Source organism: Paenibacillus sp. EKM212P, assembly GCF_011066115.1.
GTDB lineage: Bacteria > Bacillota > Bacilli > Paenibacillales > Paenibacillaceae > Paenibacillus > Paenibacillus polymyxa_B.
The window spans coordinates 115,344-173,014 of record NZ_JAAMNR010000002.1 but is presented as its reverse complement, the minus strand read 5'-3'; the positions used below and the strand labels follow the sequence as shown (position 1 = coordinate 173,014).

Genomic DNA, 57,671 nt, shown 5'->3' with positions numbered 1-57,671 from the left:
GCCATTCATGATGATTTGAGCCTTGCCCGTACCTCTGTACGTGAAGCCATAGCTGCCTATGATATCGTGGTCACGAGTGGAGGAGTATCGGTGGGGGATTTTGATATTATGGGTGACCTGGTACGACAGGAAGATGTGAATATGCTGTTCAACAAGGTTACGATGCGTCCAGGAAGTGTGACCACAGCCGCAGTGATTGACGGCAAGCTGTTATTTGCGCTTTCAGGCAACCCCGGTGCGTGCTTTGTAGGCTGTGAGCTGTTTGTACGGCCGACGATCCAAATGATGTTATCTTCGGCACATCCATATTTACAAACCTGGACGGCGAAGTTAGGCGCAGATTATACGAAGGTAAACAACTATACACGCTTTGTACGCAGCTCTCTGGAGATACGTGGTGGGCAAGTATACGCGATTCCTGCGCGAGTAGATGAATCCAGTGTCATGGTGACCATTAAGGACAGCGACTGTCTGATCGTAATTCCTCCTACAACAGAAGGATTACGCGAAGGTGAAGAGGTGCGAGTACTGGTATTACAAGGTGGACAGGTAACGTGAATACGAAACATCCATTTGTATGTCAAATCGTCGGATTCAAAAATACGGGGAAAACGACCTTTCTCGGAGGGTTGATTCGTTATGTGCAGAAGTCAGGTCTACGCGTAGCAGTGATCAAGCATGATGGACATGAATTTGAAATGGATCATGAGGGTACAGATACGTACAAGCACCGACAGGCGGGTGCTGAAGGCGTAGCTATTGTTTCGGCTGGAAGAACAGCCATTTTAGAGGAGCATAGTCAGCCTGTCACCAGTCTGATCCGGCATTTTCAGGCCTATGATTGTGTCTTGCTGGAAGGCTTCAAGCAGGAGGATTATCCAAAGTTGGTCATGATGAAGGAACAATCGGATGCTCAGCTTACCGGTAAGCTGACAAATGTACAGGGAGTAGCGGTTTGGGAGCATCAAATGGATTGGGCTCAAGGTCACTACTCAGATGAAATGATACAGATATTTCCTGCCGAGGCCAACGGACCCGCAGGCCGCTGGCTACTCGAACAGATTCAAAAGCAGATAGAAGGAATGAGGAATAAGCAGGGGTGAGACATCAATCGGCTGAGTCGGTTAGAGTCTCTACCCGCCGTTCGATCGCCTGGGACATGGTTTTGTCAGTCAGGTGGGCATACACTTCTGTTGTTTCTGTCGAAGCGTGCCCCAGTTGTTCCTTTGTTTTGTAAATATCATTTTGTAAATAATAATCAGTAGCAAAGGAATGACGAAGCTTATGCACGGTAAGGTAAGGCTTGCCGAAACGCTTGGCGTACTTGATGATCATTGCCTGAATCGCTCTTTTGGTCATCCGTTTGCCTTCTGTACTGCCGTTAGGACGTGCGACAAAGAGAGCTTTTTCTTTTTTTGGGGCGCGGTAACGGGTATGTCTCAAGGACAAATAAAGTATGAGATCATCTTTGGATTGCTCGCGGAAATACACCGGCGTTTTAAAGGTTTCGTCGTTATTGCCTTTGCGGTACACATATATTAATTTATTGTTTATGTCTAAATCATCCAGATTCAGATTGACGATTTCAGATACGCGCAGGCCTGAGTTCAAAATAAGACTGGCGATGCAGGCATCCCGTTCCTTATTTAGTTCATAGGAGTATAACGCCTGCTTGTTATCGGCCAAATCCTGACCATAGCCTTCATAAATATAGCCGATGAATTCAAGCAGTTCTTCCTCTTCCAGTATTTTACCTTTAAGCTTGGCCGCCGTATCCTTGGGTTTATGTATACGCTTGATTTCGACCTTGGCCATAATGTTGCGTTTGAGCAATGGATAAAAATTTTCATCCTCAGCGATCTGACTCAAATAATGAAAAAGCGAACGCAGGGACGATAGCTTACGTGAAATGGTAATACGGGAGTTGGAGCCTTCGCGCTTAGTAGACAGGAATAATCGAAAGCCTGTAATACTGTCCATATGAAGTGTCTCCAATTCTTCCAGTGTAACTTGTGCATTTGTTTCTCCAGTAGACAAGCCTTCCGAGCGAAGCCATGAAAAGAAAGCTTCGTAATCCCGCACATATTCTAGTAATGTGGAAGGGGACAGGTCGGGCAGCTTATAATCATAAATTGCTGCACGTACCATGGTAATCCCGGCATTTTTTCATCTAGTTTGCGCCGGTCGATGATCTTTTGTATATTCATTGGGTTCCACCTCGTCCGGTCATAATATATATGTATTTTAGCATATTTTGAACAGCACTGGATGGGATGTAATTCGAAGTTAAAGAACAGATTGAACCGCCAAGAGAGGTGAAAGTATGGGGTATAATATCAAATCGGAACTGAAGCTGTCTATTAAGAGTGTACCGGAGTCGCAAAAGGACATTATTGTACAGCTCATGCAATTTTATTTATACGATTTTACAGCCTATCTTCGAATTGATGTCACTGAGAAGGGTACATTCCCGGCTTATCCAGACTTGTATCAATATTGGACGAGCGGTGAACAGAAGCTGCCTTTTCTGATTTGGAGACAAGATATTCCTGTAGGCTTTGCACTCGTTGACCGAATGTCCAGCAATCGAGAAGCTGACTACTACATGGCTGAGTTCTTTGTACTTCGTCCTTATCGGCATAATGGGGTTGGGACTTGGGCGGCTCATGAGCTGTTTGGACGTTTTAACGGACGTTGGAAGGTGACCCAAATGAGCACCAATAGGCCGGCACAATCCTTTTGGCGTAAGGTGATTGGAAGCTATACGAAAGGTGAGTACAGGGAACAAACACATCCGGTAAGAGGGAATATAAGTCAGTTTTTCAATACCTGAAAAATTCGAAATAGAAAGTCAGTAATGAAAAAGAGTCGGGGAGAGTATCCTGTCGGCTCTTTTTTGTTGTCAATTCAAGTCTTCTATCCATCTATAGATCATTCTAATTAGAACTTGCATTGACACTAGAAAAACGCAGGTATACAGTTATTAACATAATTCATATATATCAGATTGGAATTATCAACAATGGAACATCGGCTCCCAAAATGTAATGTTATCATAACATTACCCATCAGATCGGAGAGTGTTTTTCGTGAAACGAACAAGTCGATTTGCAAAAATGGCAGCTTTAACCCTGTCGATGGTGCTAGTCTTATCAGCATGCTCGGGTAATAGCGGAGCCAATTCTACGAATACCGATGCAAATGCAGCAGTAGACGGGCAAGCTGCAGAAGGCGGAGATCTTACCTATGCCCTGGCAACATCGCCGGATTCACTGGACCCACATAAGAGTGGATTGGCAGTAGCATCTCGGGTATATCGTGCGATATTCGATAATTTGGTGGTAAAGCTGCCGGATAATAGGATTAAGCCTTGGCTGGCAACCGAATGGAGCGTTTCCGAGGATGGCAAAAGCTATACATTCAAGCTGCGCAAGGACATTAAGTTCCATGACGGAACTCCGTTCAATGCGGAAGCTGTTAAATTTAGCTATGATCGGATTATTGATCCGCAAGCCGTAGTAGGTAATGCCGCTAACTTGCTGGCTCCCTATGAGTCCTCACAGGTGATTGACGAATACACGATTAAATTGAATCTGAAACGACCATCGCAAGCATTTTTGAGCAATTTAAGTGTTCCGGCTGTAGCCATTGTTTCTCCGGCAGGAGTTAAAAAATATGGAGATCAATTCGGTAAGCATCCTGTGGGTACAGGCCCTTTTAAGTTTGTAAAATGGGACGAAAATGCAGAAATCAAAATCGAACGTAACCCGGATTACAAATGGGCACCGGAAACTATTGAAAATCAGGGAGCGCCGTATTTGGACAGCGTGACCTTTAAAATTGTTCCCGAGGAGGCAACCCGGATCGGCAGTGTGCAGAGTGGTCAGGCTTTGGCCGCTGAAACCGTCCCACCGCAGAATATTTTAACGTTGAAGAGTGACCCTAATTTCCAATTGTTGCAGGTCAATACTCTAGGCTTGCCATACACGCTGTTCATTAACCAAAAGAAGACACCGTGGAATGAATTGAAGGCGAGGCAGGCATTGCAATATGGTATTGATGTGGAGATGATCGTCAAAACACTGTATCTAGGAACTTATGAACAGGCTTGGTCGCCACTCACTCCAGGTATTTTTGGATATGATAAATCACTGGAAAACGGTTTGCAGCCTGATCTTAACAAGGCCAATCAGTTACTGGATGAGTTGGGGTGGGTTAAGGGTACTGATGGTTTCCGGGTGAAGGATGGACAACGCCTGACGCTACATTATGTAGACGGCACTCCGAACCGTGAAAAACGGAACGACATTGCAGCCATTATTCAACAGCAGCTGAAGAAAATCGGTGTTGATGTGAAGATTGAAATTACCAAGGATATTGCAACAGTTGTATATTCGAACGGAAACTATGATTTCTACGGAAATAGCCAGGTCAATGTGGACCCGAACGCATTACATGCTTTTTACCACACAGCGGCACCAAATCAGCGGCCTACACTGCCTAACTTCTCCAATCCAGAAGTCGACAAGCTGTTGGAGCAGGGAGCTATTGAAAAGGATGATGCCAAGCGGGAGGAGATTTACAAAAAGGTACAACAGCTAATCCGCGATCAGGCCATCATCATTCCTATTTATGTTTTCCCTTATACGGTTGGAGCCGCCAAGTCTGTGCAGGGACTCAAATTCGATGTAGTGGGTTATCCGCTCTTTAACGATGTGCGTATTCAAAAATAGTATTGCTAAATAGTTTCTGGGGACCATTCAGACGGGAAGGAGTGTGGGCTATGATCAGAGCTGTTGCAGCAAGACTGGTTACTTCTTTGTTGGTCATTCTGGGTTCCTGTATTTTGGTATTCAGTATTTTGTATCTGCTTCCGGGGGACCCGGTGGATTCGATTCTTGACCCTTCAACGGCCACGCCAGAGATGATCGCCAATTTGCGTCATAAGCTGGGAGTGGATCAGCCTTTTCATGTTCAGTTTTTGAACTATTTCGGAAATCTGCTACAAGGTGATTTTGGAAAATCACTGCTCAATGCTGATCCGGTGCTGCCTAAAATATGGGTCAATCTCCCGCCTACACTGGCGCTGACGCTTGCCAGTTCTGCTATTTCGGTCATTATCGGTGTCCTGCTTGGAGTGCTGTCAGCCATTCATCGGGATAAGCCGATTGATATCATCGCACGAATCGTTGGATTGTTCGGCATTTCTATGCCCACATTCTGGTCAGGCATTCTGCTGTTGCTTATTTTCTCCATTCACTTGGGATGGCTGCCTGCTATGGGCTCGGATGGTTGGAAAACCCTTGTGCTTCCGTCTCTCACTTTGGGCATTGTCGGTGCAGGGTTCATTGTCAGAATGGTGCGCAACAGTATGCTGGAGGTCATTAATGAGCAGTTCATCGTAACGCTACGTTCCAAGGGTTTGTCTGAGAAGGTTATTATGTATCGCCATGCGCTACGCAATGCGTTGATTCCAGCGATAACGATGATCGGGATGCTGATGGGAGAAATGCTGGCCGGAGCAGTTGTGAGTGAGACGGTATTTTCGCGGCAAGGCATTGGGCGTTTAATTGCGGATGCAATTATGGCTAAAGACTTGCCAGTTGTGCAGGGAGTTGTATTGTTCTCTGCCATCATGTATGTGATCGTAAATCTGCTGGTGGATATATCGTATACGTTCATTGATCCAAGGGTTAGACGCTCGGCGTAAGCGGGAAGGATTCAGGGAGGAGGAAGACGGTTGAGAGAAACAATGGCTGCCAAAACAATTTGGAAAGAAGGAAAGCTGCGGGTAGCTCGGCAAACTGGAAAGTTGCGGTTCGGTGGAGTGTCGGATGGGTTCGTATATGCGGCGGGACTAATTATTGTGCTCGTAATCGCCTGTGCGGCGTTTCCACAATGGATTGCTTCTTATGCACCCACAGAAATGTTAAGCGACCATATTTTACAAGGCCCAAGTGCTACTCACTGGTTGGGAACGGACTATTTTGGGCGGGATGTATTCAGTCTGGTTGTTCACGGAAGTCGGGATTCTCTGTTTATTGGCTTTATGTCGGTACTCGTCGGCGGTCTGGTGGGTGGAATTATTGGTGCGCTCTCAGGTTACATTGGCGGTACAGTGGATTCGATACTGATGCGATTTATTGATATTTTGATGACTATTCCTGGCATTCTGCTGGCTTTGGCGATTGCGGCGGCTCTTGGCCCAAGTTTGTTCAATATTGTGCTGGCGGTAGCCATATCTGCTGTCCCCGGTTATGCAAGAGTTATGCGCGGTCAAATTATGAGTATAAAAGGACGTTCTTACGTCACGGCTTCACGTTCCATCGGAGTTACACCCTTCGGGATCTTTTGGCGTCATGTGCTTCCTAATTCCTTGTCCCCTTTGCTCGTGATGGCGACGCTTGGCATCGGTAGCGCTATTTTGGCCGGATCGGGATTAAGCTTTCTGGGACTTGGCACAGTAAAGGAAATTCCGGATTGGGGAACAGTATTGTCTCAAGGACGAGGATATTTGACAGTAGCTTGGTGGATATGTACCTTTCCTGGCCTAGCCATTACGTTATTTGTGTTGTCAGTCAATATTTTGGGCGACAAGCTGAGAGACCAGTTGGACCCGAAAAAGAATGCAAACTAGCATCAGGCAGCCTATTCTTAAGTGCTATAGAAGGAGGGAGTTCGTTTGTCATCATTGCTGGAGATTGAACATTTGTCGGTCGATTTTCACACTAAAAAAGGTTTGCTGCAAGCACTCGACAACGTATCACTAACGATCGGGGCGGGAGAAACGGTCTGCCTCGTCGGTGAATCCGGCAGCGGAAAAACGATTACCTCCAAGGCGATTATGCGGCTAATCGATTATGAAAACGGACGAATTGCCCAAGGACAAATACGGTTGCAGGGCATAGATTTGACCGTTTTGTCGCAGCAGGAATTACGCTCACTTCGCGGCAAAAAGATGGCGATGGTATTTCAGGAGCCGATGTCGGCGTTTGATCCGGTGTACACTATCGGGTATCAACTGATAGAAATCATCATGGAGCATAACCGGAAGACACGAAAGCAAGCATGGACTCATGCGGTTCATTTGCTGAACAGGGTAGGGATTCCTGAACCAGAAATTCGTATGAAGCAGTACCCCGGAGAACTGTCCGGTGGGATGCTACAACGGGCAATGATTGCAATGGCACTTTCATGTGGCCCTGAGCTGCTAATAGCGGATGAACCAACAACGGCGCTGGATGTAACGATTCAGTCACAAATTTTGCAATTGCTTCAGGAATTAAAGGCAGAATTCAACATGTCGATTCTGTTGATTACGCATGATTTGGGTATTGCCGCAGAGGTTGCGGATCGAATTGTTGTGATGTATGCCGGTCGAGTCGTGGAGCAGGCCGCAACGGAAGAACTGTTCGAGCTGCCATTGCACCCTTACACTAGAGGGTTGCTTCGTTCGGTGGCAACACTGGATACAGATCGCAGCAGCAAGTTGTTTTCGATCCCAGGGACAATTCCGAGCCTGAGTGCATTGCCTTCAGGCTGCTTGTTTCACCCGCGTTGTCCGCACGCGACGGATCATTGTAAAAACGAAGCGCCACCGCTGGCAGCCAAGGATGAACGTGAGGTAGCTTGCTGGCATTCCGAGCAATTGGCTACGTCCGGTGATTGGCGTATTACAGAGCTATCTGTGAAAGGGCAGATCACTGCAGATGCTGTTGCAAAGGCAACCGAAGTAAAGGAAGAAGTGACGAACGTATCTGCTGTTGACGGGGCTAAGGTGAGCAGTCATGGCATACAGGTAAAGAACTCCCCTGAATCCAATGAGACTATCACGGAAAGTGTTCAGAACAAGCAGGACTTGTTTCGGGTGGATGGACTTCGCAAGTATTATCCGGTGAAAAAAGGCTTTCCCGGTCGGATTGGTGCTTCGATCCGGGCGGTGGATGATGTATCTTTCTCAATCCGGCAGGGCGAAACCTTTGGTTTGGTCGGAGAATCCGGCAGTGGTAAGTCTACTTTAGGCCGGCTGCTGATGCAGCTGGAACGTCCGACCTCCGGGCAGGTATGGTTCCAGGATCGGGAGCTGACACGTTTAGGAAATTCTGAGTTGCGATCCGTTCGCCGTGATATGCAGATGATTTTTCAAGACCCCTACGGATCACTTGATCCACGGTGGAATGTGGGAGATATCATAGGGGAGCCGCTTGCGGTTCATGAAGGGTTGTATGGCAAGGCAAAGCAGGAACGGGTGGAAGAACTCCTGAGCGCTGTTGGATTATCACCTTCGCTGGTTACGCGGTTTCCGCATGAATTTTCGGGAGGACAGCGGCAGCGAATCGGGATAGCTCGTGCCATTGCTCTGCAACCGCAGTTTATTTTAGCGGATGAGGCAGTGTCGGCTTTGGATGTTTCCGTTCAGGCGCAAATTGTCAATCTGCTTCAGGCCTTACAGCGTAAGCTGGATACAACCTATTTGTTTATTGCACACGGATTGCATATTGTCCGCCATATTTCAGATCGGATAGGGGTTATGTACTTGGGGAAACTTGTAGAAATTGCGCCAAGTGACGAGTTGTTCAGGCATCCTGCCCATCCGTATACCCGGGGGCTTGTTGCCTCGATACCTAACCCAAATCCGAAAAACCGCCGGGAGTTAATTACGGTACAAGGTGAAATTCCTTCGCCTGCGAAGCCTCCATCCGGCTGTCGTTTTCATACCCGCTGTCCACTAGCGACCTCGCGCTGCCGTGAGGAATCGCCTGAGCTGACAGCGATTAGCACAGGACATTATGCCGCTTGTCATTACCCGGCCTAGGTTCAAGCCCCTCCTTTGATCTGCTATCGGCATGATAAGAGAGCTACATTCTACAGGCCGTTCATGGTAAGATAAGGATAGAAGAATATAAATTCAATAGGAAAAGAGGGTATTATGCTAGAAAAATGGGTTCAGGAATTAAAAGATGGTGAACAAGAGCTGATTGCATGGAGAAGACATCTACATCAGCATCCCGAGCTTTCTTTTGAAGAAACGAATACGTCTGCATTTATCGCCGATCAATTGCGCTCTTTTGGCATTGAGGTAAGAACGAATGTGGGTGGAAACGGTGTGCTCGGGTTTTTAGAAGGCGGTCAGCCAGGTAGAACGATTGCATTTCGTGCTGATTTTGATGCGCTTCCCATTCAGGATGAAAAGGATGTGCCTTATAAATCGACCGTTCCGGGTGTTATGCATGCCTGCGGACATGATGGTCACACGGCTGCGCTGCTAGGAGTGGCACGCGTGTTGAGTCATAACCGTAAGGTGCTGAAGGGAAAGCTTGTGTTTATTTTTCAACATGCGGAAGAAAAACCGCCTGGCGGAGCCAAGTTTATGATTGAGGATGGCTGTCTGGATGGGGTAGAGGCGGTATACGGTATTCACCTCGCATCTGAAATTCCGCTTGGTAAAATTGGATTAAAGAGTGGGCCTGCGATGGCGGCTGTCGACGCGTTTACGATCCAGATCAACGGTAAAGGCGGGCATGGCGCACGACCGCATCAGACGGTGGACTCTATTGTTATCGGCAGTCAAATTGTGAACGGGTTGCAGCAGGTGGTTAGTCGCAGGGTGGACCCTATTGAATCAGCAGTGTTAACGATTGGGGTATTTCAAGCTGGAACTGCCTTTAATGTGATTGCAGATAAGGCCAAAATTGAAGGGACCGTACGTACGTTTAATAAGGAAGTGCGTAAGGAAGTCGAGAATGAAATTCGCAGTATCGTCAAGGGGTTGACTGAGGCTTATCATGCCGGATACGAAATTGACTATTTGAATGGCTATCCTTCTTTGGTGAATGCCGAAGCCGAAACGGAACGTGTACGCGAGCTCATCGGCAGACTGTATGGAGCAGACGCTTTTTTGAATTTGAAGCCGGTCATGGGAGCAGAGGATTTTGCTTATTATTTGGAGCAGCGACCGGGAGCATTCATTCATGTGGGTGCACGCAATGAGGATGAACGAACGCATTTTGCTCATCACCATCCTCACTTTGATTTTGATGAGCGAGCATTGCTCATCTCAGGACATATTTTTTTAGCTCTGGCGCTTGAATACTTGCAATAATATGCATATGTTTATAACTGACGACAGTATTAACGGAAGCAATATAAGCTAGAACCGCGCATAGCGCGGTCAGAGTGTCGAGAAAGTCCAGAGGACTTTTCGACACTTCTATTTTTATATGGGGAGACGCATCTTTTAAAACAAAAATCGATTTAAAACGATCTGAGGACCCTAGTTTTTAGACCACTAAGACAGTTTTAAACCCCCTGCAAAAAAACAGGGGGTTTCTCGACAGCCTGACCGCGCATAGCGCGGTTTTTTGTTGTAAATCAAAGTATTTTGACATCCATAAAGAATGAAAATGAAGTAATTAATTCATTATATGAAAAATTCATAATAGAATTAAATAAAAGGTGTTAACTCTGAAGGAAGTCCAAAACTCATATTATAAGCTGAGGAGCAGGAGATAATATTGCATTATCTTGATTTTTTGCACAAGGAAATGAGAAAAAGATGACGAATCTATTGAGCAAGACACCGATGTAAGCGCTAACAAAACGAGTATTGCACCGTATATATTGGTTGAATGGGGGTGAGCCTGAGAAAACATTTGTCAGATTTGTGAGAAGCAACGATAACGATAGGAACGTATTCAGAATCGGCTGATTACTTTGATCTCAAAATGACTCGCATATTCAAATGATATTGAAGAAGGAGGTTGAATTCATTGACTAAGGCAAAAAACAGGTTGAGAATTGCTTGTTTGGCGCTTGTGGTAGCGGGTGCTTCCTGGACAGGAATGATAGCACCGGCTCATGCTGCTCCAAGTGACGATTACAGTTGGAAAAGTGTCGTTACGGGTGGAGGTGGTGGTTTTGTACCTGGCATTATTTTTAATGAAACGGAAAAAGACCTGATCTATGCCCGGACAGATATTGGAGGAGCTTACCGCTGGAATGCTGCCAATGAGGGCTGGATTCCGCTGACGGATTCTGTGGGTTGGGAGGATTGGAACAAAAATGGTGTCGATGCACTAGCGACTGATCCTGTTGATCCGAATCGTGTATATATAGCTACAGGTACGTATACTAATTCATGGGATAAACAAAACGGGCAAATTATGCGTTCCACCGACAGGGGCAATACGTGGCAGACAACCAAGCTTCCTTTTAAGGTGGGGGGCAATATGCCGGGGCGTTCAATGGGTGAACGTCTGACGATTGATCCAAATAAGAATAATATTTTGTTCTTTGGAGCTCGAAGTGGTAATGGACTATGGAAAAGCTCTGATTTTGGAGCAACTTGGAGCAAGGTAAGCAGTTTCCCGAATCCAGGGACGTATGTACAGGACCCTTCCAATGAATATACCAGCGACATTGTCGGTTTAGCGTGGATCACCTTTGACAAAAAAACAGGCTCTTCCAATAAAGCAACGCAGACGATCTATGTAGGTGTTGCAGATAAAAAGCAAAGTGTCTATCGCAGTACAGATGGCGGGACAACCTGGTCTGCTATAGCGGGACAGCCTACGGGCTATTTGCCACATCACGGTGTGTTATCACCGGACGGCAATCTATATATTTCTTATAGCGATGGAGCAGGTCCATATGATGGATCAAAGGGTGAACTGTGGAAATTGAATACAGCAAGCGGGCAGTGGACTAACATTAGCCCCATAGGTAGCAGTAGTGCGGACAATCACTTTGGATATGGTGGACTGACGGTGGATGCCCAGAAGCCAGGTACACTCATGGTTGCTACGTTGAATGCCTGGTGGCCGGATGAAACGATTTATCGCAGCACTGATAGTGGGGCAACTTGGAGTCCTATTTGGGAATTTGATGGTTATCCGTCTCGTAAGCTAAAATACAATCTGGATATAAGCAGTGCGCCTTGGCTGACTTTCAATGCCAACCCTGCTCCACCGGAAGTATCGCCCAAGCTGGGGTGGATGATTGGAGATCTGGAGATAGATCCATTTAATTCAGACCATATGTTGTACGGCACCGGAGCTACGATTTATGGCTCTAAAAATCTGACCAATTGGGATAAAGGAGGAAAGCTGGATATTTCAGTAGCCGCTAAAGGGGTAGAGGAAACGGCGATTTTGGATTTGGTGAGCCCTCCAACCGGCGCGCCTTTGGTGAGCGCAGTAGGTGATGTCTCTGGATTCAGACACGACGATTTATTCAAGGCTCCAGCTAAAATGCTGGATAATCCGACCTTTACAAGCAGCGAAAGCATTGATTATGCTGAGCTGAATCCTTCTTTTATGGCCCGGGTAGGTAAAGCGGATTATAAAAAAGACCCAAATGCCAAATCCATCGGTTTTTCCAATGATGGCGGAGCCAACTGGTATAAAGCAAATAGCGAGCCTTCCGGTACAGCAGGAGGAGGCAGCATCGCCGTAGCGGCAGATGGGAATGGCTTACTGTGGAGTACATCAGACAAAGGTGTGTTCTACTCCAAAACTGGCGGCAACTCATGGACAGCAAGCACAGGGATTCCAGCGAATGCAAAGATCGTCTCTGATCGAGTGAACCCTAATAAATATTACGCATTTGCCTCCGGGAAAATATATGTGAGCACCAATGGAGGGGTATCCTTTACGCCATCAGCGGTAACTGGCTTACCGACAGCAGGCAATGCTGATATTGATGCTGTACGAGGAGCAGAAGGAGATGTATGGTTCGCCGGAGGCTCCGAGGATGGAGGACCATACGGCTTATGGCATTCCAAGGATTCTGGCGCTACGTTCACCAAGCTCTCTAATGTGCAGGAAGCGGATTTTGTAGGCTTTGGTAAGGCAGCGCCGAACCGTACGAATGCAGCGGTATTTATAATTGGTAAAATTGATGGTACACGTGGATTTTACCGTTCGGACGATGCTGGCGCAAACTGGGCGCGCATCAATGATGACAAGCATCAATATGCTCGAGTGACCAAAATTATTGGGGACCCTCGGGTTTACGGACGTGCTTATCTGGGAACGAATGGCCGCGGCATTCTGGTGGCAGATCGTGTGGGTGGTGATCAGCCATCTACCGGACAAGCAAGTATTACACCAACGACTGCAACCTATGGAGTAGATAACAGTAATACCGATATTACTGTCAAGCTTACACTTAACGGTAATACGCTAGAAGCGATCAAGCAGGGGAGCGTGGTGCTGAACAAGGGTGAAGATTATACAGTTAGTGAAGAAACAGTCGTTCTTACTAACAAGTATTTATCGAAACTCCCTAAAGGAGAGACCACGCTCAACTTCCATTTTAGTACAGGCACTGATGCGTTGTTCACGATTACGGTGAAAGGGGATACGCCAAGTGAGCCGGGAACAGGCGAGGGCGTTCTGAAGGTGCAAGCCTTCAATGGGAATGTATCCGCCACAAGCAATACAATCAGTTCCAAATTTAAAATAACCAATACGGGAACCTCATCAATTTCCCTAGCAGACGTGACATTGCGTTATTATTACACCATTAACGGGGAGAAAGCACAAAATTTCTTTACGGATTGGTCGAGCGTCGGTACAGGGAATGTGATTGCTAGCTTCAAAACATTATCCAATGCGAAGCCAGGGGCAGATTCTTATGCAGAAATCGGGTTTAACTCAGCTGCGAGTTCTTTAGAGCCCGGTCAAAGTGTGGAGTTGCAAACCCGGATATCCAAAGAGGACTGGAGCAGTTACACACAAACCGATGATTATTCATTTAATCCCACAGCAAACAGTTTACAAGATTCTGCTAAAATAACCGCTTACCTGTCTGGAAGCAAGCAATGGGGAATTGAGCCCTAAACCTTAATAAGGATAATCCTAAGTCAGCCACTCTAATGAGTGAGCTGGCTTTATTTTTGACGACCTGTTGTCCCGCATTCTTTTTTTGGGGAAAAAGCAACGACAAGTTGAAAACAGCTACTAATAGAGATTCAAATTATATAATATAATTATTTCACTATATGAAAAATTCATAATAGAAAAAAACTCTTTCTCGCATACGATCTCCACAAAACAAACACACCACTTTAAGTAGAAAAAAGAAACACTAACACGAACATATGTTCCCTTTATCTTGAAAAAGAAACGCTCCTGTCCTTAGACAAAAAGCGTCTTTAATCCATTTTTTATATTTATCATACACCTCAAACAAGATGCCGAGATGCTGAAATTAACAGTGTCATCGTAATGACATTCACAATCGTGGAAAGTAATACTGTTTGTGCGGCAAAATCGGGTTCATTTTTATATTCTTCCGCCAAAATACTTGTATTAACACCGGTAGGCATACCCGATGCAATGAGCAAGGCTTGAGCGGGAATCCCCTTAAGACCCAGCAGCAAGACGAGCATAAAACCGACTATTGGACCAGCAATCAGGCGTAGTACCATACTGATGTACACGGCTGTCCGGCGCAAACGAAAGGGATATTGCACAATTTGTGCTCCCAAAGTAAGCAGAGCTACAGCAACCATCGACTGACTAATATAATTCAAAGGTTCAGCCAGTAAATTAGGCAATGGACTATGCAGCAGATTTAGGAGCAAACCTAGCGCAAGCGCATAGGGAACAGGCATTTTCAAAAAATTAATTAATATTTTTCGAGTATTGGCCTTGCCGTTTTGTACAACAAAAGTGCCGTATGTAAATGTGACAAAGCTTTGAAAGGTCATAATCAGAGCTTGAACGGAAATGGCCAAAGGGTCACCTTTGAACACTAACTGATTGATTGGCAGACCATAATTTCCTGAATTATCTAGCATTACACTATTTGTAAAAGCTCCACGCATTCCGGGACTGTATTTCAGAGATCTGGCGACAGTAGTGCTGATTACGTACAGAATAGCTATGTACAAGGCATAAAAAAGTGAAACCTCACCCATGAGCATTAAAGAAATTTCCGAGTTATAAAGACCCGTAAAAACAACTGCGGGGGTGATATAGTAAAAATTGATTTTAGCTAAGGTATACAAATCCAGTCGAAAATAATATTGCATGATACAACCAAAACCGATAAGTACAAAAATAGGTAAAACAACGTCCAAAAGAATGGTGCCGAACATGTCTGTTTCATCTTCTTTCTATTATGCGAATGTAAAGGCTGATACTTAAAAATGCATGTGTAATTCTCATTATACTGTGTAAATAGGTTAGGCGTATAATAAAATTTTATAGTGGTTTTTTGCAATCTGGACTGCGGCTATATTGGTGTCTCACACATTAGTTAAAGAAAAGATAAAAAATCAGCTTAGAGAAGCCGTTAATACATCTAGGGACATTTGAGCCCGGTCTTTACTATAAGGAGGAATCGCATCATGAGAAACACTTGGACAGCTTTACTAGCGTGTATACTGGTCTTGGGATTGGCAGCGGGAACCGCTGAAGCCAAGCAGGGACGCGGAAATGATCAGGAGAACAAACAGGAAGCAAAGACGTCTGTTAAAGACGGGAATGAAAAGAGCGGGGAAGAGCTAATCAATCCCCATGACTCAGACAATGATCAGTCCAAAAAACAAAAGGACAAAGCATCCGGCAAAAAGGATGAAAACAGTAAAAAAGAAAAACAGGCTGAAATCAGAAAAACCGAACCTGTTGCAGTAACGGATGATACGTACGAGGAGTCCAAAGACCATAATGGTCACAAGGGACGCAACGGTTACAAGGGTCTGCTTCACGCGGTAGAAAATACGAAGGATAAGCCGGCAGGAGCGGTTATTGCGAATCTGCTGCTTACGAAATACCCGGACCGTTTGACTCCAGAGCAGGTTGCTGAACTTGAATTGATCCGGAATTCTGGTAAAGCACTGACTGAGGCAGCTGAGCTACTGGCTGAAAACGGAAATGTGACAGATGCCGTATACATGCAGGAGGAGGCGGTACTGGCTAATGTGTCCGACCTGGACAGCTACAAAAAGCTCGGTGAATTCTCGAAGAAGGCTGGACGGCCGTCGGGTATGAAGCTGTTCGTGAATGGTGAAGAATACGATGCCAAACCGATTAACCGCAAGGGGACCACACTTGTTCCGTTTAGAACAGCTTCCGAAGCTTTGGATGCAAAGGTTTCCTGGGATCCGAAAGAAAAGGCTGTTACTGTCACCCGTAACGGCGTGTCCGTCAAATTATTTGTTAACAGTCCGAAAGCATATATTAACGGTCAGCCATATTCTATCGAGCAGCCAGCATCCATAGTGGATGGGACGACAATGGTACCTGTAAGGGTAATCGGAGAGGCCTTGGGGACAAATGTTAAATGGGAGCCTGAAAGCCAGTCCGTTGTTGTATACGAGCAGCCAACAACAACTACTACATCAACATCATAACGTGTTGTAAACAAACAAAATTTTGAAAGCAAAAAGGGCCCCTGACTAAATGTCAGGCCTTTTTGTTTTACCTTGCAATTAATGATTTCGTATTCTTTTTAATGGTGAGAAGATGGATAGCCTTCATGATACTACCAAGCTATTCGCATTATGTGTTGGTCATGTGTACAATTAAATAGAGAATACTGAGAAAAGGGAGTGTCATAGATGGATTTAGGATTAACGGGAAAAATAGCCTTTGTTGCAGGTTCCAGTAAAGGACTCGGCAAGGCAAGCGCACGGGAGCTGGCACGCGAGGGTGCGAATGTCGTCATTTCAGGACGGAACGAAGCAGAGCTTCAGCGGACGCAGGCGGAATTACTGGAAACAGCGAGTGGCCGCGTTGAATATGTAGTTTGCGATGTAACAAAACCAGAACATATCTCCCAGGCCATCCGCCGTACAGCTGATTTGTTTGGCACCGTTGATATTTTGGTTAACAATGCGGGTGGGCCTCCTGCCGGTACCTTTGATGATTTTACAGATGAAGTGTGGATGCAGGCCTTTGAACAAAATTTACTTAGTCATATCCGGTTGATCCGTGAGGTGTTACCTTATATGAAAAAACAACAAAACGGTAGGATTTTAAATATTGCTTCTTCCTCAGTTAAACAGCCAATTCCGGGGTTAATCATTTCAAATACGCTACGTACTGGAGTCGCTGGATTGGCGAAAACATTGTCTCTGGAATTAGCTCCTCATAATATTCTGGTACATACTGTAGCACCGGGGAGAATTGCAACCGATCGCGTGCGTAGCTTGGACGAGCATCGAGCTGAGAAAACCCAGCAAACGACGGATCAGGTTCGTAAACAAGCAGAAGAGGGCATTCCATTGGGGCGGTATGGAGAGCCTGAAGAGTTCGGTAAAGTTGTTGCTTTTCTGGCGTCTTCAGCTTCATCCTATTTGACAGGGAGCACCATCCTTGTGGATGGCGGAATGATTAAATCGTTATAAAATAAAGATGCGTGCCAGCTCAGGTTTAATTGGGTGCTGGCACGCTTTTTTAAAATTTATTTAGGGAATAGATAATCTTCATTCACGGCCTGGAAGCTCACAACCCTCATCGGTACATATACCACCTTCATCTTGTTTGGACGAGCTGCCGCTTATCATGGTGAAAGGTGAGCGTTCATCCCATGCTTTTTGAAGCGCATCATGGAATACTTCCTCCGGCTGGGCACCAGAAACAGCAAATTTTCGATCAAATACAAAGAATGGTACACCCTGAACACCTAACTCAGCGCCTTCGGATTCATCAGCTCTAACTTCGTCGGTAAAACGATCACTGGCTAATATAGCAGCCGCTTCCTTTTGATCCAAACCAACCTCAGTAGCCAGCGCTACCAGCACTTCATGATCCCCTGTATGCTTGCCTTCGATGAATACAGCCTGGAATAAACGCTCGCTCAGCTCCAGCATTTTGCCTTGTGTTTGAGCCCAAAGTGTTAAGCGGTGAGCATCAAGAGAGTTCGTCGGCACCATGGCATGAATATTATAATCAAGACCCGCAGAGCGTGCGTTTTCGTTCATTCGATCATTCATAGCCTGAGCCTCTTGCAGACTGACCCCATATTTAGCGGATAGTTCTTCATTGATCGTTTTACCGCTATCTCTCACAGCATCCGGGTTCAATTCGAAACTCTTGAATGTCAATTGCACCTCATTGCGATGTGGAAATTGCTGTAATACTTGCTCCAAACGGCGTTTGCCAATATAACAGAATGGGCACATATAATCAGACCATACTTCAATATTCATCAGGAAAAAGCCTCCATGTATACGTATTTTATTGAGTAACCGGGAGAGGTGCTCCCCACTTTAGAATGTGTATAAAGGTGGAACTTCATTAGTTACAATAAGAATTATAAAGCTAAAGCATTCAACGTGCAAATAATTAATGCTTGTCAAAAAATTAATGCTATGATATTTTATATGTGTAACCGGTTACACATTGGAGTTGAACCTACACTATGACAACAATTAAAGAAGTCGCCAGCTTTGCAGGTGTTTCCGTAGCGACCGTATCCAGAGTTATTAATGAAACTGGATATGTACATGAGGATACACGGCGAAAGGTAGAGGCTGCTGTGAGGCAGTTAAATTACAAGCCCAATGAAGTTGCACGTTCTTTGTATAAAAAGAAATCCAGATTAATCGGCCTGCTGCTGCCGGATATTACGAACCCTTACTTTCCCTTGTTAGCTCGTGGGGTGGAGGATCGAATGCAGGAAAATGATTTTCGGATTATTTTCGGTAATAGTGATGAAGATCGCCAAAAAGAATTGGATTACATGGATACTTTTGTTCAAAATAATGTCGTTGGTGTTATTTCTTCTACCAATGATCCCGATGCCGACTGTTACGCCAAACTGAAGATCCCGGTCGTTTTTCTCGATCGAACTTCCAGTGACAGCCTCTCCGTATATGCGGATGGAGCCCATGGCGGTTGCTTGGCTGCTCAAGAAATGGTTGCCCGCGGCAGCAAACAAATTACAGTCATGCAGGGCCCTGCACATATTCGTCCAGCACAAGACCGTTTTCGCGGGGCGGTTGAAGAGCTTCAGCAATCCGGAATTGCTTACCATGTGGTCGAGACAACTTCCTTTTCATTCAAGGAGGCCGAGTCGTGGGCCAAAGAGCTGTTTAGCAAGTACCCGGATACGGACGGAGTTATCGCAAGTAACGATATCGTGGCTACAGCGGTGATGCATGAGGCACATAGATTAGGAAAGAAAATCCCGGATGATGTTCAAATTATCGGGTTTGATGATATACCATTAAGCAGTTTGTTATTCCCGCCTTTGTCAACGATCCGACAACCTGCTTATGAAATGGGCTGGGAAGCAGCAGGACTACTCATTCAGTTGATTGAGCAGTCGCAAGTAACGAAATCAAGCGTACCTAATCTTCATTCGAAAGTACTTACCTATTCAAGCATACAATTGCCCGTCAAATTTATAGAACGGGAAACGACGAGAAAGGTGGATTATGATGGCTAAAATTTCGATTATCGGAAGCAGTTCTATGGATCTCGTAGTTACTTCGTCCAAACGTCCCGGTGCTGGTGAAACGGTATTGGGTGAAAGCTTTACAACCGTACCTGGAGGTAAAGGAGCCAATCAGGCAGTAGCCGCAGCACGACTCGGAGCAGACGTTACGATGATTGGACGTGTAGGGGATGACCATTTTGGAGAACAGATTTTACGAAATTTTGAAGAAAATCATGTTCATACTGGCTATGTGAAACCGGCTATACATATGGAAAGCGGTACAGCGCATATTGTACTAGCTGAAGGTGATAACAGTATTGTGGTGGTAAAAGCAGCAAATAATGAAGTGACACCCGCCTATGTGGAAGAAGCGCTTGACGTCATCCGAAGTTCGGATATTGTGCTAATTCAACAGGAAATACCGTCGGAAACGGTTGTTTATGTAAGCGAGATTTGTGCGAAGTACCAGGTACCCTTGTTGCTGAATCCAGCCCCGGCTCGTGAAGTGGAAGAAAGCGTAATTGCGAATGCGACCTACATTACGCCAAACGAGCATGAAGCTGCCATTATGTTTAAGGATATGAGCCTGCAAGAAGCGTTGCGTAAATATCCCAACAAGCTGTTTGTGACTGAGGGCAGCAACGGTGTACGATTCTTCGACGGAGAACAGGAAGTCGTGGTTCCTACTTATAAAGTAGAGGCCGTTGATACAACAGGTGCAGGAGATACGTTTAACGCTGCTTTTGCAGTGGCATTGGCTGAAGGAAATTCGCTGGCAGACAGTGTGAAATTTGCTAATCGTGCTGCGTCATTGTCCGTAACCAAATTTGGAGCCCAAGGTGGAATGCCAACCCGTCGTGAAGTGGAGGAGCAAATATAATATGAAGAAACATGGAATCCTAAACAGTCATATATCCAAAATACTGTCGGATCTCGGCCACACAGACTATATTGTCGTGGCTGATGCCGGCTTACCTGTTCCTGAAGGCGTTACCAAAATTGATTTGGCCCTTAAGCTGGGTGTTCCATCCTTTCAGGACGTCGTTGATGTCATTGCAGCAGATATGGTGATCGAAAAAATAACGCTGGCCGAAGAAATCAAACAAGAAAATGAACAAGCATTGCAGTATATTATGCGCAACTTTGCAGGGGAGCAATTAGAACATCCACAGATTAATACGCAGGCTGCCGTCATTGAGTTTTGCTCTCATGAACAATTCAAGGAGCTGACCCGTTATGCGAAGGCGGTCATTCGTACAGGAGAGGCTAAGCCATTTGCCAATTGTATTTTGCAGGCAGGAGTTCATTTTGGATAAATCAATGTTGAATAAAAAGGAGGGTACAGCATGCAGATTCAAATGAAAGGAATTCACAAAGCCTTTGGAACCAATCAGGTACTGAGTGGTGTTGACTTTGATCTTCGTGAAGGAGAAGTACATGCCCTCATGGGTGAAAATGGTGCAGGAAAATCAACGCTGATGAATATTTTAATCGGACTGCATCGGCGAGATGAGGGAACGATCATCATTGACGGCCAGGAAACCTATTTTGCCGACCCCAAAGAAGCGGAGCAAAAAGGAATTGCTTTTATTCACCAGGAATTAAATGTGTGGCCGGAGATGACCGTGCTGGAAAATCTGTTTATCGGCAAGGAAATGACATCCAAGTGGGGCTTACTAGACAGCTCTAAAATGAAAGCGTTAGCAAATGAGCAATTCAGCAAGCTTTCGGTAAACCTTCCATTGAACGGTGAAGCAGGCGAGTGTTCAGTGGGTCAACAGCAGATGATTGAAATAGCCAAAGCACTCATGACGGATGCTAAAGTTATCGTGATGGATGAGCCGACAGCCGCCTTAACCGAACGGGAAATTCAGAAGCTGTTCGAGGTTATTACTTCCTTGAAAAAAGATGGTGTTTCGATTGTGTATATTTCACATCGGATGGAGGAGATATTCGCGATCTGTGATCGGATTACCATCATGCGTGACGGGAAAACGGTGGATACTCAGGCGATTCCCGATACAAATTTTGATGAAGTTGTACGGAAAATGGTAGGTAGAGAGCTGACTGAACGCTATCCGGTAAGAACGCCAGCTTTGGGAGAAGTGGTGCTGGAGGTCAAAAATGCTTCGCATAAAGGGTTATTTGAAGATGTGAATTTCACTGTACGATCTGGTGAAATTGTAGGTTTTTCAGGCTTGATGGGCTCGGGACGGACCGAGATCATGCGAGCGTTATTTGGACTGGATGCTTTGGATCGTGGTGAGATCCATGTACGTGGAAAAAAGGTGACTATTCGCAAGCCGGATGACGCGGTGAAACTAGGGATTGGCTTCATTACAGAAGACCGAAAAGATGAGGGCTTGGTTCTGGATTTTTCCATTCGGGAAAATATGGTGCTGCCAAATCTCTTCAGCTTTACCTCAAAAGGATTTATTTCAGGTAAAAAAGAGTTGGATTTTGTTAACACTTTAATTAAGCGCTTACAAATTAAAACCCAATCGGGTGAAACAACGGTTCGCAGTTTGTCAGGTGGTAATCAGCAAAAGGTGGTTATTGCCAAATGGGTAGGTATTGGTCCAAATGTACTCATTCTTGACGAACCGACGAGAGGTGTAGATGTGGGAGCCAAGCGGGAAATCTACCAGTTGATGAACGAGCTGACCGAACGTGGAGTCGCGATTATCATGGTATCCTCGGAACTCCCTGAGGTACTCGGCATGAGCGATCGTATAGTCGTGGTGCACGAGGGAAAGATCAGCGGAGAGCTGAGCAGGGAAGAAGCCACACAAGAAAATATTATGACGCTAGCTACAGGAGGACAGTAATATGACAACTATGAATGAAACAAAAAGCAGCAAAGGCTTTCAAATGTCACAAATCACACAGAAGCTTGGCCCGTTGTTGGGACTCATTATTTTGGTGATTATCGTATCGGTCTTAAATCCCAGCTTTTTGGAACCGCTTAATATTTTGAATTTATTGCGCCAGGTATCCATTAATGCGTTGATTGCGTTCGGTATGACCTTCGTTATTCTCACAGGCGGAATAGATTTGTCAGTCGGCTCCATATTAGCACTATCCAGTGCGTTTGTCGCAAATATGATGCTGGCCGGGTTCGATCCTATTTTGGCGATTATCATCGGCTGTGCATTGGGTGGCGTGATGGGGATGGTCAACGGCTTGATGATTACGAAGGGTAAAATGGCTCCGTTCATCGCTACACTAGCAACCATGACCATTTTCAGAGGATTGACACTCGTTTATACCAATGGTAACCCTATTACAGGACTCGGGGACAGTCTGGTATTTCAATTGTTCGGTCGTGGCTATCAGTTCGGTATTCCGGTTCCAGCGATTACGATGCTCATTACCTTTGCTGTCCTATGGATCATTTTGCATAAAACACCATTCGGACGTAAAACGTATGCCATTGGTGGTAACGAGAAGGCTTCGATTGTATCTGGTATAAAAGTGCCGCGTGTAAAAATTTGGATTTACTCTCTGGCTGGAATGCTCTCCGCATTGGCGGGAGCTATCTTGACTTCACGTTTGAACTCGGCGCAACCGACAGCAGGTACTTCTTATGAATTGGACGCCATTGCGGCTGTCGTATTAGGTGGAACAAGTCTCTCGGGAGGACGCGGACGAATCGTAGGTACGTTAATTGGTGTGCTTATCATCGGTACACTAAACAATGGCTTGAACTTGCTGGGGGTTAACTCTTTTTATCAAATGGTAGTAAAAGGGATAGTCATCGCTATTGCTGTATTGATTGACCGTAAAAAATCCGCATAATATACCTAATCTGCGTAGAAGGAGACACATAAATATGAAAAAGCTTACATTAATCATGACTGCATTGCTGCTCCTGCTCATGACAGGGTGTTCCTTGGAACCGCCCGAATGGGCGAAACCTAAAGCGGCCGCGAACCTGAAGGACATCAAAATCGGCTTGTCGATCTCAACACTGAATAATCCATTCTTCGTATCTCTCAAAGACGGAGTTGTGGCAGAGGCCAAAAAACAAGGAATGCAGGTCATTGTTGTGGATGCACAAAATGATTCGGCGAAACAAAGTAATGACGTGGATGATCTGATTCAACAGGGAGTAAACGCGTTACTCATTAATCCGACAGATTCGTCGGCCATCTCCACTGTGGTACAATCAGCGAATGCATTGAACATCCCGGTTATTACACTGGATCGTTCTGCTGACAAAGGCGATGTAAAAGCACTCGTCGCTTCAGACAACGTAGAGGGAGGACGAATGGCTGCCAGATATGTGATTGATCAAGTTGGAAAAGGTGCCAAGGTGATTGAGCTGGAAGGTGTTCCAGGAGCATCCGCTACCCGTGAACGCGGAAAAGGATTTCATGAAGTAGCAGATAAGGATCTGAAAGTCATAGCCAAACAATCGGCCGATTTTGATCGGACCAAAGGTTTGAACGTGATGGAAAATCTGCTGCAAGGCAACCCGGACGTTCAGGCAGTATTTGCCCACAATGATGAAATGGCGTTGGGTGCGATCGAAGCAATCCAAAGCTCAGGTAAAAACATTCCAGTCATCGGTTTTGACGGTAACGAGGATGCGCTTAAATCAATTAAGGAAGGGAAACTGACAGCCACCGTAGCTCAGCAACCCGAGCTTATTGGTCAATTGGCGGTGCAGGCAGCCAAGGATGTACTTCAAGGTAAAACCGTGAAAACATCAATTCCCGCTAAGCTGGAGTTAGTGGATCAATCGAAATAAAAAGGGCGCTTGACCCAACATATTAAGCTATTCGGACTGATGCTGTAATGCGCATCAGTTCTTTTTTTGGCTATTCTACGATGACGATACATACACATAAATGGAAGTTTTTTATTTTTGTATTGTAAGAAGAGACGGTAAAAGATAGAATAACAATTATATGATAATGAGAATCACTATCATATTATGAATTGTATATATCTAAGGAGGACGTATATTGTGCAACAAAGGTACAGATTAAAATGGGAATCCACGCTTTGTCTTCTGGTTCTTTTGATGGTTGTATTGAGTGCATGTGGAAACGCAGCTAGCAACAACCAGACAAACGACAAGACCAGCACTAATGATCCTTCCGGGCAATCCAAGACGGTTGTCATGCGCGAATATACTGATGCCACTGGCAATAAGATCAGTATCCCTGCAAATCCACAGCGAGTTGTCACGACACAATATTTGGATGCTATGCTGGCCTTGGGAGTTAAGCCTGCAGGTGCTGCTTCCCATTTGTTAGAAGGCGACTATTTAAAAGGTAAGATTGACGGAGTGGCGGATATTGGGAACCCGACAAATGTAGAAAAGGTGCTGGAGTTACAACCGGACCTGATCATCACAACAGAATATACCACGCCCGAAGTGAAGGAGCAGCTAGAGAAAATTGCTCCAACCGTAGTCGTTTCGTTTGGAGAAGGCGATGTATTTGAGCAACTGCGGAATGTCGCAGCCGTGCTGGGTAAGGACAAGGAAGCCGAGCAGTGGATCGCTAGTTTCAACAAAAAGGCTGAGGAAGGTCGAAAGAAGCTGGTTGGAAAATTCAAAAAAGATGAAACGGTTACGATTTATATGGCCTACGATAAGAATGTGTTAAGAGTATACGGAGCGCGGAATGTAGGACATGTTATTTACCGTTCACTGGAATTGAATCCCCCTGAGTACATACGCCAGAAGCTGGCGAAGGACCCGAGATTTAATTATGTTTATGATGTTATTTCAATGGAAAAGTTACCTGAACTATCAGGAGACCGAATTATTATGCTGGTTTATGATGAAGCGAGCAAGGACGGAATGCTTAAGCAAATTGAGCAAAGTGCATTGTGGAGAAATCTCCCGGCTGTTAAAAACCACAAAGTGTATTTCATCAAAGCCGATCCGTGGTTTACGTACTCACCGCTAGCCGTTGACGAATCGCTCGATGAGGCCGTTAAAATGTTTTCCGTTGATCCGAAGTGATCAGTTCAAATGAAATAAGAAAGGGGAGGTCATAACCATGCTTAGACGATTTTTTGAATACTACCGTCCTTACCGGACTTTATTCATCATTGATTTCTCTTGTGCCTTGCTAGCTGCACTGCTGGAGTTGGCTTTTCCGCTTGCAGTCAACCGGGTGGTCGATGATTTGCTACCCAGCGGGAACTGGAAATGGATTTTATATGCTTGCCTAGCTCTGCTCGGTATTTACGTCATAAGTGCTGCCCTGAATTACGTGGTTACCTATTGGGGACACAAGCTGGGCATTAACATCGAATCGGACATGCGTAAAAAGCTGTTTGATCGGGTACAAAAGCAATCTTTTCGGTTTTTTGACAATAACAAGACAGGGCATCTTGTTTCACGTATGACTAATGATCTGATGGATATTGGGGAAATTGCCCATCACGGACCTGAAGATTTGTTCATTGCGTTGATGACACTGGGGGGAGCCTTTGGTATCATGCTCGGTATTAACTGGAAGCTGGCTGTACTGACTTTCATCATTGTACCCCTCATGATTTACTTGTCTCTTTATTTCAGCCGTAAAATGTCTGCTGCTTTCCATCGTATGTTTTCTGATATTGCGGATTATAACGCTCGTATCGAAAATAATGTAAGCGGGATTCGCGTTGTTCAAGCGTTCTCCAACGAAGCACATGAAATGGAACGTTTTGCTGAAAATAATGGGCGTTTCCGTAAAACGAAGCTGATCGCGTACCGGATTATGGCCTGGAATTCCTCGATTAGTTTTATACTAATGAAGCTGGTTTCATTGTTTGTGCTAGTATGTGGAACATGGTTTGTTATTGAAGGACAGATGACCTACGGGGAATTTATCGCATTTGTGATGCTGTCTAATGTATTCCTGGGGCCGATTAAACAAATTAATTCTGTCATCGAAACGTATCCGAAAGGGATTGCTGGCTTCCGACGGTACCTGGATTTGCTGGAAAGTGAATCGGATGTAGAAGATCTGCCTGGGGCCAAGGCGGTTAGCCATCTTAATGGAGATATTCAATTTGCAGGTGTAACGTTTGGTTACGAAAACAAAGATAAGGTATTACGCAAAGTGGACCTATCTATCCATGCGGGTGAAACCGTAGCACTTGTGGGTCCTTCAGGAGCAGGTAAAACGACACTTTGCAGTTTGTTGCCTCGCTTCTACGATGTCGAGGAAGGCAGCATTACTATTGATGGAATGGATATCCGTGAAATGAAGCTGGAATCGCTGCGATCCATGATTGGTATCGTACAACAGGATGTATTCCTCTTTGATGGAACGATTCGTGAAAATATTGCTTACGGTAAGCTCGATGCTTCGGAAGAAGAAATCTGGGATGCTGCTCGTCGAGCTCAGATTGAAGACCTTGTTCGCTCATATCCGGATGGTCTGGATACAATGATCGGTGAGCGAGGTGTGAAGCTCTCCGGTGGTCAAAAGCAACGTTTGTCTATTGCCCGGATGTTCCTTAAAAATCCGCCAATTCTCATTTTAGATGAAGCAACCTCAGCATTGGATACAGAGACAGAAGCCGCGATTCAGCAAGCGCTGACAGAGCTATCCCAAGGCCGTACGACACTCGTTATCGCGCATCGTCTGGCAACGATCAAAAATGCTGACCGCATTATCGTAGTTGCAGATCAAGGGATTGCCGAGCAAGGCAGACATGAAGAGTTATTGGCAGTAAAAGGGGCATATAGCCGCCTGCACCAAGCTCAATACGGAACGTAAATAGGCCAATATGACACCGTAAATAGAGAGAGGAATGAACAGGTTTGACAAAGAAAATGTGGATTGTAATGATGCTTCTGTCAGTCATTTTAGCTCTTACCGCCTGTGGTGGAAATGTAAAGCAACCTGGTGAAAAGCAGAATCAAACATCTAGCGAACAAAAGTCAGAGGAAATGAAAACAGTCAAAACGATTCATGGAGATATTAAAATACCGGTTCACCCTCAGCGGATTTTAGTAGATATGTACCAGAATGATTTATTAGCACTAGGAATTAAACCTGTGGGAAGTGTTAAATATTATCTGGATAATCCGTTTTCAAAGGATCTTGTACAAGGCATTGCAAGCATTGGAGACCGCGGTAGTGTATCCATTGAAAAAGTATTGGCTCTACAGCCGGATATGATTCTGATTGGTTCCAAAGATGCTCATGAATATGAAAAATATAGTAAAGTTGCTCCGACCATAGTCATTCCTTATGGAACGTACAAGAATGTGCATGAGGAACTGACAGCTTTTGGTGAGCTGCTTGGAAAAGAACAGGAAGCCAAAACATGGCTTGCGCAATACGATCAGCGGATGCAGGCCGCACGTGACAAGCTAAAGGGAATTGTTCAGCCTGAAGATACGTTCACCGTAATGGAAGCTTCGGAAAAAGAATACTATGTATATGGTGATAATTTTGGCAGAGGAGGACAGGCGGTATACAGAGGTCTGAATTTGACACCTCCGCCGCTTGTCCAAAAAGAGTTATTAGGTGAGACTCAATGGAAATCGGTGTCAAAAGAAGTCATTAATCAATATGCCGGCTCTTATATCTTTCTGACGGTTAACAAGGATTTGAGAGGTTACGAAGGAGACAGCATATGGAAATCACTGAATGCGGTCCGACAAGGTAAGGTTTTTGAGCTCCAGGAGGATCAATATTGGTACTTCGATCCCATTGCCATTGTAGGACAAGCTGAAGAAATCGCAGACATGATCGTCCAGCGGAATAAAGAGAACGCCACACAGAAGTAATTGCTTCGTTGGCAGCCCTTTGGTATTTATGCCGAAGGGCTTTATTTGTTCACAATAGGGCAGAGTATTAGGCATTCCTCGAAATTTGCTATTGATGCCGTTGCCACATTAATTTACAATAGTAAAGATTGCATGATAATAATTCTCATTATCAACATCATCTTCAACACAGTTCGTGATAGCTACATACTATTCAACAGTAAGGGTGAACAATAGTTATGAAATTATCAGAATCATCGGATAGCCCCGCTCAAAGTAATCATAACCAGTCGCCGACTCAATTCCACTCGCGACCATGGACGGCTTCGCTTATCCTGACAGTTGGGCTTGGACTTTTAGCGTTCGGTATCGCGCTATCTCTATCTTTTGGTGCAGCCTCAATTAGGCTGGAAGAGGTATGGAACGCCGTTTTTCATTTTAAACCCGAGTTGCAAAACCATCAGATTATTTGGGAAATCCGTCTACCTCGGATTCTGGGTGGGGTTTTAATCGGAGTTTGCTTTGCTGTTGCAGGTGCAATTATGCAAGGAATGACCCGAAATCCGCTTGCTGACTCGGGCTTGCTTGGACTGAACTCGGGAGCCAGCTTGGCGATGGCGATTTGCTTTGCCCTTTTTCCTGGCTCTTCCTTTTTACAGTTAATGTTGTATTCCTTTGTTGGTGCAGCTCTGGCTGTTGTGATGGTATATGGTACAAGCTCCATATCCAAATCAGGTCTTACGCCAGTTCGTCTTGTATTGGCAGGTGCAGCTGTCACGGCATTGCTGTCTGCCTTAGGAGATGCGATCAGTTTGTACTTTGATGTTGGACAGGATTTGGCCTTTTGGTATGCCGGAGGGCTTAGTGGAATCAAGTGGGTTCAGCTCGGTATAGTTTTGCCTTGGGTTGTGGCAGCTTTTATCGGTGCTCTCATGTTGTCGCGCTCCATTACGCTGCTCAGTTTGGGAGACGAAATTGCGTTGAGCCTTGGTCAGCGAACTGGGATAGTAAAGGTAGTCGGAATGATTCTTGTTCTGATTTTGGCGGGTGCAGCGGTGTCGTTGGTGGGTTCTATAGGTTTCGTGGGATTGATTATTCCCCATATAACCCGCAAGCTGGTTGGCGTCGATTATCGCTGGATTATTCCATGCTCGGCCATTATGGGAGCTTTACTCATTGTGTTTGCCGATCTGGCAGCCCGTATGATTAACGCACCTGAGGAAACACCGGTGGGCGTACTTATTGCCTTAATTGGGGTTCCGTTCTTTCTTTATCTGGCACGTAAAGAAAGGAGGGCACTGTAAGATGAATAACGTTACGAATGGGGCTATTGCCAAAGCTAGTCATCGTAAAAAAATACATGATTGGATGGTTGTAGTCATTTTGCTCGTATTGCTCATTGCTGCGTTCACCATAAGTGCGAATACGGGAACCATCCGGCTTTCGCCAATGGAGCTATTTAGAACCTTGTTTGGACAAGGGACTCCACAGCAGGAATTAATCCTATTTGAATTCCGATTGCCACGAATGGTTATTTCCCTTCTTATCGGTGCAGGTCTCGCTGTTTCTGGCTGCATCATGCAGGGGGTTTCGCGTAACGGCCTAGCGGACCCTGGTATTCTAGGCATTAATGCAGGCGCCGGGTTGATGGTCATGCTGTTTGTATTGCTTTTTCCATCTATGCAAACTACGAATTCATTGTTTTTACTTCCCGCCCTTGCACTGATTGGATCAGGAGCAGCTGCTATTCTCATCTACGCGCTTTCTTACAAGAAAGGTGAAGGAATTTCTCCGACAAGGCTACTGCTGAGCGGAATTGGCGTAGCGGCGGGTATCAGTGCTGCGATGATCATTATGACTCTTAAGCTGACACCCGAAAGTTACACGTTTGTAGCTAATTGGTTAGCAGGAAGCATCTGGGGCTCAAACTGGAAATTCGTGATGGCTCTGTTGCCTTGGCTGATTGTATTGCTTCCTTTCGCATACTACAAAGCAAATGTGATGAATGTGCTTAATCTGGGAGATCAGACGGCATCGGGGTTGGGTACAGCTATCGAAAAGGAACGTATTCTCCTTCTCGCTGCTGCGGTTGGATTGGCCAGTTCTAGTGTTTCGGTTAGTGGCGGTATCGGCTTTGTCGGTTTGGTGGCTCCACATTTGGCGAGAAAGCTGGTGGGGCCGAAGCATAAAATGCTGCTGGTAACCTGTGCTTTAGTCGGAGCACTCCTGGTACTTGTAGCGGATACGATCACACGATCCTTACCTTTACAGAAAGAAATCCCGACAGGTTTAATTGTAGCCATCATTGGTGCGCCATACTTCTTATACCTGTTGAGTCGCTCCAAAGGGTAACGTCACGAAAGAGTACCACCTGTCAATTAAAGGCTACGCAAACAAATAACCTTCAACACCACTAAGGAAGTGGGGCTGAAGGTTATTTGTTTCATTTAATTTAGCAGCCTTTCATCTCAACGGGAAGTATTCAAGGCATGAGAGGTTTGATGCAGCTCTCTGATCATTTTATGCAACGTGTAATTTTCCTGACGTGTCACGCCGTGTTGATTTTCCTGAACCAGCAACTGATGGATGTTTCGTTTTAGAATTTCACTTCGACGTTCCAGCATTTCGGTACTCATAAATAAATGAACACTCCCTTTGTCATGAATAAACCTACATTTTTGAAATGAGCATAGGCTGAATTTAAGTTTGCCTTTCGACTTCTTTAAGTATATCGTGCTGGATGATCAAGGGAAAACGGAGCGAGACTGCAAATTACTTTTTCTCATCATCCATGCCGTGTCGACAGCGACTCACCCCATGAGTTCTTAGATATACTTCCTGATGCTAGCGATAACAGGGGATTAGGCGTAATTAACTTCATGTATATAATTGTTTTTTTGATATAAACGGATTAAGTGTATTAGTCCATTTGAAATATTTGTCAGTAAGGAGCGTATTGGATATTGCTCAGGCTGTTCTGAACAAGCAGGGGCTTAATAGCGAGTTAATACAAAGGATCAATTGTGTATTTGCAGAAAATCAATTTGTGCGCTTAAAAGTTAGCTAGATTCTGAAGATCAGCATTTACATACAGAATTTATAGATGAACCCGACCAGTTAAAGCGAATGTATATGGAATCACTTATCAGTTTGCTAAAAGCTATGGAGGGGATCTGGCCGAATTACGACTATTCTGCCAGTCCGCACCACTTGCCTTTGAGGCCGACCTTTTCAAGTCCTGTGTTATACGCAGTAGACGTATACTGGAAAGCCATGATCCGAATGAAGCACGGCTCTGGATACGTCTATTTTGTGTGCATTCATAATACCAATTTCATCATACCCCGGATCGAAAAGATCCGGAATGGTGGAGAAATAGCTGCTTTATCAACATTATTTGTATTGTGGATATACCGGCTGAACGACTACCTGCTCAGGATCATGACCGAAGAACAACAGATTCGGCTTAACCTCCTGCACAATCTGCTGAATGCGGGCGATTGACTGGCGTGCCTGTTCACGGTTAAAGCTGTCAAACGGCACGTCGTTTGCGTAATTCTCCTGCGTGTAGGCAACATCAATCGTCAGCATGACCGGACCCGATTCCTTTGTTGTGACCAGCGCGGACTGATGCCCCGGCGAATGCCCCGGAGTATAGAACAGTTGCAAACCTGGAACCAGCTCATGATCCCCTTGAAGCAGTCGGTAATTCAAGTCCGCCTGCACGCATTCCGGTGGCGCATACTCCAGATTACCGATCGCAGCGTCTGCTTCGGTCTGCTGCACATAAATCGGTGTATTTGGAAAATGCGGATTGCCTCCGGCATGATCCATATGCATATGAGAGATTACGATGGCATGGATATCGTCCGGGTGATAGCCGATCCGATCCAGTACAGCCACGATACTATCATCGGCTGACATATGGGGAATGAAGCGCCCTTCAAACGGTGTACTTCTAAAATAATTTGGATTGTCGATAAACGAATCCGGCATACCGGTATCAATGAGAATCGGACCGTGATCTGTCTCCAGCAGATACGACCAGATTTGCAGGCGCACCAGTTCACCGGGCTGTGCATGATGGTTGAGTGAGGAGCGATCAATATCAAGCTGACCGATCGGTAACCAGTACAATTTGTTAATCATACAATCATCCTCCAATCTTAGTTTACATAATAATTATTATGTAGTTATTAATCAGGGTTTCGGCTGACAGAAAGTGATGTTTGTATTTTCGTTTGTAAGATCTGGGTGCTGGAGACTCATGCTGTCGTTGCAATCTCACTCTTTTGAAAATTAATTTTTAATAGTTTAAATGATTAGGCATGTAGGCGTCCAGCAGAAATTTGCCCAGAAGCTGGATCACACGGTCATCATCTCGAAAATCGGTGAATTCTTGGTGATCCACTGCTGCTAGTGGATGAAAATTACAATCAGCTAGCAGGCTATCATATGGAGATGGTGCACGCGCCGGAAGGTGATCCGGATAGCGAGCTGGAAACTGCACATGATATTCATGTTTTGGCCACTATGGCGATTTTTACTGCTACCGATCGAGAGCAGCGCCCCCAGCTTGCTGATGAAGTAGAGAAGTGGTGCCGCATGCAAGACTATTGGCTATTTAGTTTTGTTTTGGATATGAATGAATTACATTAGGTGAACTTTTCTTGAGCGTGTTTTAATTTGTCTACATTGTGGGATCGACCCCCTCTGACCCTATGCCACCCCGTTAAGTGCTTTGAAATGTCTGCTTGAAGGCGATACCAGGCTGGACAAGAGGGGAGCGCTTTATTTATACTTAAAAAGGGCTAAAAAACAGCGTATAATATAAATTATACGCTGTTTAGGTTTAAAACGACTTTTAGAATCCCTCCTGCATAAGATGTCGATTGGATTGTCGATAAAAATCAGACGAAAATGATCGTTTTACAGTATATTTCGGAATATGAACTGAATTGGAGGCAAGCGAGATGAAAAAAGAGATGAGACATGTGGAGCTCGATACAACTGAAGAAATTGATGAAATATATACTGAGGAGCTGGAAGCTTTTTTGATCTGGATGAAGGATGCAGGATATACGATACATACGCAAAAAAATTATATGGGGGATGTGAAGCAGTTTTTACGGACGTTGCGTGAAAAACCACTCGATCAGGTGAAGAAGATTCATGTTATGTCGTATTTGTCCAAAGCGCGGGAGGGAGGCGCCGGAGATAGTACGCGGAACCGGAAGCATGCAGCGGTGAATAGTTTTTTTAAAGCGCTACAGGAATTTGAGTTATGCAGCACAAATCCGGCAGCGGGAATTAAAAAAGCAAAGACTGAAAAGAATCGTATGCCCGTCTATCTGGATGAAAAGGATATTCATCCGTTTTTGCTCGCGGTGGAGGGGAAATATGCAAATCGTAATATGGCGATTTTTCTGCTGATGGTCTACATGGGATTGCGGGTGGGGGAGGTTCATTCATTGAATGTCTCGGATTACAGCCGAGAAAGACGTACCTTAGATGTGTTCGGTAAAGGACGTAAGTGGCGTACTCTCCCGGTACCGGAAGCCGTGTGTGATTTTGTAGAGCATGCGTTGGAGGAAAGATTGACGCCGTGGAGAGGTAAAGAGGATGCGATGTTCGTATCCCAAAAAGGCCGCCGTCTTGCAGTGCGCACCATTCAACAGATCGCTACAGAAACGTTCGAACGATTCCAGCAAGATAAGAGTATGGAACGCCGGGAGGCTTATTCCAGCCATAAGCTAAGACATACCTTTGCGACGATGCTATTACGTAAGGGAGCAGATCTGCGTACCGTGCAGGAGCTACTGGGGCATTCATCCATTCAGACAACCACAGTATATACACATGTCACTGATCGGGAAAAAGAAAAAGCAATGGATAAACTGGATATTCAGATACCAATAACAGGATTGTGAGTATAGCATGAAAGTTGAGATTAAATAAAAATGAGTTTACATAATAATTATTATGTAAACTTTTAATGAGGAGTCATATCTCGACTCGCAAATAGAATCAACGACTTTGTCTCATCAATATTGTGAACGTTGTAAACTTGTGAGAGAACCCCACATTAGAACTTGACCTGGAACGCGTTTCATAAGCTAGGTTAAATGTATAAGCTTTTAATCCACTCTTGTTAGAAATTAAACTCAGATTCTAGTGTATATTGGGGGATTTTATATATGTTTAAACTGGTGGTAAGTGATCTGGATGGTACTTTTCTGAATAATAGTGGCACTTTCGATGTCGAATTATTTAATCAGGCGTATGGAGAAATGCAAGAAAATAATATTTCTTTTGTAGCCTGTACAGGTAAACAATGTTAACGAGTAGAAGAATTGTTTGGCGAGCACGGAAAAGGGATCTGGATCTTAGGGGACAGTGCTACGCGGATTAAAAAGGATGGAGTCGTCGTCAAAGAGTTTACGATTGAACACAATCTAGCATTACAAGCGATAAGAGATATCGAAAGTTTTTCCAATGATTTTATTATCATAGCATGTACAACGGAAGCAGCATTTGTTCATTCTCATATTCAAGACGAATACTATAAAATTGTGAAAGGCTCGTATAAAGAAGTGGTTAAGATTGATTCATTTGATAAAATCAACAGTAGCTTTCTTAAAATAACTGTATATGATCCAGCTGGAAGAAGTCCCTTATTAAGAAAACATGTTGAAAAGACTCTACTGGGTCAAATTTATATCGTTGATTCTGAAGCAAATTGGCTGGATATTACAGCACTTCATACCCATAAAGGGGAGACGGTAAGAAAACTCCAAGAGATATTAGGGATTACTGAGGATGAGACCATGTCTTTTGGAGATGGTGAAAATGATGTGGAACTTATGATTATAGCAAAATATAGTTTTGCTATGAAAAACGCATGTGAGAACACTAAAAATGCAGCCAGTTATCACTAAATCCAACGAAGAAAACGGTGTCTTATTAACGATAAAAAAATACAAAAGCAATAATGTTAATTATCGTTATTGAGAAGACCCCAAATTGCATCATGAAAGGACTATACGTAGCATGAAAAATAAAATACTGGTTTTTGATATTGGTGGCTCCTTTATTAAATTTAGTTTGTATTTTCAAGGTGAGTTTATGTGTAAGGGGAAAGTTAAAACTCCATTGGACTCACTTGAGAATCTACTTGTAGCTTTGAAGCAAATTCATAATCAGTTTATAGATGAATGTGAAGGTATAGCTGTCAGCATGCCAGGTATTGTGGATTCGGAAAGCGGTCACATGGTGCATGGCGGTTCATTAAGATATATAAATGATATAAATATGATCGAAGTTTTTAAGAAAGCGTTTCATTTACCCGTAGCAATTGAAAATGATGGAAAATGCGCTGCTCTGGGAGAAGCATGGTGTGGTTCATTACAGGGAATCGCTGATGGTGTTGTTCTGGTCGTTGGAACCGGAATGGGCGGTGGAATCATCTCTCAAGGTAAATTGCTGAAAGGCCATCATTTATCGGCTGGGGAATTCTCCTTCATCAGAACTAACAATGAGTATGCAGACAATGTTGATTATTTGCTTGGTATGCAAGGGAGTAGTTCTGTATTATCTAAAACTGTTGCCAAAGCTAAAGGGCTTCCTGCAGATTCTATAACAGGTGAAAAAGTATTCAAGCTCATTGAAGAAGGAGATCACACGGTCCAAGCGATTTTTCAAGAATACTGTAGGAACATCGCAACACAAATTATTAATTTGCAAACGATTCTTGATCCTGAAAAGTTTGTAATTGGGGGAGGCATATCTGCAAATCCTTTACTGGTTATTACTATTAAAGAAGAACTAGAGAAACTTTATCTAGATTCGATCTTAAATTTTGTGCGTGCAGATATTGAGCAAAGTAAATTAGGCAATGAAGCGAATTTGCTAGGTGCTATATATAACTACAAACAAACCTATCATCTTGAATGATAACAAAAGTTATATTTCGATGTCTGATTTATCTTGTCCTGTCTAATAGGGAAGCATAAAGTTTACATAATATATATTATGTTTTTAGTGTGGTGAAATCTGCAAGTGAATCACTCTTATCAAGTGTCCACTTGCAGATTCAAGTTTCACTGACAATATAAAAATAACTTATTTTTTTTATATTGAGAATATACGCATGCGTCTATATTTCATTTTCCGGGGGAGATTCAATCATCACTCCTTCGACATGCTTGCGTCCCAGCAGTTTTCGTTTTTTGCGGTTTTCCTTGGTTTCTAAAACAATATCCAGATCATAGTCGTCAGGATACAATTCAGTAGCAGCGATGTGAAGGACGAGCCTCTTTTTGTTAATGCTCAGCTTCTGTCCTTGGATCAATATCCCGACATTACCCCGTTCATCCTCGGTTTTGTATACAATTCCAGTTCGATCCAGGTAGCCTACATAAACACTATCGCCAAGGGCAAATGGTTTGGTTTTGAGAGGAATTTCTTGTTTGCGCCGTTTTGTGACTGTCTCGTCTAAAGCCGCTTTTTTAGGGAGAGGCTTATTTGCATCATCAGATTTTTCATCATCTACAAAAGGGGGAATAACAAACGATTCCTGTGTATTCCGAGACGCTCTGCCTGCAGAAATGGCCTCAGAACGCTCGATAATACGTGTCCACATGCCCAGCTTCAAGGCAATTGCATATGCATAGCTTTCTCCAGCCTCACCAATGCGAAGTCGGTACAAAGGTTGTAGTGTTTCGGTATCAAACTCCATACGAGCATTCTGAAATCCCGGTGTGTTTTCAGCAAAATGCTTGATTTCGCTAAAGTGTGTTGTAGCCACAACTGTCGCTCGGCGACGATGGAATTCTTCTAGCAACGCGATAGAGAGGCCTACTCCTTCTCCCGGATCGGTGCCGGATGCCATTTCATCAATCAGAATCAGAGTAGAGTTGCCTGTTGTTTCTAAAATGCTAATCATGTTGCGGATGTGTGCAGAAAAGGTGCTCAAAGCATGTTCAATACTTTGTCCATCCCCAATGTCTACCACAATTTCCTCGAATACAGCCATTCGGCTGCCATGCAAAACAGGTACCAGTAGCCCAGATTGCACCATTAGTGTTAATAGACCGACGCTTTTGAGGGCCATCGTTTTTCCGCCTGTGTTCGGTCCGGTGATGATGAGTGAGGAATATCCTTCACCAATTGAGAAATCAAGCGGCACCATCGTATTGGACATCAACGGGTGACGTGCACCTTGGATGTCTATAATCCCGTCAAGGTTAAGTTCGACAGGAACAGCATCCAGAGTCATGGCGTATTTGGCTTTTGCCAATAAAAAATCCAGTACACCTACAGTCTCTGTATTGATGCTTAGTTCCCGGTTGTATGACTCAGCCATTGCCGTCAGGTCTCCCAGCACTTTCATTTCTTCTTTAGATTCTTCTGCCATGTTCGCGCTCTGATCGAATTGCAGATTCGTGATTTCGGCAGGTTCAACGTAAACCGTCTGACCACTTCCCGATTCATCCAGTACATTGCCTTTCACTTGTTTACGGAATTCTTTTTTGATTGGAAGCACGTAACGGCCATTGCGCTGACTAATCATATTTTCCTGCATAATGGATCGGTGGCGACTGGTGAGAGAGTCAAGTTTTCTCTTGATACGTTCTTCAGTAACCGCAATTTTTTTGCGAATTTTAGCTAGTTCTTTACTGGCGATATCCGTCACACGTCCCGAATGAATACATCTTTCGATTTCGGATAGAAGCGGCTCCATACTATACATGGAAGATGCATAAGCGCTGACGGTTGGAGCAGCGTCCGCCTTGGAATGCATATATTTTATGAGTTGAATGCAGCTTCGAATGAATTGAGCCATATGAGAAAAATCACGCTCGCTGAACATATACCCGGTTCCGAGCAGTTGAAGAATGTGCTCCATTCCTTCTAACGAAGGAACAGGGACGCTTGCTCCGTGGCGAATGATCTGTAACGCTTCGTTGGTTTCGTCAAGACGAATCTTAATGGTACGGATATCAGTAATTGGGCGCATAGAAGCAGCGTGACGCTTACCCAGGTAAGAAAAAGCACATTCGGAAACTCTTGTTTTAATTTGATCATATTCCAAACGCAGCATTGTAGTTTCGTTCATGAATAAATCTCTCCTTTAGTTGTGTAGTGACAGGATTTTGGAAACCTTGCTAATAAAAAAGGGCGGAGAATGAACAAAACGTTCATTCTCCGCCCTTAAGGAAAGAGGGAATTTATCATCAAATAAGCCTGTTATACAGCTTTTGTAGTTCCGAGTTCCGTGTTTCCAATTCATTCACGCAACAGCTCTTTGCTAAGCTATTTGGATCGAATGGAAACGTTAAAAGGGAAGTTACAAAATCTGAAAACAAAAAAACCGCGCTGAACACAGCACGGAATAAGGCCCGGATGAAGATAATCCCGAAGGCGATTTATGATATCCGCATGTTCTTAACTAATATCAGGATAACAACACAGCAACAAACAAACCTGTACCCGAAGGGTTCAAGCGCCTGGTGTTACTCCCTGAATATGCAATTGCTTAGTTAAGAACGTTCACCGACATCAAAATCTCTCCCTTAATTGAAGATATAACCATACTATACGATTGGACAGGCGTTGAAGTCAAGGCCGACTTCTTTAATTCGATGCAATGGGGATGAGATTTACATAATATATATTATGTATACTTAATATCAAAATTCTCCGTCTAATTTAATGATTACTATAACCAGATAGCCGATTCGAATCTTATAAATGATGAAAATGATCTCACTCAAGCGCCATTGAAACATGAGCATATTTATCATATACCCGAACAGTGGGGAAGCGGTGTGCATCGTACACATTTTTTACGTAAAGGCTTCAGCTTTCACACAGTAAAATGCTATTTCATGATCCAGTCCAGATTACAAGAAGGTTCGGTACTCCTTATTTAGAGCTAGCGCTGAACATCGACTATTCAGCTGCTTGGTCCGTGAATGGCTTTCATTCAGAGCGTGAACATGGAAGACATGTACAGTTCATTTACATGAATGATGTGAAGATCCACGCGGAGATGCCAGCAAGAAAGGCGATGAATCACATGGAGCTGCGCTTTAACCCTTTGCTATGGGGAGTATTGCTACAGGAATTGGATATACGTCTGGAGCAATCTTTTGCTTGTATGGAGGCGTTGATTACTCCTGACACGCGAGCTATTGCTCAGGAATTGTCATCTCAACAGATGGTACATATTAATGAACAAAAGCTTAAAAATGGCTTTAAAGAGCTTTTCGGCACGACGGTATTTGGCTTTGTTCGCCAGCAGAGACCGGGAGGAATAACACTGTAAAATTATAGGAAGAATAGGAGCGATTCAATTTTATTTATAGTATAATGGTTACTTCAATATGGAATGGAAAACAGGGAAAGAGGAAACGGATGCCTACTATACTGGTTGCTGACGACGATGCGAACATTCGCGAACTCGTCTGTTTATTTCTACGCAACGACGGATTCACAACAGCCGAAGCCGCAGACGGCAAGGAAGCACTGACTGTCTACGCTACAACGCATGTCGATCTTGTCGTGCTCGATATTATGATGCCGATAATGGATGGTTGGACGTTATGCAAGGAGCTCAGAAGAGCCAATCCTGATCTTCCCTTACTTATGCTGACTGCGAGAGGCGAAACATGGGAGAAAGTGAAAGGTTTCAAACTTGGAACAGATGATTATTTGACGAAACCGTTTGATCCACTGGAATTGACAGTTCGGGTCAGAGCACTGCTGAAACGCTATCGGATTGGCACCACGCAGACGATCCAGTTCGGCAACGTCATCCTTGATCGGCAGACCTATAAGGTGATGAGAGGGACGGAGTCGCTCACGTTGCCGCTCAAGGAGTTCGAATTGCTGTATAAGCTCGCTGGAACACCTGGACAAGTGTATACGCGCGAGCAGTTGATCGATCAAAATTGGGGGATCGATTATACTGGAGATGATCGAACGATAGACGTACATATTAAACGCCTGCGCGAACGGTTCGCGACTACACCCGATTTTCGTATCGAGACGGTGCGTGGGCTTGGCTACCGGCTTGAGGTTTACGAATGATCAGATCCTTATATACACGTGTTGTCCTGACATTTCTGGTCTCCGTCCTCGCGGGCACGATCATTGCTTTTTTTGTAACATTTTGGGTGTTTGAAGAGAATTTGAACGAAAATTTGCAAACCACCTTATTTAACTTTGGTCAGGACATTGTCCGGGTTTACGAAACCATTCCGTTACGTGAAGCGGACTTATTCGTAAGTGGAATGAAACAACTCGATTCCTATTATATTCGAATTTTTGATGAAACGGGGCAGTTCCAGTCTTACGGAATGCTTAACGGACAAAAACCTGTTACTGTGACGATGGATCAAGTAAGGAAAGTATTGGATGGAGAAGTTGTTCAAGTTAATCCGAGTAGTGTTTCAATGAACCTCTTGGGACTGAGGTTGAAAACGGAAATGGGAATGAAAGCGATGTTTGTGGAGCCGCTTATGTATCCTTCCACCTCTTTTGCCCAAAAATGGTTATTTACTTTTTTGACCTATTCGTTGGTAACAGGAAGCCTATTGATTTTGGTTGCCTCTATATTCCTAGTTAGACCGATCAAAAAGCTGACAAAAGCGACCAGACGTATAGCAATTGGAGATTTCAACGTCAAGCTGAATATTAAGCAAAAGGGTGAGCTAGGTACTTTGGCTCGCAGCTTTGAAGAAATGATGCATGATCTACAGCAACTTGAGCAGATGCGTAGGGAGTTCGTCACGAATGTGTCGCATGAAGTTCAGTCGCCGCTCACCTCGATATCCGGTTATGCTATAGCACTCAAGCAAGTAGACATAGCAGATAACGAGCGAAGCCGTTATCTCGATATCATCATCTCGGAAGCAGATCGGATGTCCAAGATGAGCGATAGCCTGCTAAAGCTGAGTTTACTTGAATCGCAGTCACAGCAGATGCGGCTGGTTACGTTCAGCCTTGATGAACAGATCAGACGAGTCATCGTCGCGATCCAGCCGCAATGGTCGGCTCGCAACATCCGTTTCGAGCTCAATTTGAAGACCGTTCGCCTATTGGCGGATCAAGATCAATTAAACCAGGTATGGACGAACATACTCGGTAATAGCATCAAATTTTCCAAGGATGGCAGCGTTATTAACGTCAGCATCAAGCAAGATATCAAAAGCGTAACAGTCCGAATATCCGATACGGGCATTGGTATTTCCCTTGAGGACCAGAAGCGTATATTCGAACGGTTTTTTAAAGCTGATCGTTCCCACAGTCGTAAATATGGCGGTAGCGGTATGGGACTCGCCATCGTTAAACAGATCGTATCGCTTCATCAAGGCGACATTCGAGTGGAAAGTGAACCCGGCCAAGGAACGACCGTCATTGTCACCTTGCCAATCACAACGCCACCAGATTAGTTAGATTCATAGGGTATCATTCGGATTATCTAAACCGCATTTTCCATGATACAGCATTATGTGCAGCTTCCTTGGACAACGTAGCATTTTTTTGCTTGTTCATACTCCGTTCATATTGTCGTCATAGGGAGTACATCTTCTTTCGTTAAGCTTTCATTAGCGGCTCGTTAAGGTAGCCCAACAAACAGAATGGGGACAGGAGAAGTTGAGCGTGAAACGAAGAGAGGTAATGAAAATGAGGAATGGAACGAGAACAAATAAAGTACGAAGCATTTTGCTTAAAATAATAGGAACAATAGTTATAGCAATCGTGCTTTTTCTAGCCGTTGTCTATACAGTTAATATTATCAGCAGCAAATCGGAGCAAGGAAAAATACAATCCTATGGTCAGTTCGTACCTGTAGATGGGAAAAAAATGAATGTTTTGATTCAAGGAAAAGGCAAAGAGACCGTCGTGTTACTACCAGGTTATGGAACAGCAGCACCAGCACTTGATTTTAAACCACTAGTAGAAGAGCTATCTCCATTTTACAAAGTCGTCGTTATTGAGCCTTTTGGTTATGGATTAAGTGATCTAACCGAAAAGGAACGAAATACAGAGAATATTGTAAGTGAAATTCATGAAGCTTTACAGAGTCTTAAAATTGACCGATATATTTTAATGGGTCATTCCATTGCAGGCATTTACGGACTGGATTATGTGAACAAATATGAAAACGAAGTGAGTGCTTTTGTCGGGATTGATAGCAGTGTTCCAACGCAAGGTGGTATGGATGCTGAATTACCAATAAAAACGTTTAAATTTCTCAAAAAATCAGGTTTAGCCAGATTGGTAATTAAACTAACTGGTGACCCATATGCTGGACTACCCTATGATGATGAAACAAAAGAACAAATGAGAATTCTTTCTCTCAAAAACATGTATAATTCCAGCACCTCAAACGAAATGGAAAATATTTATCCTAATTTTAAAGCAGCTAGAAATTTAACATTCCCAAAAAATCTGCTCCTTATTTTCTTTATACAAGCGAATAATACAGATGTGGAAAGATGGATACCACTACATGAAGAGCAAGTCAAAGATTCTGTTCATGGAAAAGTAATGACACTTGAAGGAGAACATTATTTACACCATACCAAATCAAAGGAAATCGCTGAAAACTTCAGGAGCTTTATGAAAGAAATAAAATAAGTGCACTGAAAAAGGCACCTTCACTATTTTCTACAAATGTATAAGTGATATAAAAAAACGTCCTTTGGTCATATCCCTGTCAAGTAGACAGATGAAAAAGCTATGCAGCCAGCGAGTGCCGTACTGAATCGGTGCGCGCTGTTTGAGTTAAGACTGAAATCACTCGTAGTTATAAAAGTAGAGACAACAACAGGCAGGGGCATCGCCTAACGATAATTTTCGTCTTTTTCTTGTTCACAAACCCCCTATTTCTTTTAATTTTCAATTAAATCATACAAGCTGCTTTGTTGGTATTGCTTACTTCACGTATCCAGCGACGGCTGGACGTCAATCATATGCTGCCAAAATCAATGCTGCGAATCGCCTACAGGAGTATTTAAATGGTATTCGGGTAATTAAAGCCTACCAACTAATCGGAGAGCATTTTGTTGTAGGGCCTTCGGGTAGCGGAAAAAGTACGGCCTGTATGCACGATTGTGGAAAAGACAGCATGAAGGAAGAGAGTCATAATCTGTATGAAATCATGATACAAACTTTAAGAAACCGCCCCCGGAGGATGCCATATCATATCTCCAGGGGCGGTTTCTTGTGCTGTTATTTAGAATCATCGGCTATGACAGCTTGTACGGGCTGCCTGTCACGAAGCAATGGTAACAATAGCATCGCTCCGACCAAAAACAAGCCGGCGCTCACGGTATATACGGTGTTCAGGGAGGATTCGTGTTTGAGTGTTCCGCCGATACTCATACCGACGACCATCATCCCGGAGAACAGGGGAGAGAGGGCACCACCGACGCGGCCGATAAAAGCAGCTTCGGCATTTTTCATCATCATCGTGTTGATACCGATATGAATGCAAGGATAAAATAGGCCGCTGAAAACTTGTAGTGCCATAGTCAACACAATATTGTGCGACCATCCGACACCACAGGTTGTCAGTGTGCTGACCAAGAGTCCGGCTACCAGCAGCAATTGCGGCTGTACTTTTTTGGCAACCCCCATAATCAGGCCGCCTCCCACCAGCATAGCCGCTCCGTTCGCCATTAATGGCCATTGCAGGAATTCCTTGTTTTGTCCAAGGTTCTCGATGGCGACAAAAACCATTAATGGTTGAATAAGTCCAACCGCAAGCCCAATTACGGTAAATGTTCCCCCAAGCGTGCGAAGTGTGCGGTTATTCCATACATAACGTATTCCTTCTTTAAGCTCTTGAATGAAATGAGTGGGTTGATCATCTATCTCAAGTGCTTGTTCATCTTGTGGAATACGAGTCAGGACAAGCGCCGAGATGAGAAACAATATTCCGGTTATAGACATTGAAATGAAAATTCCAAAGTGTTGATAAATAAATGTACCGATAACAGGGCCTATAACCATAAATAATGCCATGAGAGATTGAAAAAGGGCCATCACTCCCTGTAGCTGTTCTGGTGCTACATGCTGCTTAAATATCTTCATCGCAGACGGCTGAGAAAATTGAGATAGAATGGCCGAAAAGAAAGTGGACAGCAAAAGCACCTGCCATGACCCGTACCATAATGCCAACAAGACAATAAAAATAGAGGCCGCGGATAGCAAATCGCAACTAATCATGGTCCGTTTGGGCCGCCAACGGTCCGCGAATGTTCCTCCAATGATAGCGAACAGAAAAATAGGCATGAATTCTGCAACCGAAATGAGCGACACGTATACGGGATCATTATGAGTCAAATCTGTTACATACAACAGTATGGCAAAGTTGCGCACCCAAATGCCCAAATTTAGCAGCGCATTGGAGGCGATAATGGTCCTTATATATGGATTTTTAAACAACAACAAACTCTCCTTTCCTGTTTTCAAGGCGCGAACCCCTTGCAATATCGTTTTATATAAACAAAATTTATTTTTGTCTATATAATAATAGATAATATAATAAATTAACTATTGTTTAGTCAAATGTTTTTTGAAACCAAGAAGAAAGTAGAGCATGGAAATAAAGAGGCCAATGATCCTTAAGGACGTGAATTAGAATAGTGATAAAAGTACTCACTTTAAACTTGTGAGTTGGTAATAATATCTAATCAAAAAAAATATTAACATAATATATATTATGTTAACTAAATACTTATCTAATAATAGGGCTCTGAATCCGATGTACCTTTTAAAATCATAGTGATATAATTACGCGTACATGCCTGAAAAGGAGCGAATGGAACATAAATGAACTTTCAAGTGGATTTTTTATCTTTTTTTGTAATTCAGGTAGATGGAAAAGAAGGACAGGGTGGTAAGTCCTATAAGCATTACGCTACAATGGACGACTACGATTATGACGAAAGCGATGTTAAAAAATTTCTGGACGGGGAATTTACTCGTATTAGCAAGCGGAAGGTTGAAAAAAATCCCAGCACAGAGCAGGCACCGACCAAAATCGGCCGCTTTATCGTCGAACCGGAGCATGAATTGAGCAGTAATCCGAATTTCAATATGTTCGCCCGACTGCGGGCAGCAGAGGATAAGGAAGATTTTAAAAATGCTTGTGACGATCTGGTGCGGATGTATCTGGATACGAGCGCAGTACGCGGCGGAGCGCTGATCATTGTACAGGCTACCTTGAATACACACTCGGATGATCCGTTTATTTTTGTGCTTAAATGTGATTTTGAACCTAAAATTGCCAGAATTACTGAAAGCAGTCTGGTGAGTGAGGTCGAAATGGCTATTTCTGCCCGTAATATGAAATCCATCATGTATCCTTACATGCTTGAGGAGGGGATGAACGATGAGTGGGAGCTTAAAATTCACCAGTCTTCGCATGCCCGGTATTTTGAAGATTTTTTGAAATTCGTGACCTATGAGCAATCCATGCCCGAAATTGTCAATGAGCATGTCATGGGCTTCGTTCAGAACTATGTAGAAACCAAATGGCCGGATGCATCTAATGAGGAAAGACAGCAGGAAGAGCGTGATCTGGAATTGTGGGCGGCTAGCGAAAAACGGGATTTGCAAGGGAAATGGGAACCCCTTCAGGTCGTAGAGGCTGCACAGCATATTGTCGAGCTGAAACCAGAAATTGAAGTTCGTTTTAAACTAGATGATACGGCCGTGCGTGGGCTACTGTCCGACTTTGGCGCCAAGCTGCATATCACGAAACTTCATGATAGATATGCACTTATTATTGAAGGCGATGCATTTACGTTTGAAAAGGGATTTTCACCGATTGAGTTGCTCCAACCTGAATCGTTTGAAACGGTGGCTGAGCGGCTAAAAGAGAAACGCCAGCATGAAAATGAGGATGTGGATGGCGATACGCCACCTTGGTAATTCGAATGCAAAGCAAGACGACCAATTGAACTTTTACATTATAATGACTAAAAAACTGGCCTCTCAACGGATATTACCGCTGTGGAGGCCAGTTTTGTTTAGCTTTTATGTTCTTGATCTACATATGAACTTTGCTAATTTGATCTTTCAGCTTGTCCGCAGATTGAAGCAATCTGGCACGTTCCTCGTCATTGAGCGGAAGATCCAAAATTTCACGTACCCCATTGTGATCTACGATACTTGGAACACCTAAATATACGTCAGATACTCCGTTATAATCTTCCAGCAAGGTGGACACATTAAGTACCGACCCCTCGTCCCCGAGAATGGCGGCTACGATTCGGTCGAGAGCCAGCCCTATAGCATAAGAAGTTGCGCCTTTAGCATCTATAATTTCATAGGCAGCATTCTTGGTATTTTCAAAAATTTCATTTTTCGTTTCTTCACCCAGTTCCAGCGGAGTTCCAGCTACGTTGGCTGTGCTCCATACAGGTAACTCAGAGTCACCATGTTCTCCAATAATATGGGCGTGGATGCTTCGTGGATCGATGCCCTTTTGCTTTCCGATCAGATAGCGGAAGCGTGCGCTGTCCAGCAACGTTCCTGATCCAATGACTCTGCTTGAAGGCCAACCACTGCGTTTCCAAGAGATGTAGGAGAGAATGTCCACTGGATTGGTTGCGATCAGCAAAATGCCATGTGTATTGACCTTGACGATATTATCAATAATACTTTCAAAAATTTCGGCATTACGCTTCAGTAAATCAATGCGCGTTTCTCCCGGCTTTTGTGAAGCTCCCGCTGCAACAATAATGATATCTGCATTACGGCAGTCTTCATAATCACCCGCCCATACTTTGACACCGCCGAGAAAAGGAAGCCCATGATTCATATCGAGCATTTCCCCCTTCGCCTTTTTGACGTTGACATCAATAAAGACAAGTTCTTGCATGCGTTGGCGCAGTAGCAGGGTGTAGCCGGTTGTTGTGCCAACCGCTCCCATGCCGACAATAGCCACTCTACTTCGTTTGTAAGGTTTTAAGCTCATAAAATCCTCATCTCCTTCTCGGGTTGTATACCTTTTCATTTTGGGATATTACTTAAAAATTTATCTTTCCAACTCAGTGTACCCTATATACTAACCCACCGCAAAGAAATATGACATTTTTCCTTGACTTCAAAGGCGAGCTCGCTAATAATTAATCGAATGATAAGAACACGCACTAAAGCGTTGCAGCACCGATATTGACGCATGAAATTATGGAAAGAGGATTCGGCATATGGACTTATTTCGAAAAAAAACAGGACTGCTCCCGCATGAGGAAAGCGGATCTACAGGTGGCTTAAAGAGAACAATGGGTGCCTTTGATCTCACCATGCTAGGTGTAGGATGTATTATCGGTACCGGGATTTTTGTTATTACTGGCAAGGCAGCAGCAGAAAATGCAGGTCCTGGATTGATGCTCTCCTTTGTTATTGCAGGTATTGCCTGCGTACTAGCAGCCTTGTGCTATGCGGAGCTTTCATCTACAGTTCCCGCAGCTGGGAGCGCTTATGCGTATAGTTATATTGTATTTGGAGAAATTTTGGCCTGGGTACTGGGGTGGGACCTAATTCTGGAATATGGAGTGGCGGCCGCCTCTGTGAGTAGTGGATGGTCTGCTTACTTTCAAGGCTTGCTGGCTGGATTTGATGTACATTTACCGCTGGCTTTAACCGCAGCCTTCGATTCGACCAAGGGAACCATTATTGATCTACCAGCCGTGTGCATCATTATGCTCATCACATTGTTACTGAGTCTCGGAGCCAAGGAGACGGTCCGATTCAATTTAATAATGGTTTGTGTTAAAGTCGGAGTTGTATTGCTATTTATTGGGATCGGTATCTTTTATGTTAAGCCTGACAACTGGACACCATTTTTGCCTTATGGATTTTCTGGTGTTTTGAGTGCTGCGGCAATCGTATTTTTTGCTTATCTGGGTTTCGACGCCATCTCAACTGCAGCCGAAGAGGTTCGCAATCCGCAACGGAATATGCCCATCGGTATTATCTCTTCTCTAGCGATCTGCACAGTACTGTATATTGCGGTTTCAGTTGTGCTAACGGGAATGGTACCTTATACGCAGTTGGGGGTAAGTGATCCTGTTGCGTTTGCTCTCCGCTTTATTCATCAGGATTTCGTAGCCGGATTGATTTCAGTCGGTGCGATTGCGGGGATGACGACCGTTTTATTGGTGCTGTTGTATGGTCAAACGCGGTTAATTTTCTCCATGTCACGTGATGGCCTTTTACCCGTTTTTTTATCTAAAATAAATGCTAAAACTCAAACGCCAATTCGAAGCACTTGGCTGGTGGGCAGCATTATCGCATTGGCTAGTGGATTGTTCCCGTTACATGCACTGACCAATCTGACGAGTATTGGAACCCTATTCGCTTTTGCTGTGGTATCGGTAGGAGTTATCGTGCTGCGCAAGAAACGCCCTGATTTGAAAAGAGGCTTTACCGTGCCGTGGGTTCCGTTGCTCCCACTTTTAAGTGCTTTGGTTTGCATCGGTCTGATGCTTCAGCTTCATATTAGCACCTGGATTGGATTCATTGTGTGGCTCCTGCTTGGATTGCTGATCTATTTCTTCTATGGATACCACAAAAGTTTGTTGAACCGTAAATCTTAATAAATTCTAGTATAAAAAAAGCCGGCATCCTGCACTTTTGTGAAGGGTCCGGTTTTTTTTGACATTACGCGAAAAGTGTCACATAGAGGCGTTTATGGTATAATTCTGTTTCAGATAAGCTTTTGGCACGTGATTACAGCATGCCATCGAGGGAGGATTTTTATATGAAACTGCGCTGGCGTGCGCTCTTAGGGGGAGTACTGCTACTGACGGGCATTCTACTGACTGCCTGTTCTGCTGAAGCCCCAGAAACGTTAACTAAACCTCCGATTGAGGAACCTGATGACCAGGGTCAGACGATTACTATTAATCCACCAGTGACTCCAAAGGTGGGCGATCCCAACGCCAAATATGTAGTACAGACGCGAATAGCGGATTTTCATTTAATTGATAACAATAAAGGGTTAGTTTGGGGAGTTACCCATAATGAGCTTCGGCTTTATGATACTCATGATGGCGGAAAGACATGGAATAATATTTCCCCCTCCGAAAACGTCCAATTTCAAGACAAGCTTGAATATGGAAAGGACATCAGTTTCACTGATTCTCGTCACGGTTGGGTTGTCCGTCAAAATTTGGACAAAACAGCAACCGTCATTCTGAGAACAGCAGATGGAGGACAGAGCTGGGATGTTTCAGCGCTTCCAAGCGGGGACCATGTGAGCTCGATTCAATATGTAAATCCAACTACTGGCTGGATCATGGCATATGTAAATCTGAATGAGCAGGATCAACAAAAACTGTTGTATCACACCACTGACGGGGGAGCCACATGGAATAAAGTTGCGCAAAGTTCGAGTATGACATCCAACAAATCAGGCTCAGGTTTACCCGATCGGGGCAGCCTGGCGGGGATGAGCTTTTCTTCCAACAATCAGGGGTTTGTAGCGATCAATCTGGATAACAGTGTTAAGTTGTACAAGACTTTGAATCAAGGGAAAACCTGGACTCCGGTAGCTAACAGAATACAGGGCTGTCCTCAGGCCAAAGCAGAAGCCCAGCAGTCTCTGAAAGGGAGCAGTGCCTCGTACTGGATTCCGGTTCTTTGCTATGGGGATAAGGCCATAAAATATAACGGACTGTTTACAAACGATACAGGGACACAATGGAACGGTGTGCCTTTGGGTCTGAGTAGCAACATTAATTCTATTATCCCTGGCCGTACGTTTCTAAATGAAAAGGAAGGGTGGATCATAACCGAGACCGGAATGAGCCGTACAATGGATGGGGGGAAGACGTGGACAAGTCTCACAGGCAACAAAGTGCTACCTTTGAAGCTAAAAGACTACCCACGATCGGTTAAGCTCCGTTTCGCTTCTTCTTCGGTGGGTTGGCTTCTTTTGGAACGCCTTGATGACAAAAAGTCACTGCTGCTGAAAACGACGGACGGCGGTGCGAACTGGAGAATTTTATAATCGCTATAAAGGTGATTGCCCTGGGGTGTTTTTCCCAGGGCGTTTTATTTTTAAAAAATTTAAATTTTATATGACTATATGTGAAAAAAATCACAAACTAACAAATAAGCCGCTGTTATACTAAACCTGTAAACAACGATAGGAGTGATAAGCATGAGAGCGAATCAGGATCATATGTTAACCCAATACTACCTTCAATTTTGTTATACTTGCCAGGATGCCTATGGTTGCACGACTGAAGAGGACTGCAAGCAGTGTGCAGAGCGTTACGCTGAAGACGAAAATCATGAAGTTCTGGATGAAACACAACGTTATCTCCAGCTTGTACATGTGTAAATCGATGCATCATTCTGATATCGCCATATCTTGAGCCCTCCCGGATAATTCCGTGGGGGCTCTTGGCGTTCTTAAGGGTTGCTATCAAATTTGGGCAGGAACATACATATACTGTTATAGAAAGCTTAGGTTAGGCAGGATGCCCGGTAGTTTCCCTGTGAAATGCCTGGCGGAGAGGAGTGCGGTGCATGGGTTTTGAGTCATTATGGATGTTCGATTGGCTGGGCACGGTACTGCCCGTATTTTTCGTTGTCGTGTTGGGTATTGTCGTGTTGTCTGCAGGCAGGGAAGTCATGGAATGGAGTCGGAATAAAAGGCAGCCTGTATTGACGGTCGGTTCCCGAATTACAGCCAGAAGGACACATCTCCAACAGAGGCGGCAGGAGGAACAAGGGACTCGTACCTATACTTTCTATTACGTAACCTTCGAGGTGGAAAGTGGCGACCGGATGGAGTTTAAGGTATCTGGGGAAGAATATGGTCAATGCGCTGAAGGGGATGAGGGACGGCTTACTTTTCAGGGTACAAGGTATATCGGGTTTCAGCGACTTAATCGCTATAGCTTGGAACAGGTTAAAATGTAGAATTCAGTCTAATTATTTTTTAGATTCATTTGCAGCCTTCTGCGAGAAGCCAGGGTAGAGGGCTGTAGATGTTTCTTGTACAGTACATTTTGGTACATATATACTAGAACAGTGTAGTTCAGAGGAGGAATGATTTGTGTCATTTGAGGGACAAGTTGTTATTGTAACAGGAGCGGCGCATGGCATCGGGAGAGAGGTCGCTTTTGCCTACGCTGCTCAGGGTGCCCATGTTGTATTTGCCGACTACAATGAGGAGGAGGGGGCCGCAGCCGCTGCAGCGGCCCGGAACGAGGGCTATCAGGCTATTTTTATTCCTTGTGATGTGCGGAAGGAAGAAGATATTGTAGCGCTAATCCGTGCCACGGAAGAAGAATACGGTACGATTCACACGCTAATTAACAACGCTGGCGTGTCCAAATGGAAATCTCCTTATGAGTTAACGATAGCAGAATGGGATGACATTCTAAATACAAACGTACGCAGCTGTTTTATTGCCACTAGGGAAGCAGCTAAGGTGATGAAACGAAACGCAGAAGGTGGCTCTGTGGTCAATATGACCTCTACACGAGCTTTCATGTCAGAGCCGGATACAGAAGCCTACGCGGCATCCAAAGGAGCGATTGGGGCCCTTACACACGCGATGGCCATATCGCTAGGAAAGGACGGGATTCAGGTCAATTGCATCAGTCCAGGGTGGATTGAAACCGGGGATTATGATCAACTGCGTGCAGAAGATCATCAACAGCATCCGTCTGGGCGAGTAGGAACCCCTAAGGACATCGCACGGGCCTGTCTGTATTTGACACAACCCGGCAATGATTTTGTAACAGGCACGAATCTGGTAGTAGATGGTGGTATGACGCGTAAAATGATTTATGAGCCATAATAAAAGCCTGAATGAGTAGTCCCAGTCTTGGGGCTATTTTTTTATTTTTCTGGACTGTCACCCATTGGGCATTTGTACCATACGATAGGGTATGTGATGGAGAAGCGAGGAGGGGACGCGGTGGCTGTAATCAAGACCAACTCAGAAGATGTAAGGACCCTCGCCCGGCTGATGCGGGCTGAGGCTGAAGGTGAAGGCGAGATGGGGATGCTCATGGTTGGGAATGTCGGTGTGAACCGAATTTTATCCAATTGCCTAGATTTCCGGGGGATACGTCTCATGAATGACATGGTGTTTCAAAGCCCCGGAGGTTTTGAAGCCACTCAGAAGGGGTATTTTTATCAGAAAGCCCGTGATCGGGACATTCGACTTGCCCAGCGTGTAATCAATGGAGAAAAGCTACATCCGGCATCCAATGCATTATGGTTTTTCAGACCAGCAGGAAACTGTCCGGGCACTTGGTATGACCAGACCAATACCGGACGTTTTAAAGCCCACTGCTTTTTTAGCCCGTCTGTACAGGATTGTCCTAATGTATATTAGACACTTTACAGAATGGCTTGAAGAATTAAATTAAAACCATTTTAGGAGGAATTTACATGATTTCACAGCAAGCTTACCGTCCCGTATCTTATGCTTCCGGCAACGGATATCCCGAATGGCCAAGAGGGATGACTCCAATGGGAACCATGCAGCCTATGACTGGCTTTCCACCTCAAGTAAGTAGTGGCAGCCCTATGACACCAACGGGTACTGTAGTGCAGGTTCAGACTCCGCAATACGAGCAATCATACATCGAAAATATTTTACGCTTGAACTTAGGCAAAACTGGAACCTTTTATATGACCTATGAAAATAACCGGGAATGGAATGCGAAAATATTCAAAGGCATTCTGGAAGCAGCAGGTCGGGATCACATTATTATTAGTGATCCGGCGACAGGCAAACGGACCATTCTGCTGATGCTAAACCTGGACTATGCAACGTTTGATGAGCCATTGTTGTACCAATATCCCGGCGTCATCGGGAATCCGGGTGCCCCGGTTCGCTGATGCCTTCATATATATGAGTTTACATCCTCTGCCAGACGGCAGGGGATGTATTTTGTTTATAATCTTTCTCAAATATAGTAGCTTTCTTGATGGTAAGCGGCGAAAACGAGAGCTTTATGACCTAAATGATAGGGGAGCTGTTTTTTCTGACATTGCTTGTGGTTTGACTGTATAGAGTATAGTTATATAATTAAATATAAGCTGATGAATGATCTAATCATTTATGCGGAATATGGCTTTGGAAGCCGGAGGGAGTGAATGTGTTGGGAAGTTGACGCTGCTTATGATGTGTTATCGTTCTGTCTATGATGAAACTATCCGAAGGAGGTGCGCCTGTCTGCCGTAATGACGGCTGATGGGGAGCATATTGAGTGACCCTTTACCGAGTATGTTTAACTTATTTATTGTTTTTGCATTAGTACTATTGAATGGTTTTTTTGTATCTGCGGAATTTGCCATGGTGAAGGTCAGAGGCAGCCGTATTGAAACATTGGTGGAAGCGGGCAATAAAAAGGCCGTGTACGCCGCCAATATGTTACACAACTTGGACGCTTATTTGTCTGCCTGCCAGTTGGGTATTACACTAGCATCGTTGGGACTAGGATGGATCGGAGAGCCGGCCATCGCACATTTGATCGAACCTGTATTTACAGCCGCTGGATTAGGAGCGGTATATGTGCACGGTACTGCCGTGGTTATTGCATTTATTGTTATTACGATTCTGCATATTGTGTTGGGTGAATTGGCGCCCAAAACGATAGCTATTCGTAAATCTGAGACCATTACGCTGTATTCAGCCATGCTGATGACTTGGTTTTACAAGTTGATGTATCCATTCATATGGGCGTTAAATGGAATGGCGAACAGCCTGCTGCGTTTATTCCGTCTGGAGCCGGTATCTGAAAATGACGATTCCGCGCATACCGGAGATGAAATACGCATTCTGATGAAAGAAAGCAATAAGAGCGGACTAATTGATAATACGGAATTGGCGCTTGTTGATAATATATTTGATTTTACCGACACGACCGCCAGGGAAATCATGATTCCGCGAACTGAGATGATCTGCTTATACAGTAATGAGTCCACAGAAGAAAATCTCGCGATTGCGACGGAAAGCATGAGAACCCGTTATCCAATCTGCGCCGAAGATAAGGACCATATTATCGGCTTTATCCATATTAAGGACCTTCTACGGGCGAACACACTGGATACCCGTACGATGATTCGACCGATTCTTGCTGTCCCTGAATCTACGCAAATTAGTGATCTGCTCAAACGCATGCAGCGTAGCAAGACGCAAATCGCCATTTTGATTGATGAATATGGCGGGACATCAGGTATGGTAACACTGGAAGATATTATGGAAGAAATCGTTGGTGAAATTCAGGATGAGTTCGATCAGGAACGTCCGAGTTGTGAGCAGATTAATGACGAGGAATTTTCCATTGACGGCATGTTATTAATTGATGAAGTGAACGATCGCTTTGGACTGGATCTTGATCATGAGGATTATGATACGGTAGGGGGCTGGCTATACTCACATGTCGAGGTTATTCCTCCACAGCCTGGCCAGTCTGTATTGTTTGAGGGATGTATGTTCACGGTAGAAGAAGTTGAAAATAAGCGGATTTCACGTATTCGGCTGATAAAACAGCCTATTATCGTGGAAAAAGCAGGAGTCTCATAACGGAATACGGAATAAATCTTGAGAGCGACCTTGAACGATGTGGGGTCGCTTTTTAATTTGCCTCCTTTACAGAAAGGATATGAATTGATATGATGTTCGTGTTATTGTCAACCTAATTATAATTGTCTGGGTTGACAATAACAAAGAAACTTCCTCTACGTTGAAAATCTTATCCATTTACATGATCATTAAATTTTGGGAGGCAAGAAGTATGAATTTACTAAAAGAGGTTATAGATTGGGGCTTGTTGGCTGAAAAAGCGATCCAAGGCAGCCGTATATCGCTGGAAGAAAGTATGGAGGTACTGGAAGCCGACGATGAGGAATTATTACCGATTATGCAAGCTGCATTTCAGGTGCGACATCACTTTTATGAAAAAAAAGTAAAGCTCAACATGATCATCAATGCCAAAAGTGGCCTGTGCCCGGAGGATTGCGGTTATTGCTCACAATCTATCGTATCCACGGCGCCTGTGAGCAAGTACAGTATGCTGGACAAGGAATTACTGTTGGCTGGAGCTAGGGAAGCAGTAGCGCGGAGAGCAGGGACGTATTGCATCGTAGCTTCCGGCAAAGGTCCAACAGATCGAGAGCTGGATCAGGTGATTGAGGCAGTACAAGAAATTAATCGCACGATGCCGCTCAAAATTTGCGCCTGCTTAGGGATTCTCAAGGGAGATCAGGCACGGCGGTTGGCAGAGGCTGGGGTACATCGATACAATCATAATTTAAATACAAGTAAGGCCAACTATCCTTCGATTACAACCACACATACATACGATCAACGCGTCGAAACTGTGAAAATGGCTCAATCTCACGGAATGTCTCCATGCTCTGGCGTTATTATCGGGATGGGGGAAACGAATGAGGAAATCGTACAAATGGCTTATGCCTTACGGGAGTTAGATGCTGACTCTATTCCGGTTAACTTTTTGAATCCAGTCCCTGGAACCCCGTTGGAAGGAGCAAAGCGAATATCACCTATCCAAGCTTTGAAGGTGCTGGCACTGTTCCGCTTCATCTGTCCATCCAAAGAAATACGCGTTGCAGGTGGAAGAGAGTTGAATTTACGCTCGTTACAACCGCTATGCCTGTATGCAGCGAATTCAATTTTTGTAGGAGATTATTTAACGACAGAAGGCCAAGAGGTCACATTTGATCATCAAATGATTGAAGATCTTGGTTTCGAAATTGAGATGTGTGCCCTTTCAACCGTATAATAGAAATTGTACAAACTTGGAAGGGAGAGTTAAACGATGAGCGAAAAAGTATTTATTAGTCCAGGTAAATATGTGCAAGGGAAAAATGTGATTGATAAAACAGGTGAGTATGTTAAGCCATTAGGTCATACTGCCTTGGTTATTGCGGACAAGCTGGTTTGGGAGATTGCAGCCGACCGCGTAGTAAAAAGTCTGGAACAGGCTGATATTACGGCGGTTAAAATTGAGTTTCAAGGGGAAGCATCGAAAAATGAAGTCAACCGTATTGCGGATCAGGGACGAAGCGCCCAGGTCGATATTGTCATTGGTGTAGGTGGTGGTAAAACGCTGGATACGGCCAAAGCCGTTAATGAACTACTCGGTTCCTCAGTTGTGATTATTCCAACGACTGCTTCTACAGATGCCCCTACTAGTGCACTATCTGTTTTGTACACCGATGAGGGTGCATTTGATACGTATACCTTTTTCAGTAAAAATCCGAGCCTGATCCTGGTGGACACGAAAGTCATTTCTCAAGCGCCGCCCTTGTTCCTCTCCTCAGGCATTGCAGATGCCATGGCAACGTGGATTGAGGTCCGTGCGGTCATTGAAGCTCGCGCAACGACAATGGCTGGTGGTTTGCCAACCCTGGCGGCAGAAGCCATTGCGTCCAAGTGTGAGGAAGTTCTTTTCGATTACGGTCTGCAGGCTTATGAATCCGTGAAACGCAAAGTCGTCACACCTGCGCTTGAAGCGGTAGTCGAAGCCAATACGTTGCTAAGCGGTTTGGGCTTTGAAAGCGGCGGTTTGGCAGGCGCACATGCGATTCACAATGGTTTTACCGTTCTGGAAGGGGATATTCATCACCTGACACATGGTCAGAAGGTAGCTTTTGGCACCTTAGTCCAGCTTGCCTTGGAAAAAAGACCTTTGTCCGAGGTGGAGCGGTATATTGACTTTTATCTAAAACTCGATCTGCCTGTCACGCTCGAAGACATTAAGCTACAGGAAGCTTCCCGAGAGGATTTATACAGGGTAGCCCAGGCTGCTACCAAAGAAGGCGAAACTGCTCACAATCTACCATTTGCTGTCACAGCGGATGATGTGCTTGATGCGATTTTAGCGGCTGACCAATATTCACTTGTCTACAAGGCTAAAATTGGACATAAAAGCTAACCTCATACGAAATAAAGTAGATTCAAAGGTCGCTGATCAGCGACCTTTTTTCCATTTTTTAACTTGCAACTTATGTTATAAGGTGTATATCTTGGGTCCAATCAACCTTATGTTCCTGTGAGTAAAGTTCCGGGCTGGAGTTGGGCTTTTGTCGTGGTCAGCTTGGTTATAGGATTGCTATTTTCGGGGATTTTCGGTGTGTGTATAGGAATATTGGTCAGCATGTTTTACGTGAAATCATCTTTATCCATGCATCAAACCACCAATCGAAGAGTTGTAAATTGTCTTATTGTCTTTTTCATCATCAGCGTGATACAAATTGTTTTTGGAATTGCAGCGAATTCTTGGATTAACACGTTGTAAAATAGATCTAACATAGCCTATAGGATGAAGCAAGAAGGCTCTCCCGCATGAACGGTGAGAGCCTTTTTTGCCGTGTTAGATCGCCCAATTTCCTTTACGGAAGATAGGTTCCTCAGTACCGTCCTCGGTAACGCCGTTGATGTCCATTTCACCTGAACCGATCATAAAGTCGACGTGTGTCAGACTGGAATTCAGGCCGTTGGCAGCCAACTGCTCTTGAGTCA

General features: G+C 44.4%; 48 protein-coding genes and 3 pseudogenes (2 of these 51 cut by a window edge). 42 read left to right on the top strand and 9 right to left on the bottom strand.

All coding sequences use genetic code 11. From position 1 onward, the window contains the following. Both G9G54_RS06900 and mobB read left to right on the top strand, forming a co-directional pair. A protein-coding gene (locus G9G54_RS06900) for a molybdopterin molybdotransferase MoeA (RefSeq protein WP_165176972.1) crosses the window boundary here: on the top strand, positions 1-558 show its final stretch. It extends 720 nt beyond the left edge of the window; only the last 558 of its 1,278 coding nucleotides appear in the window; its start codon lies beyond the left edge, outside the window; it ends in the stop codon at positions 556-558. Then, entirely contained in the window at positions 555-1,103 is a 549-nt protein-coding gene (gene mobB, locus G9G54_RS06895; protein ID WP_165176970.1) for a molybdopterin-guanine dinucleotide biosynthesis protein B, read from the top strand. The genes G9G54_RS06900 and mobB overlap by 4 nt, the downstream gene beginning before the upstream one ends. A 4-nt stretch (positions 1,104-1,107) precedes the next feature. Here mobB and xerS read toward each other — a convergent pair. After that, positions 1,108-2,207: pseudogene (gene xerS / locus G9G54_RS06890) on the bottom strand (tyrosine recombinase XerS). 116 nt (positions 2,208-2,323) lie between these two features. Here xerS and G9G54_RS06885 point away from each other — a divergent pair. The 7 genes from G9G54_RS06885 to G9G54_RS06855 all read left to right on the top strand — a co-directional run bounded on the left by G9G54_RS06885 (position 2,324) and on the right by G9G54_RS06855 (position 13,841). Further along, positions 2,324-2,833: a GNAT family N-acetyltransferase gene (locus G9G54_RS06885; protein ID WP_023988942.1), complete on the top strand. Its 510-nt coding sequence runs from the start codon at positions 2,324-2,326 to the stop codon at positions 2,831-2,833. 256 nt (positions 2,834-3,089) lie between these two features. Next, positions 3,090-4,733: an ABC transporter substrate-binding protein gene (locus G9G54_RS06880; RefSeq protein WP_446723016.1), complete on the top strand. Its 1,644-nt coding sequence runs from the start codon at positions 3,090-3,092 to the stop codon at positions 4,731-4,733. A gap of 50 nt (positions 4,734-4,783) precedes the next feature. Next, complete coding sequence (locus tag G9G54_RS06875; RefSeq protein WP_165176969.1) at positions 4,784-5,710, top strand: ABC transporter permease; 927 nt, start codon at positions 4,784-4,786, stop codon at positions 5,708-5,710. Positions 5,711-5,740: 30 nt separating this feature from the next. Next, on the top strand, positions 5,741-6,637 hold the full coding sequence (locus G9G54_RS06870) for an ABC transporter permease (RefSeq protein WP_165176967.1): 897 nt from the start codon (positions 5,741-5,743) through the stop codon (positions 6,635-6,637). Positions 6,638-6,682: 45 nt separating this feature from the next. Next, positions 6,683-8,815, top strand: a complete 2,133-nt coding sequence (locus G9G54_RS06865; protein ID WP_165176966.1) for an ABC transporter ATP-binding protein — start codon at positions 6,683-6,685, stop codon at positions 8,813-8,815. A gap of 114 nt (positions 8,816-8,929) precedes the next feature. Continuing rightward, positions 8,930-10,102, top strand: a complete 1,173-nt coding sequence (locus tag G9G54_RS06860) for a M20 metallopeptidase family protein (RefSeq protein WP_165176965.1) — start codon at positions 8,930-8,932, stop codon at positions 10,100-10,102. 667 nt (positions 10,103-10,769) lie between these two features. After that, positions 10,770-13,841 (top strand): X2-like carbohydrate binding domain-containing protein, encoded by a 3,072-nt coding sequence (locus G9G54_RS06855; RefSeq protein WP_165176963.1) that lies wholly within the window; start codon positions 10,770-10,772, stop codon positions 13,839-13,841. 344 nt (positions 13,842-14,185) lie between these two features. On the opposite strand, the gene G9G54_RS06850 is transcribed toward G9G54_RS06855, so the two are convergent. Next, entirely contained in the window at positions 14,186-15,103 is a 918-nt protein-coding gene (locus G9G54_RS06850) for an AEC family transporter (RefSeq protein ID WP_069289660.1), read from the bottom strand. 252 nt (positions 15,104-15,355) lie between these two features. On the opposite strand from G9G54_RS06850, the gene G9G54_RS06845 reads away from it, so the two are divergent. Both G9G54_RS06845 and G9G54_RS06840 read left to right on the top strand, forming a co-directional pair. Then, positions 15,356-16,360, top strand: coding sequence for a copper amine oxidase N-terminal domain-containing protein (locus G9G54_RS06845; protein WP_165176961.1), 1,005 nt, complete (start codon positions 15,356-15,358; stop codon positions 16,358-16,360). Between the two features lie 207 nt (positions 16,361-16,567). Further along, positions 16,568-17,356, top strand: coding sequence for an SDR family oxidoreductase (locus G9G54_RS06840; RefSeq protein ID WP_165176959.1), 789 nt, complete (start codon positions 16,568-16,570; stop codon positions 17,354-17,356). Between the two features lie 78 nt (positions 17,357-17,434). Here G9G54_RS06840 and G9G54_RS06835 read toward each other — a convergent pair whose 3' ends face one another. Beyond that, the gene (locus G9G54_RS06835) at positions 17,435-18,160 is read right to left on the bottom strand and encodes a DsbA family oxidoreductase (protein ID WP_165176957.1); all 726 of its coding nucleotides are present in this window, start codon (positions 18,158-18,160) and stop codon (positions 17,435-17,437) included. Positions 18,161-18,372: 212 nt separating this feature from the next. On the opposite strand from G9G54_RS06835, the gene G9G54_RS06830 reads away from it, so the two are divergent. The 11 genes from G9G54_RS06830 to G9G54_RS06780 all read left to right on the top strand — a co-directional run bounded on the left by G9G54_RS06830 (position 18,373) and on the right by G9G54_RS06780 (position 30,475). Continuing rightward, positions 18,373-19,401, top strand: a complete 1,029-nt coding sequence (locus G9G54_RS06830; RefSeq protein ID WP_165176955.1) for a LacI family DNA-binding transcriptional regulator — start codon at positions 18,373-18,375, stop codon at positions 19,399-19,401. Beyond that, positions 19,394-20,272, top strand: a complete 879-nt coding sequence (rbsK, locus tag G9G54_RS06825; RefSeq protein ID WP_165176953.1) for a ribokinase — start codon at positions 19,394-19,396, stop codon at positions 20,270-20,272. The genes G9G54_RS06830 and rbsK overlap by 8 nt, the downstream gene beginning before the upstream one ends. Before the next feature lies 1 nt (position 20,273). Next, positions 20,274-20,708: a D-ribose pyranase gene (gene rbsD, locus G9G54_RS06820; protein WP_165176951.1), complete on the top strand. Its 435-nt coding sequence runs from the start codon at positions 20,274-20,276 to the stop codon at positions 20,706-20,708. A 30-nt stretch (positions 20,709-20,738) separates the two neighbouring features. After that, the gene (locus G9G54_RS06815) at positions 20,739-22,220 is read left to right on the top strand and encodes a sugar ABC transporter ATP-binding protein (protein WP_165176949.1); all 1,482 of its coding nucleotides are present in this window, start codon (positions 20,739-20,741) and stop codon (positions 22,218-22,220) included. Position 22,221: 1 nt separating this feature from the next. Next, a complete protein-coding gene (locus G9G54_RS06810) occupies positions 22,222-23,190 on the top strand; it encodes an ABC transporter permease subunit (protein ID WP_165176947.1) in 969 nt (322 codons plus the stop codon). Between the two features lie 34 nt (positions 23,191-23,224). Further along, positions 23,225-24,145 carry a ribose ABC transporter substrate-binding protein RbsB gene (rbsB, locus tag G9G54_RS06805; RefSeq protein WP_025720638.1) on the top strand — a complete coding sequence of 307 codons (921 nt, stop codon included), beginning with the start codon at positions 23,225-23,227 and terminating at the stop codon, positions 24,143-24,145. Between the two features lie 219 nt (positions 24,146-24,364). Next, positions 24,365-25,372: an ABC transporter substrate-binding protein gene (locus G9G54_RS06800; RefSeq protein WP_165176945.1), complete on the top strand. Its 1,008-nt coding sequence runs from the start codon at positions 24,365-24,367 to the stop codon at positions 25,370-25,372. Between the two features lie 37 nt (positions 25,373-25,409). After that, positions 25,410-27,125: an ABC transporter ATP-binding protein gene (locus G9G54_RS06795; protein ID WP_025720642.1), complete on the top strand. Its 1,716-nt coding sequence runs from the start codon at positions 25,410-25,412 to the stop codon at positions 27,123-27,125. A gap of 56 nt (positions 27,126-27,181) precedes the next feature. Beyond that, positions 27,182-28,144: an ABC transporter substrate-binding protein gene (locus G9G54_RS06790; RefSeq protein ID WP_165177487.1), complete on the top strand. Its 963-nt coding sequence runs from the start codon at positions 27,182-27,184 to the stop codon at positions 28,142-28,144. Positions 28,145-28,362: 218 nt separating this feature from the next. Continuing rightward, positions 28,363-29,427: a FecCD family ABC transporter permease gene (locus G9G54_RS06785; protein ID WP_165176943.1), complete on the top strand. Its 1,065-nt coding sequence runs from the start codon at positions 28,363-28,365 to the stop codon at positions 29,425-29,427. A 1-nt stretch (position 29,428) separates the two neighbouring features. After that, positions 29,429-30,475 (top strand): FecCD family ABC transporter permease, encoded by a 1,047-nt coding sequence (locus G9G54_RS06780; protein WP_061828269.1) that lies wholly within the window; start codon positions 29,429-29,431, stop codon positions 30,473-30,475. Positions 30,476-30,591: 116 nt separating this feature from the next. Here G9G54_RS06780 and G9G54_RS06775 read toward each other — a convergent pair whose 3' ends face one another. Both G9G54_RS06775 and aiiA read right to left on the bottom strand, forming a co-directional pair. Beyond that, the gene (locus G9G54_RS06775; protein ID WP_007432475.1) at positions 30,592-30,759 is read right to left on the bottom strand and encodes a hypothetical protein; all 168 of its coding nucleotides are present in this window, start codon (positions 30,757-30,759) and stop codon (positions 30,592-30,594) included. A gap of 757 nt (positions 30,760-31,516) precedes the next feature. Beyond that, positions 31,517-32,272 carry a quorum-quenching N-acyl homoserine lactonase AiiA gene (gene aiiA / locus G9G54_RS06770; RefSeq protein ID WP_165176941.1) on the bottom strand — a complete coding sequence of 252 codons (756 nt, stop codon included), beginning with the start codon at positions 32,270-32,272 and terminating at the stop codon, positions 31,517-31,519. A gap of 306 nt (positions 32,273-32,578) precedes the next feature. Between aiiA and G9G54_RS06765 the strand changes: the two genes are divergently transcribed. From G9G54_RS06765 to G9G54_RS06750, 4 genes and pseudogenes are all read left to right on the top strand, one after another. Next, the gene (locus G9G54_RS06765; RefSeq protein WP_165176939.1) at positions 32,579-32,782 is read left to right on the top strand and encodes a hypothetical protein; all 204 of its coding nucleotides are present in this window, start codon (positions 32,579-32,581) and stop codon (positions 32,780-32,782) included. 314 nt (positions 32,783-33,096) lie between these two features. Further along, positions 33,097-34,053 carry a tyrosine-type recombinase/integrase gene (locus G9G54_RS06760; protein ID WP_165176937.1) on the top strand — a complete coding sequence of 319 codons (957 nt, stop codon included), beginning with the start codon at positions 33,097-33,099 and terminating at the stop codon, positions 34,051-34,053. A gap of 267 nt (positions 34,054-34,320) precedes the next feature. Next, a pseudogene (locus G9G54_RS06755) lies at positions 34,321-35,134 on the top strand (HAD-IIB family hydrolase). Between the two features lie 39 nt (positions 35,135-35,173). Next, positions 35,174-36,076, top strand: a complete 903-nt coding sequence (locus G9G54_RS06750; protein WP_165176935.1) for an ROK family protein — start codon at positions 35,174-35,176, stop codon at positions 36,074-36,076. Between the two features lie 202 nt (positions 36,077-36,278). Here the strand turns inward: G9G54_RS06750 and G9G54_RS06745 are convergent, their stop codons facing one another. Continuing rightward, the gene (locus G9G54_RS06745) at positions 36,279-38,240 is read right to left on the bottom strand and encodes an endonuclease MutS2 (RefSeq protein ID WP_165176933.1); all 1,962 of its coding nucleotides are present in this window, start codon (positions 38,238-38,240) and stop codon (positions 36,279-36,281) included. A gap of 762 nt (positions 38,241-39,002) precedes the next feature. Between G9G54_RS06745 and G9G54_RS06740 the strand changes: the two genes are divergently transcribed. From G9G54_RS06740 to G9G54_RS25500, 5 genes and pseudogenes are all read left to right on the top strand, one after another. Next, complete coding sequence (locus G9G54_RS06740) at positions 39,003-39,452, top strand: hypothetical protein (protein ID WP_238807818.1); 450 nt, start codon at positions 39,003-39,005, stop codon at positions 39,450-39,452. An 89-nt stretch (positions 39,453-39,541) separates the two neighbouring features. Next, positions 39,542-40,216, top strand: coding sequence for a response regulator transcription factor (locus G9G54_RS06735; protein ID WP_165176931.1), 675 nt, complete (start codon positions 39,542-39,544; stop codon positions 40,214-40,216). Further along, positions 40,213-41,580, top strand: a complete 1,368-nt coding sequence (locus tag G9G54_RS06730; RefSeq protein ID WP_165176929.1) for a sensor histidine kinase — start codon at positions 40,213-40,215, stop codon at positions 41,578-41,580. Before G9G54_RS06735 ends, G9G54_RS06730 begins: the two co-directional genes overlap by 4 nt. Before the next feature lie 229 nt (positions 41,581-41,809). Next, complete coding sequence (locus G9G54_RS06725) at positions 41,810-42,772, top strand: alpha/beta fold hydrolase (protein WP_165177484.1); 963 nt, start codon at positions 41,810-41,812, stop codon at positions 42,770-42,772. A gap of 278 nt (positions 42,773-43,050) precedes the next feature. Next, positions 43,051-43,202, top strand: a pseudogene (locus tag G9G54_RS25500) (ABC transporter ATP-binding protein); the annotation flags it as partial. Between the two features lie 164 nt (positions 43,203-43,366). Here G9G54_RS25500 and G9G54_RS06715 read toward each other — a convergent pair. After that, positions 43,367-44,584: an MFS transporter gene (locus G9G54_RS06715; RefSeq protein ID WP_165177481.1), complete on the bottom strand. Its 1,218-nt coding sequence runs from the start codon at positions 44,582-44,584 to the stop codon at positions 43,367-43,369. A 387-nt stretch (positions 44,585-44,971) separates the two neighbouring features. On the opposite strand from G9G54_RS06715, the gene G9G54_RS06710 reads away from it, so the two are divergent. Next, entirely contained in the window at positions 44,972-46,075 is a 1,104-nt protein-coding gene (locus G9G54_RS06710) for a DUF3900 domain-containing protein (protein ID WP_165176927.1), read from the top strand. 118 nt (positions 46,076-46,193) lie between these two features. Here G9G54_RS06710 and G9G54_RS06705 read toward each other — a convergent pair whose 3' ends face one another. Beyond that, positions 46,194-47,123, bottom strand: a complete 930-nt coding sequence (locus tag G9G54_RS06705; RefSeq protein ID WP_029517496.1) for an L-lactate dehydrogenase — start codon at positions 47,121-47,123, stop codon at positions 46,194-46,196. 232 nt (positions 47,124-47,355) lie between these two features. Between G9G54_RS06705 and G9G54_RS06700 the strand changes: the two genes are divergently transcribed. The 10 genes from G9G54_RS06700 to G9G54_RS06655 all read left to right on the top strand — a co-directional run bounded on the left by G9G54_RS06700 (position 47,356) and on the right by G9G54_RS06655 (position 57,084). Further along, a complete protein-coding gene (locus G9G54_RS06700; protein ID WP_165176925.1) occupies positions 47,356-48,747 on the top strand; it encodes an amino acid permease in 1,392 nt (463 codons plus the stop codon). Positions 48,748-48,911: 164 nt separating this feature from the next. Then, complete coding sequence (locus G9G54_RS06695; RefSeq protein WP_165176923.1) at positions 48,912-50,162, top strand: WD40/YVTN/BNR-like repeat-containing protein; 1,251 nt, start codon at positions 48,912-48,914, stop codon at positions 50,160-50,162. A gap of 153 nt (positions 50,163-50,315) precedes the next feature. Continuing rightward, positions 50,316-50,498, top strand: coding sequence for a hypothetical protein (locus G9G54_RS06690; RefSeq protein ID WP_061828281.1), 183 nt, complete (start codon positions 50,316-50,318; stop codon positions 50,496-50,498). A gap of 188 nt (positions 50,499-50,686) precedes the next feature. Then, positions 50,687-51,082, top strand: coding sequence for a DUF2500 domain-containing protein (locus G9G54_RS06685; RefSeq protein WP_013371386.1), 396 nt, complete (start codon positions 50,687-50,689; stop codon positions 51,080-51,082). A 136-nt stretch (positions 51,083-51,218) separates the two neighbouring features. Beyond that, a complete protein-coding gene (locus G9G54_RS06680) occupies positions 51,219-51,968 on the top strand; it encodes an SDR family NAD(P)-dependent oxidoreductase (RefSeq protein ID WP_165176921.1) in 750 nt (249 codons plus the stop codon). 120 nt (positions 51,969-52,088) lie between these two features. Beyond that, entirely contained in the window at positions 52,089-52,511 is a 423-nt protein-coding gene (locus tag G9G54_RS06675; RefSeq protein ID WP_061828283.1) for a cell wall hydrolase, read from the top strand. Positions 52,512-52,567: 56 nt separating this feature from the next. Continuing rightward, a complete protein-coding gene (gerQ, locus tag G9G54_RS06670) occupies positions 52,568-53,020 on the top strand; it encodes a spore coat protein GerQ (RefSeq protein ID WP_165176919.1) in 453 nt (150 codons plus the stop codon). Between the two features lie 388 nt (positions 53,021-53,408). Next, on the top strand, positions 53,409-54,710 hold the full coding sequence (locus G9G54_RS06665; RefSeq protein ID WP_185156284.1) for a hemolysin family protein: 1,302 nt from the start codon (positions 53,409-53,411) through the stop codon (positions 54,708-54,710). Positions 54,711-54,921: 211 nt separating this feature from the next. Next, a complete protein-coding gene (gene bioB, locus G9G54_RS06660) occupies positions 54,922-55,929 on the top strand; it encodes a biotin synthase BioB (RefSeq protein WP_165176915.1) in 1,008 nt (335 codons plus the stop codon). Positions 55,930-55,965: 36 nt separating this feature from the next. Continuing rightward, positions 55,966-57,084: a glycerol dehydrogenase gene (locus tag G9G54_RS06655; RefSeq protein WP_165176913.1), complete on the top strand. Its 1,119-nt coding sequence runs from the start codon at positions 55,966-55,968 to the stop codon at positions 57,082-57,084. A gap of 438 nt (positions 57,085-57,522) precedes the next feature. Here the strand turns inward: G9G54_RS06655 and G9G54_RS06645 are convergent, their stop codons facing one another. Next, on the bottom strand, positions 57,523-57,671 hold the end of the coding sequence (locus G9G54_RS06645) for an aminopeptidase (RefSeq protein WP_165176911.1). 1,084 nt of this gene lie beyond the right edge of the window; the window shows 149 of its 1,233 coding nt (coding positions 1,085-1,233); its start codon lies off the right edge, out of view; the stop codon is at positions 57,523-57,525.

Coding starts and splice junctions, on each gene's coding strand:
- G9G54_RS06885 (WP_023988942.1), top strand. CDS start 2,324: ATGGGGTATAATATCAAATCGGAACTGAAGCTGTCTATTAAGAGTGTA.
- G9G54_RS06875 (WP_165176969.1), top strand. CDS start 4,784: ATGATCAGAGCTGTTGCAGCAAGACTGGTTACTTCTTTGTTGGTCATT.
- G9G54_RS06860 (WP_165176965.1), top strand. CDS start 8,930: ATGCTAGAAAAATGGGTTCAGGAATTAAAAGATGGTGAACAAGAGCTG.
- G9G54_RS06850 (WP_069289660.1), bottom strand. CDS start 15,103: ATGTTCGGCACCATTCTTTTGGACGTTGTTTTACCTATTTTTGTACTT.
- G9G54_RS06845 (WP_165176961.1), top strand. CDS start 15,356: ATGAGAAACACTTGGACAGCTTTACTAGCGTGTATACTGGTCTTGGGA.
- G9G54_RS06840 (WP_165176959.1), top strand. CDS start 16,568: ATGGATTTAGGATTAACGGGAAAAATAGCCTTTGTTGCAGGTTCCAGT.
- G9G54_RS06835 (WP_165176957.1), bottom strand. CDS start 18,160: ATGAATATTGAAGTATGGTCTGATTATATGTGCCCATTCTGTTATATT.
- G9G54_RS06830 (WP_165176955.1), top strand. CDS start 18,373: ATGACAACAATTAAAGAAGTCGCCAGCTTTGCAGGTGTTTCCGTAGCG.
- rbsK (WP_165176953.1), top strand. CDS start 19,394: ATGGCTAAAATTTCGATTATCGGAAGCAGTTCTATGGATCTCGTAGTT.
- rbsD (WP_165176951.1), top strand. CDS start 20,274: ATGAAGAAACATGGAATCCTAAACAGTCATATATCCAAAATACTGTCG.
- G9G54_RS06815 (WP_165176949.1), top strand. CDS start 20,739: ATGCAGATTCAAATGAAAGGAATTCACAAAGCCTTTGGAACCAATCAG.
- G9G54_RS06810 (WP_165176947.1), top strand. CDS start 22,222: ATGACAACTATGAATGAAACAAAAAGCAGCAAAGGCTTTCAAATGTCA.
- rbsB (WP_025720638.1), top strand. CDS start 23,225: ATGAAAAAGCTTACATTAATCATGACTGCATTGCTGCTCCTGCTCATG.
- G9G54_RS06795 (WP_025720642.1), top strand. CDS start 25,410: ATGCTTAGACGATTTTTTGAATACTACCGTCCTTACCGGACTTTATTC.
- G9G54_RS06790 (WP_165177487.1), top strand. CDS start 27,182: ATGTGGATTGTAATGATGCTTCTGTCAGTCATTTTAGCTCTTACCGCC.
- G9G54_RS06785 (WP_165176943.1), top strand. CDS start 28,363: ATGAAATTATCAGAATCATCGGATAGCCCCGCTCAAAGTAATCATAAC.
- G9G54_RS06780 (WP_061828269.1), top strand. CDS start 29,429: ATGAATAACGTTACGAATGGGGCTATTGCCAAAGCTAGTCATCGTAAA.
- G9G54_RS06775 (WP_007432475.1), bottom strand. CDS start 30,759: ATGAGTACCGAAATGCTGGAACGTCGAAGTGAAATTCTAAAACGAAAC.
- aiiA (WP_165176941.1), bottom strand. CDS start 32,272: ATGATTAACAAATTGTACTGGTTACCGATCGGTCAGCTTGATATTGAT.
- G9G54_RS06765 (WP_165176939.1), top strand. CDS start 32,579: ATGGAGATGGTGCACGCGCCGGAAGGTGATCCGGATAGCGAGCTGGAA.
- G9G54_RS06760 (WP_165176937.1), top strand. CDS start 33,097: ATGAAAAAAGAGATGAGACATGTGGAGCTCGATACAACTGAAGAAATT.
- G9G54_RS06750 (WP_165176935.1), top strand. CDS start 35,174: ATGAAAAATAAAATACTGGTTTTTGATATTGGTGGCTCCTTTATTAAA.
- G9G54_RS06745 (WP_165176933.1), bottom strand. CDS start 38,240: ATGAACGAAACTACAATGCTGCGTTTGGAATATGATCAAATTAAAACA.
- G9G54_RS06740 (WP_238807818.1), top strand. CDS start 39,003: ATGCTATTTCATGATCCAGTCCAGATTACAAGAAGGTTCGGTACTCCT.
- G9G54_RS06735 (WP_165176931.1), top strand. CDS start 39,542: ATGCCTACTATACTGGTTGCTGACGACGATGCGAACATTCGCGAACTC.
- G9G54_RS06730 (WP_165176929.1), top strand. CDS start 40,213: ATGATCAGATCCTTATATACACGTGTTGTCCTGACATTTCTGGTCTCC.
- G9G54_RS06725 (WP_165177484.1), top strand. CDS start 41,810: ATGAAAATGAGGAATGGAACGAGAACAAATAAAGTACGAAGCATTTTG.
- G9G54_RS06710 (WP_165176927.1), top strand. CDS start 44,972: ATGAACTTTCAAGTGGATTTTTTATCTTTTTTTGTAATTCAGGTAGAT.
- G9G54_RS06705 (WP_029517496.1), bottom strand. CDS start 47,123: ATGAGCTTAAAACCTTACAAACGAAGTAGAGTGGCTATTGTCGGCATG.
- G9G54_RS06700 (WP_165176925.1), top strand. CDS start 47,356: ATGGACTTATTTCGAAAAAAAACAGGACTGCTCCCGCATGAGGAAAGC.
- G9G54_RS06695 (WP_165176923.1), top strand. CDS start 48,912: ATGAAACTGCGCTGGCGTGCGCTCTTAGGGGGAGTACTGCTACTGACG.
- G9G54_RS06690 (WP_061828281.1), top strand. CDS start 50,316: ATGAGAGCGAATCAGGATCATATGTTAACCCAATACTACCTTCAATTT.
- G9G54_RS06685 (WP_013371386.1), top strand. CDS start 50,687: ATGGGTTTTGAGTCATTATGGATGTTCGATTGGCTGGGCACGGTACTG.
- gerQ (WP_165176919.1), top strand. CDS start 52,568: ATGATTTCACAGCAAGCTTACCGTCCCGTATCTTATGCTTCCGGCAAC.
- G9G54_RS06665 (WP_185156284.1), top strand. CDS start 53,409: ATGTTTAACTTATTTATTGTTTTTGCATTAGTACTATTGAATGGTTTT.
- bioB (WP_165176915.1), top strand. CDS start 54,922: ATGAATTTACTAAAAGAGGTTATAGATTGGGGCTTGTTGGCTGAAAAA.
- G9G54_RS06655 (WP_165176913.1), top strand. CDS start 55,966: ATGAGCGAAAAAGTATTTATTAGTCCAGGTAAATATGTGCAAGGGAAA.